Source organism: Mesorhizobium oxytropidicola (assembly GCF_056174625.1).
In genome coordinates, this window is sequence record NZ_CM149692.1 from 4,251,389 (window position 1) to 4,306,785 (window position 55,397).

Below are 55,397 nucleotides of genomic sequence, written 5' to 3' on the forward strand. Positions count from 1 at the left end.
TGAAAGGACAGGGCAATGAAGGCACGGGTAAAATGGGTCGAAGAGCGCACCTTCGTCGGCGAGTCCGGCAGCGGCCACAAACTGGTGCTGGGAACGGCCTCCAGCCCTGATGGCAAGACGCCTGGGCCGAGCCCGATGGAGCTGGTGCTGATCGGCACCGGCGGCTGCTCGGCCTATGATGTCGTGCATATCCTCGAAAAGGGCCGTGAGGCGGTCGAGGACTGCGTGGTCGAACTTGACGCTGACAGAGCCGAGACTGATCCAAAGGTGTTCACGCGCATCCATATGCATTTCATCGTCAAGGGCAGGGCGCTGTCGTCGGACAAGGTCAAGCTGGCTATCGATCTGTCGATCGAAAAATACTGCTCGGCCTCCGCAATGATGGCCAAGACGGCCGTGATTACGCACGATTTTGAAGTGATCGATACGGCGGCGAAGTGAGGGCAGTCGGCAGTCCGGGCTGCCGTTCACCCCGCCATCAGCGCCTTGATGCCGTCGGCGACGAACTGTACCGCCAGAGCCGCCAGGATGACGCCGAGCAGGCGGGTCAGGATCGAGCGGCCGGTCTGGCCGAGGATACGGTCGATGCGTTCCGACAGCACGAACACCAGATAGGTGATGGCGAGGCAGACGAAGATGATGCCGACGAGTGCGGCCTGCGCCGCAAAGCCCTGAAACGAGCCGGAAAGCAGCACCGTCGCCGAAATCGCGCCGGGGCCGGCGATCAGCGGGATCGCCAGCGGGAAGGCGGCGATGTTGTGGATCATGTCTTTGGTGATGGCGACGTCGCCGATCTTCTCCTTGCGGTCCTGCCGGCGCTCGAAGACCATTTCGAAGGCGATGAAGAACAGCAGAAAACCGCCGGCGACGCGGAAGGCCGGCAGGGTGATGCCGAACACCGACAGGATCGAGGCGCCGGCCACCGCGAACAATGCCATCACCAGGAAGCCGATGACCGAGGCGCGCACCGAAACCTGCTGGCGCTCCTCGCGGTTCATGCCGCGGGTCACGGCGAGGAACAGCGGCGCCAGGCCGGGCGGGTCGATGGTCACCAGAATGGTGACGAAGGCATTGAACAGGCTGTCGAAACTCGGCATCGCTGACCCCTCCCGCCGGGCCGAGCCCGCGCTCCGATATTGGTAGAGCAAAGCCCGGTCGGTGGGAACAGTCGGGATCCGCGAAACTGCGGAACTCGGCCGGGTTAGCCGGCAACGCCGCAATAGGCCTCGAGGCGATAGCCGTCCGGGTCGATGACGAAGGCCGCATAGTAGTCGTCGCCATAGGCGGAGCGCAGGCCGGGCGGGCCATTGTCGCTGCCGCCTTCGCGGAGCGCGCCGGCATGGAAAGCATCGACGCTGTCCCGTGTCGGGGCGGCGAAGCAGAAATGCAGGCCGGATTTTTCGTCCGCCGGCACCGGCCGAGCCGCCTCATTGACCCACAGCACGGCGCTTTGAGCACCATAGCCGAGCGAACCCGGTGACTGGCTGAGGCAGGTGTAGCCGAGCGGCTTCAGCGCTGCGTCATAGAAGCGCTTCGAGGTATTGGCGTCGCGGACACCGACCGAGATATGATCGAACATTGTTTTCTCCATCGTTACAAGGGGTTGTGATGTCATCTTGCAGATTGACGGCGCGCCAGGAACTCGACTTCGAGGTGCCAGTCCGCGCCGTCGTGCGAGCGCTCGCCGAGCCAGCGGAAGGAATTTTTGGTGATCCGCGAAAAACTCCAGCGCACCGATGCGCCAGTACCATCGGCGCCGATCTGCACGATGGTGTCGTCTTCGGCGCGGCCGAGCTGGCGGCTGAAATATTGATTGCGCGGGTCGCTCCAGAAAATGTGCCAGGCGTCCGCAGTGGGATCATAGACCCGCAACGTCGTGCCGTAGAACGTCCACTTGCCCAGGGATGGCGAGGGGTCGGCGTCGCGCGCGGGCAGGATCCAGACGTCCTGGATGGCGCGGCCTTCCAGCACCCAGCCGAAATGCACCTCGCCGCGTCCGGTCAGCACGGTGCCATCCTCGAGATGGCGTGAGGCGTCGAATGTCCAGGCGCCGACGAAGCGGCCGTAAAGGTTCAGTTTTTCGGCAAGTCCGTCGATCGGGCCGGGGCTGTGCAGGGCTTCAGCAAAGGGGTCGAGCATGGCTGCGGTCTCTTCTGTCAGGAGACCGGGAGGAATACGCGCTCATGGGGTTCTGGGCTTGGGAAAAATTGCTATATTTCAGCCATGACAGCGACGACCCGCACTCTCGCATCCGGATCCGGCTGGCACGTCACGGATGTTATTTGCACGGCCGGCGTCGGCGACCGGCCGTTCGAGGAATCCCATCAGGATTTCTGCGTCGCCGCGGTGACAAGCGGCACGTTCCGCTACCGCGCACAACAAGGTACGGCGATGCTGGCGCCGGGCGCGCTCCTGCTTGGCAATTCAGGCACATGCTACGAATGCGGGCACGAGCATGGCAGCGGCGACCGCTGTCTCTCGTTCCATTTCGGACCGGCCTATATGGAACGGATTGTCGCCGGCGTGCCGGGCGCCAGGACGCTCACCTTCGAGGCGCCGCGCTTGCCGCCCTTGCCGGTCCTGGCGCCGTTGCTGGCCGAGGCGGAAACCGCGCGCGAAATGGCCGACAAGGATGCCTTCGAGGAAGTTTCCCTGCGTATAGCGGGCGCGGCCGTGGCCACGGCTTGCGGCGCCACGCCTGTCAGGCACGGACCGAGCCGCCGCGACCAGAAACGGGTGGCCGAAGCCGTGCGGCGGATCGAACTGGATGCCGACGGGCCGGTTTCGCTATCGGCACTGGCGGATGAGACGGCGACCAGTCCCTATCATTTCCTGCGCATTTTCCGGCAGGTTGCCGGCATGACGCCCTACCAGTTCCTGCTCAAGACCCGCCTGCACCGCGCCGCGCTGCGGCTGCGCCTGTCGGATGATGCGATCGGGACCATCGCCTTCGACGCCGGCTTCAACGACCTGTCGACGTTCAATCGCCGGTTTCGACGTGTCATGGGTGAGACGCCAGGCGATTATCGCCGGTCAGGCGGCACCGCTATGCACTCGCCTCGGCCGAGGCAGGCTCAATCCGACGTCGGCCCGCACCAGCCCGGCAGATAGTCCGCGTCCTTGCCTTTGGCGAGCGTCAAGGCATCCTTCATCGCCTTGTCGAAGTTCTTCACAACCGCATTGCGGTCGATGCGCCGACGAAGGAAATCCGCCCAAATGAATTCGCTGAACGGCGTCGTGTCCTTGGCAAAGCCGCCTTGCCGGCGCAGTTCGCCCGCCATGCTTCGGTACGGATCGTCGATCAGCTCGCCGATTGTCTTCGGAATTGCCGCGTAATCGCGGCGACGGCCGTTCTCATCGAACGGGTGCATCCAGCCTCTGTTATCGAGCACGAAAAGAAACGCGTCCTTGTCGAGCGCGGACAGGTCGCTGATCACAGTCACCAGCACGTCCTTGACGCCTTCCTCAAGCAGGGCGCGAGCGAGGTGATGGTGATCGGTGACGTAGTTGCGATTTTTGGGACCCAATACGACCGGCACCATGTGTTTGCCGAGAAAGGCGCCGGTCTTCTTCCTGGCGTCCTGTTCCCGGATCATCTGGCGCTTCAACGCAACTTCTCTCATGCCGACCGTTATCTGCGTCGGCCTCAATTCCTCGACGGGAACCGGCGTGACAATGGGTTCTCGGGGGTCAATCATGGCACTCCATCCTGTTCTTGCTGCTGCTGTTTCCCCGGACCAAGTGATTTGATCGCCGCGTCGACGCTGTGGAATATGTGCTGCGTGCCGACCATTTCAGCGATGCCGAACCGCTTCAGCGCCGCCTGGGCGCGCAGCGATTCCAGCCGCGCTATGGCAAAGACCGCGCCGGCCTTGCGGCAATGAAGGATGGTGTCGATCAGCGCCTGCGCGGCGGTATAGTCGATTTCGACGATGTTGCTGGCCTCCAGCACGACCAGTTTCACGGTTTCGTTCCTGGCGTCGATGAGATCGCATAGCCCACGCTTAAAGCGGTCGGCATTGACGAAGGACAGCGGCGCCTGGAAGGCCGCGACCAGCACGCCCGAGAGTTGTTCGCCGGCACTGGGCTTACCCGGTGGCCACCAGACGGAAGTGCCCGGCACCTGTTCGAGCTCGATCGGCTCCGTGCGCGTCGCGCTCCATATGCCATGCAGCAGCGACAGACCGATGCCGACCGCCACGCCGGTCTCGATCGGCAATACGACGATCGCCGCCATGGTGATCAGGATCAACACGAATTCGACCGGTGCCTGCCGGTAGACGCTGGCGAACACTTTCCAGCGCAGAATGTGCTGGGCAACGAACATCAGGACGCCGGCAAGGGCGGCCTGCGGAACATTGGCGAGCAGGCCGCCGCCAAAGGCACCAAGCGCCAGCACGATGGCCGCGGCAATGAGGCCGGACAGTTGCGAGCGGCCGCCCGACTGGGAGACGATTGCCGTGCGCGGTGGGCTGGCATTGACGGCAAAGGCACCGAACAGGCCGGCCGCGATGCTGCCGGCGCCGACGCCGACGAAATCGCGGTTGACGTCGGGATCGCCCTGTTGCGGCACGAAGGAGCGTGAGGTCGCCGCCGTCTGCACCATGACGACAATGGCGATCAGCAAGGCCAGCGGAACCAGCGCCTGCACGTCATCGAGGCCAGCCTCCGGCAGGTAGGCTCGCGGAAGGCCGTTTGGCAAGGCGCCCAGCACTTCGACGCCACGATCCCTGAGGCCGAAGACGGCGACCGCAAGCGTGGCAAGCACCATGCCGATCAAGGCGCCGGGAATGCGGGCGCTGATGCGCTCGGCGCCAAGCACGATCGCGAACACGCCAATGCCGAGCCCGAGGCTCCAGGGGTTGGTGAGATGGAGATTGCCGGCGATCTCGCCGACACGGCGCAAGGTTTCACCGCTCTCTGAAGGCAGGCCGAGCAGCCCGGGCATTTGTGAAACGATGATGTGGACGGCGATGCCGGCCAGAAACCCCGTGGTAACCGGCACCGACAGGAGATCGGCGATCCAGCCGAGGCGAAAGATGCCGCTGAGCGTCACAATCAGCCCGACCATCAATGCCAGCATGGCGGCCAGCGCCAAATAATGCGGCGAGCCTGATGTGGCGAGCAGCGCCAGGCTGCCTGCGAACAGCGGCGTGATGGTCGAATCCGCGCCGGCCGAGAGATGGCGATTGGCGCCGAACAGGGCAAACGCCATCGAACCGGCAACAAAAGCGAAGAAGCCGACCTCGGGAGCAAAGCCGCCGAGTCGGGCCGTTGCCATCTGCTCGGGAATGGCAATCGCGGCCAATGTCAGGCCGGCGACAAGATCACCATTGAGATCCCGGGGCTGCCAGCCGCTCAGTGCCTGAAATGGCAGCCACCGGCGCCAATTCATGGTGCTCGCGGCTTTTGCTTGGGGAGATTGGTCCATTGCCGGCTTTTGCCTTGGTGGCGGCGAAAAGCGTTGTGGCCATATCGTCGCAATCTGCGGTATCCTTTTGAAATTACCATCAAAAATGACACTGGAAAAGTGGCGCGAACATTGGAGTTTCGGCCGCGCTTCCTATATAAGCGGTCAGTGATTCCTGATTAGATTGTGATCCGATTTGACCGACCAAAAGACACCGCGCGGCGCCGACGGCGGCCCCACCGGCATCGAGCCCATCTCCATCATCGAGGAGATGCAGAGCTCCTATCTCTCTTACGCCATGAGCGTGATCGTCAGCCGTGCGCTGCCTGACGTGCGCGATGGCCTGAAGCCGGTGCATCGCCGCATTCTCTATGCGGCGCATGAGAGCGGCTACCACTGGAACCGCAAATATGTGAAATCGGCCCGCCCGGTCGCCGACGTGATGGGTAAATACCATCCGCATGGCGACGCCTCGATCTACGACGCCTTGGTGCGCATGGCGCAGGACTGGTCGCTGCGTGTGCCGCTGATCGACGGGCAGGGCAATTTCGGCTCGATCGACGGCGATCCGCCGGCGGCGATGCGCTATACCGAATCGCGGCTGACCAAGGTCGCGCATGAGCTTCTGGAGGATATCGACAAGGACACCGTCGATTTCCAGGACACTTATGATGCCTCGGACACCGAGCCGAAGGTTCTGCCGGCACGCTTTCCCAATCTGCTGGTCAATGGCTCCGGCGGCATCGCCGTCGGCATGGCCACCAACATCCCGCCGCACAATCTGGGCGAAGTCTGCAACGGCGCCATTGCCGTCATCGACAATCCGGCGATCGACCTGCCGGCATTGATGGAAATCATTCCAGGCCCCGATTTCCCGACCGGCGGCATCGTACTTGGCCGTTCCGGCATCTACAGCGCCTATTCGACCGGCCGTGGCTCGATCGTCATGCGCGGCAAGGTCAACATCGAACAGCGCGGCAATGACCGTGAATCGATCATCATCACCGAGGTTCCCTATCAGGTGAACAAGGCCTCGATGATCGAGAAGATGGCCGAACTGGTGCGCGACAAGCGCATCGAGGGCATTTCCGACATCCGCGACGAAAGCGACCGCCAGGGTTATCGCGTTGTCATCGAACTGAAGCGCGATGCCGTCGCCGACGTCATCCTCAACCAGCTTTACCGCTTCACGCCGCTGCAGACCTCTTTCGGCGCCAATATGGTGGCGCTGAATGGTGGCAAGCCGGAACTGTTGACGCTGATCGACATGCTGAAGGCGTTCGTGTCCTTCCGTGAAGAGGTCATCACAAGGCGCACAAAATTCCTGCTGCGCAAGGCGCGCGACCGCGCCCATGTGTTGGTGGGTCTGGCCATCGCCGTCGCCAATATCGATGAGGTCATCAAGCTGATCCGCACGGCGCCGGATCCGCAGACGGCGCGCGAACAGTTGATGGAGCGGCGCTGGCCCTCGGGTGATGTCGAATCGCTGATCCTTTTGATCGACGATCCGCGCCACCGCATCAACGAGGACGGCACCTACAATCTGTCCGAGGAACAGGCGCGCGCCATCCTCGAATTGCGCCTGCAGCGCCTGACCGCGCTCGGCCGCGACGAGATCGCCGACGAATTGAACACGATCGGCGACGAGATCAAGGACTACCTCGACATCCTGTCGTCGCGCGCGCGCGTCCAACAGATCGTCAAGGACGAGCTCGCCGCCGTGCGCGACGAGTTCGGCACGCCACGCCGCACCGAACTCACCGACGGCGGCGCTGATATGGAAGACGAGGATCTCATCCAGCGCGAGGACATGGTCGTGACGGTGAGCCATTCCGGCTACATCAAGCGCGTGCCGCTGTCGCTCTACCGGGCGCAGCGACGCGGCGGCAAGGGCCGCTCCGGCATGTCGACCAAGGAAGAGGATTTTGTCACCCGGCTGTTCGTGGCCAACACGCACACGCCGGTGCTGTTCTTCTCCTCGCGCGGCATCGTCTATAAGGAAAAGGTCTGGCGGCTGCCGATCGGCAATCCGCAGTCACGCGGCAAGGCGCTGATTAACATGCTGCCGCTCGAGCAGGGCGAACGCATCACCACAATCATGCCGTTGCCCGAGGACGAGACGAGCTGGGGCGAACTCGACGTGATGTTCGCCACCACGCGCGGCACCGTGCGCCGCAACAAGCTGTCCGACTTCGTCCAGGTCAACCGCAATGGCAAGATCGCCATGAAGCTGGAGGAGGAAGGCGACGAGATCCTCGGCGTCGAGACCTGCACCGACAATGACGATGTGCTTTTGACCGCCAGCTCGGGTCAATGCATCCGCTTCTCGGTCGGCGACGTGCGCGTCTTCCAGAGCCGCAACTCTGTCGGCGTACGCGGTATTACCATGGCCGAGACCGACCGCATCATCTCCATGTCGGTGATCGAGAATGTCGATGCGCCGCCGGCCGAACGCGCCGCCTATCTCAAGCGTGCGGCGGCCGAACGGCGGGCTGCCGCCGGCATCGCCGCCGGTGAAGAGGAAGAGATCGCGCTGACCAATGAGGAGGTCGGCGAGGAGACGGAGCTTTCCGACGAGCGCTACGAGTTCCTCAAGGCGCACGAACAGTACGTGCTAACGGTGACCGAATATGGCTACGGCAAGCGTTCGTCGTCCTATGATTTCCGCCTGACCGGCCGCGGCGGCAAGGGCATCCGCGCCACCGACGTGTCGAAGACGGCTGAAATCGGCCGGCTGGTGGCGACCTTCCCGGTCGGCAATGACGACCAGATCATGCTGGTTTCGGATGGCGGCACGGTCATCCGGGTGCCGGTCAACGGCATCCGTTTCGCCAGCCGCGCCACCAAGGGCGTGACCATCTTCAATACGGCTGAGGGTGAGAAGGTGGTTTCGGTCGAGCGCATCTCGGAACCGCAGTCGGACGAGGAAAGCGAAGAGACCATCGAGGGCGGTACGGAGTCTGCTCCCGAGACTGACGCCGGTCCGGATAGCGCTGAATAAGTCCAGACATAGCAACGCCGGCCCCTTGGCCGGCGCGGCAGCAAGTCTGGACTGAGTTAGTAGTGACGATATGGCTTGCGCGGGCCGAAGCCTTCGAAGCGCTTGGTGGTTGCCTTGACGCGGACGCGTTGTGCCTCCTGATGCAGCCCAAATACGGTGGCGATCAGCATGGCGACGGTCATTGCGGTGGCGAGCATGTAGATCAGCATATGCGTGTTCTCCTGCGCCTTACAACGGATAGATGGGATTTTGGTTTCATCTTATTAAGGTGCAACCTAGTGAACGCTGCGTGAAGGCTTCGTGATCAGCGTGTTCATCTGTCGTTCATGCGCCGGAAAAGGTTCACGGCCTTCGCGCCGATCGGATTTGCCTTTGCGAGAGAGGCTCGCTAGAAGCACCTGCCATGACTGAACGCACCGCCCTTTACGCCGGCTCCTTCGACCCGCTGACCAACGGCCATCTCGACGTGCTGAAGGCGTCGCTGGCCGTGGCCGACATCGTCTATGCCGCGATCGGCATTCATCCGGGCAAGAAGCCGTTGTTCTCCTTCGAGGAGCGGGTGCAGTTGATCGAAGCCGCCACGAAAGCCGAATTCGGTCGCGATAGCGCCCGCATCAAGGTGGTCGCCTTCGACGGGCTGGTCATTGATGCTGCCAGGAGAGAGGGCGCTTCGATCATGATCCGTGGCTTGCGCGACGGCACCGATCTCGATTACGAAATGCAGATGGCCGGGATGAACGAGACCATGGCGCCCGAGTTGCAGACGGTTTTTCTGCCCGCCAGCCCGTCGGTACGCACCATTACCGCCACACTTGTGCGCCAGATAGCCTCGATGGGCGGCGACATCCGCCCCTTCGTGCCGGCGGCGGTCGCTGGCGCGCTCACCGCCAAATTCGCAAAATAAGTTCTCGGAGAAGACCATGCAGCTGAAAAAGCTTGCCTCGTTCCTCGTCGTGCTTGCCGGTCTCGTGACCGCGTCTGTCTCAGCCTATGCCGCCGATCCCGAAAACACCATGATCATCACGCTGAAGGACGGCGACGTCACCATCGCGCTTCGGCCCGATCTCGCGCCCAAGCATGTCGCGCAGATCAAGAAGCTGGTGCGTGACCATGCCTATGACAATGTCGCTTTCCATCGTGTCATCGACGGCTTCATGGCGCAGACCGGCGACGTCAAGTTCGGCAACATGAAGAAGGGCTTTAATGCCCAGGCCGTCGGCACCGGCGGTTCCGACCTGCCCGACCTGCCAGCCGAATTCTCGCAGACCGAGCACTACAAGCGCGGTGTGGTCGGCATGGCCCGTTCGCAGGACCCGAACTCCGCCAATTCGCAGTTCTTCATCATGTTCGCGCCGGCGCCGCCGCTCGATGGCCAGTACACCATCGTCGGCAATGTCGTCAGCGGCATGCAACTGGTGGACCACATCAAGAAAGGTGATGAGGCGGACAACGGTACGGTCTCCGACCCTGACCAGATGATCAAGGTGCGCATCGCCGCCGACAAGTAATTTCTGTTTTCTCAAAAGGATATCTGACATGGCTGAAATCAAGGACCGCGAGAACGCGCTCATCCTGGAAACGACCAAGGGCAAGGTCGTCATCGAACTTTTCCCCGACCTGGCGCCCGGCCATGTCGCCCGCATCAAGGAACTGGCCAGGGAAGGCGCCTATGATGGCGTCGTTTTCCACCGCGTCATCGACGGCTTCATGGCGCAGACCGGCGACGTGAAGTTCGGCAATTCGAACAAGCCGACCTTTGCGCCTTCCCGCGCCGGCATGGGCGGTTCCGACAAGCCCGACCTGAAGGCTGAATTCTCCAACGCCAACCATGGCCGCGGCACCTGCTCGATGGCGCGTGCGCAGAATCCGAACTCGGCCAATTCGCAGTTCTTCATCTGCTTCGACGATGCCGCCTTCCTCAACCGCCAGTACACGGTCTGGGGCCAGGTCATCGAAGGCATGGACAATGTCGACAAGATCAAGCGCGGCGAGCCGGTGGTCGATCCCGACAAGATCGTGTCGCTGAAGGTCGCGGCAGACGTCAAGTAAGGCGAAACGGCATGATGGGCGTCGTCTGGTCGCTTCTCGGCATCCTGTCCGGCGCTTTCATTGCCATCCAGGCCCCGATCAATTCGCAGCTGGCGCGCGGCCTGGGCCTCCCGGTCGCGGCGGCTGCGTTTTCGTTCCTGTCGGGCGCGATCGTGCTCGGCATCATCTCCGCCACGGTGGTGAAGCTGCAAGGCATTTCGCTCGACTGGAAGGCGCCGGCGCCCTGGCTGTTCGTCGCCGGCGGCATGCTCGGCGGCTTCTATGTCACGCTTTCGACTATCCTGACGCCGCGCATCGGTGCCGCCGCGCTGATGGCGTTCCTGGTGGCCGGCCAGCTGCTGGCCGGCATGCTCATCGACCGCGTCGGTTTCCTTGGCGTCGCGGTGCGCGAAATCTCGCTCGGCCGAGTCGCCGGCGCGGTGCTGCTCTTGGCCGGAGCACTGCTTATCCGGCTCTACTGATGCGTGTCGATCTCTTCGACTTCGACCTGCCTGAGGAGCGCATCGCGCTTCGCCCGGCGGAGCCGCGCGACAGTGCCAAAATGCTCGTGGTCAAGCCGGGCGAGGCGCTCGACGACCGCAAGGTTGGTGACCTGCCGTCCCTGCTCAGGGCCGGCGACGTGCTGGTGTTCAACGATACCAAGGTCATTCCGGCGCAGCTGAAAGGCATCAGGCGGCGCGGCGAAGCACAGGCGCAGGTCGAGGCCACACTGCATATGCGCGTTGCGCCGGATCGCTGGCTCGCCTTCATGCGGCCCGGCAAGCGCATTGCCGCCGGCGACCGCATCCATTTCGGCCATGACGGCAATTCCTGCTTCCTGGGCCAGCTCGACGCCACGGTGATCGAGAAGGGCGAAGGCGGCGAGGCGCTGCTTGGCTTTGACCTGTCGGGGCCGTTCCTCGACGAAGCGCTGCACGCCGTCGGCCATATTCCGCTGCCGCCCTACATCGCTTCAAAGCGCGACGACGACGAGCGCGACCGGGCCGATTACCAGACTATTTATGCAAGGGAGGAAGGCGCCGTTGCCGCGCCCACTGCCGGCCTGCATTTCACGCCGGAGCTGTTTGCGGCGCTCGACGCCAAGGGGGTCGAACGCCACTTCGTGACCTTGCATGTCGGCGCAGGCACGTTTCTGCCGGTCAAGGCCGACGACACCGCCGACCACAAGATGCATGCCGAGATCGGCTCGGTCAGCCGGGAAACAGCCGACACGCTGAACGCGGCCAGAGCGAGGGGTGGGCGCATCATCGCTGTCGGCACGACCTCGCTGCGGCTGCTGGAGAGCGCGGCGCGTGAAGACGGCACGGTGCCTGCGTGCTCAGGACCGACCGACATCTTCATCACGCCCGGCTACCGCTTTCGCACCGCCGACATGCTGATGACCAATTTCCATCTGCCACGCTCGACCCTGTTCATGCTGGTTTCGGCCTTCAGCGGTCTCGATACGATGCGTGCGGCCTATGCGCATGCCATTGCGAACCGCTACCGGTTCTATTCCTATGGAGACGCAAGCCTGCTTTATCGAGCGGAGACCAGCGATGGACGATGACCTGCAAACCCTTGATCGCGATGCCCTGATCGCCGAGGTGAAGAAACTGCGCGCCGGCATTCGCGCGCATCGCGACACGTCGGGCCATGATCTTTGCTGGCACCACCCCGATCTGTGGGACCTGCTGCCTGAGAAGACCGAGCCATCGATCGCCGTGCCGCCCTGGCCCAAATTCATGCGCGGTTGCATCCAATACCGGCAGTCGCTCGACAGACAGGTGCCGGATGCGCCGATCCACGACAAGGAATTCAATGGCTAAGCCGTTCAGCTTCAAGGTCCTCGCCACCGACGGCAAGGCGCGGCGTGGTCTGATCGACATGCCGCGCGGCGAGATCCGCACGCCCGCCTTCATGCCGGTTGGCACCGGCGGCACCGTCAAGACGATGTATATGGACCAGGTGCGCGGCGTCGGTGCCGACATTATCCTGGGCAACACCTACCACCTGATGCTGCGGCCCGGCGCCGAGCGCGTGGCGCGGCTTGGCGGCTTGCACGAATTCGCCCGCTGGCCGCATCCGATCCTGACCGACAGCGGCGGGTTTCAGGTGATGTCGCTGTCGAAGCTCAGGAAATTGACCGAAAAGGGCGTCACCTTCCGCTCGCATATCGACGGCGCGCCTTACGAGATGTCGCCGGAGCGTTCGATCGAAATCCAGGGCCTGCTCGATTCCGACATCCAGATGCAGCTTGACGAATGCACGGCGCTGCCGGCCGAGCTGAAGGAGATCGAACGCGCCATGGAGCTGTCGCTGCGCTGGGCCGAGCGCTGCAAGACGGCATTCGGCGACCAGCCGGGCAAGGCGATGTTCGGCATCGTGCAAGGCGGCGACAATGCGGCGTTGCGCGTGCGCTCGGCGCAGGCGCTGAGCGCGATGGAGTTGAAGGGCTATGCGGTTGGCGGCCTGGCCGTCGGCGAGCCGCAAGCGGTGATGCTCGAAATGCTCGACATCACCTGTCCGGAACTGCCTGCTGACAAGCCGCGCTATCTCATGGGCGTCGGCACACCGGACGATATCCTGAAATCGGTGGCGCGCGGCATCGACATGTTCGACTGCGTGATGCCGACGCGAGCCGGCCGGCACGGCCTTGCCTACACAAGGCGCGGCAAGGTCAATCTGCGCAATGCCCGCCATGCAGACGACCCGCGCCCGCTCGACGAGGAAAGCGACTGCCCGGCGGCGCGGGACTATTCGCGCGCCTATCTGCATCATCTGGTGCGCTCACAGGAGGCGCTAGGCGCCATGCTGCTGACCTGGAACAATCTTTTCTATTACCAGAAGCTGATGCAGGACATCCGCGCTGCGATCGAAGCCCAAACCTTCGAAGCCCGCGCGGCGGAGATTTCCGAGGGCTGGGCGAGAGGCGATATTCCGGCGGCAGTGCGGTCTTAATCACGTTTGTCTGGACTGTTTTTGGGGCGCAACTTTACCTGCTGATGCCAATCTTCAAAAGTCATCCACCCACGCCGCTCATTGAACCACTCAGTCTCAAGCCGATCTAATATCTTGGCGTTTTCCGGCTTGAGCATTTCAAAGCCATACCGGCGATTGGCCTCATCCAATAGCCCGCGCATTACACCGTTATTGCTACAATCCTCCGGAAGAGGAAACAGAGCCGCAATATGCGCCTTAATTCGACCGACAATTCCGGGGCCTAAGAAGCCGATGTTGTTGTATGCGTCGCAATAGTATGCCCAGAGATCTGGGTCATTGTTCCGTATATGCTCGAGCAAAATAATGGCCTGCTCTTCATTCCATTCGACTTCGCCATTAACAACTTGCCGATGTTTCTTTATGTGCGCCGACAGACTTTCCCTGCGCAAGAGTCGATTTTCAGGCTGCCACATGGAAAAGTGAAAAGTACGCGAATTGGCAAATCGAAAATCAACCACGCCGGCACGATAATGCTTCCGATGGAGGCCGGGAAACAATTCCTCAATGAATAGACAGATGCGATCGCTCATCGCACTCGAAATGAACCCATTGTTGCTCTCGGCATCAAGATAGGCCTGCCATTCCTCAGGATGGCGCTCCTTGTAGGATGTAATGATGAGGTTGATCTCCCCGGGAGTCCATTCCTTGATCCCCAAAATTCGACCTGGGAAGGTTTCGCGAACTTTGAAAGGAATTGATGCACCCTGTTCGATTTCGGGCGTCGCCTTCTTCATTTTTGGTGAATATCCACGGGTTACATAGTTGCGGCGAACAAATGAACGATGGTTCACCGCCCAGAACACGAGCATCAAAAGCGCCGTAAGCCAAACAGCGGAAAAAATCGCTTGAACGACGGCGAAATCCAATTCCCTCATGCAATTCACACAATAAGGTCGTTGCCGAGAACATCATCACCATAGCACATCCACATTCTGTGATCATGGTTCAAGTGAGTATTCCGCAATCCGCTAAAGCAATGAAGCGTATGCCGTCGAACGTGGTGACGGCTCCGCGAAGTGCTAACCGCACCGTCTGAAGCTTGATCCCTTCAAGACGTTCCGAACATCCACACGCCTTAAATGGAGTCTCAAGTACTCAGCGAATTCGACGCGCGCAGGCTGCAGCCGGTGATCTGGAAGGTGCCGTCGGGCTGCTGCTGCAGCGTGTAGACCGCCTCATAATCCTTGCCGTCGGGGCCGACGATCAGCACCTGCTGGATGATCGATCCTGGACCTGTCTGCTCGACCTTGCCAAAGGCATAGGACTGCGGCTTGCGCACCGGCGGGTAGCCATTGGTCACCATGTTCATGAAAGCGTCGACGGTCGGGAACACCTGCTTCACGTTGGGAGCGGCGAAGCTGTAGGCCTTGGCGCCGTCATCGGCCAGCAGCGCCTTCAACTGGCCATCGATGACAGCCTGGCCTGCCTTGATTTCGGCATCGCCGGCAAACGCCGAGAACGCCAGCATGACGAACGCGAATGCGAAAAAGGCGCGGCGCATGGCCTGTCTCCACTGTCCCTCTAAAGATGCCTCCGGAAAAAGCCAGGAGACATCCTAACATACGCGCGAGGGCGCTTCACGGTTTCAGCGTCCGCCAATATTCGTCCTCGCCGTGGCGGATTCCCTGTGCTTAAGCTTCCTTTAAGGTGGGGCGCTCGTCGGCGGCCGGCTGTTCAAGCGCGGCATGCCGGTTGTGGAGCTGCGCGAGGCCGTGGCCAGGGCCCGCGCCGGCTCAGCGCGCATTCCAGTGCTTGAAAGGCCGCCTCCAGTCTGCCAGAAGGGCCGCTTGGACTTGGACGTTTAGCGGGACGAAGCCATGAAGGCGTTTTTCGTGCAGATCAAATGCGAGTTGGGCAAATCCTACGAGGTTGCCAGCGCGCTTGCCGATGCCGAGATCGCCTCGGAGATCTACTCCACCGCCGGCAATTACGATCTGCTCGCCAAATTCTATGTCGATGACGAGGAAGACGTCGGCCATTTCGTCAACGAGAAGGTGCAGATTCTCCCGGCATCAAGGACACGTTCACGGTCGTCACCTTCCGCGCCTTCTAGCCGGGAAGGCATCTGCCCGGGCACGAGGCAAAGCCTGATCAAGGTCATATTTCAGCTGCCCAAACTTTAGGCAGCCGCAACATACTGATCGTCGCGATCTCCCAAATCACCGATTGCGCTTGATTTTCTGCGGCGACGCCAGTGAAATGGCGTCACAGGGGAGTATGCGATTGGCAGCGTTCGATGAAATGCTTCCGGAAGTCTCCGGATTGAGAAGACCGTATTCGGCTTATGACCGCTGGCTGAAGGAGCAGGATCCAGCCAGACTTACCGAGAAGATGCAGGACGCCGAACGCGTCTTCCGCAAGACCGGCATCACCTTCGCCGTCTATGGCGAGCAGGAGGCGTCCGAACGGCTGATCCCGTTCGATATCGTTCCTCGCATCATTTCAGGCAATGAGTGGCGGCGCCTGACGCAAGGCATCGAACAGCGCGTGCAGGCGCTGAACGCCTTCCTCGACGATATCTATCATCGCCAGGAAATCCTGCGCGCCGGCCGCGTCCCGAGGGACCTGATCGCCAAGAACGAGGCGTTCCTGCCTGAGATGATCGGGGTGCGGCCGCCAGCCGGCGTCTACACCCACATTATCGGCGTCGACATCGTGCGCATCAGCGAAGATGAGTTCTACGTGTTGGAGGACAATGCACGCACGCCGTCCGGCGTCTCCTACATGCTGGAGAACCGCGAGACGATGATGCAGCTGTTCCCCGAGCTGTTTCAGAAGATCAAGGTGCGGCCGGTCGAGAACTACCCGCAGCTGCTGCGCCAGTCGCTGGCGGCGGTTCGGCCGCAGAGCACCAAGGGCGCGCCGACCATCGCGGTGCTGACGCCCGGCAGTTTCAACTCCGCCTATTTCGAGCATGCCTTCCTTGCCGACCAGATGGGCGTGCAATTGGTCGAGGGCCAGGATCTGCGTGTCGTCGACGGCCATGTCGCGATGCGCACGACCGAAGGCTACAAGCAGATCGACGTGCTCTACCGCCGCGTCGACGATTCCTTCCTCGACCCGCTGACCTTCCGGCCGGATTCGGCGCTTGGCATACCCGGCATCATGGATGTCTACCGCGCCGGCAACATCACCATCGCCAACGCGCCGGGCACCGGCATCGCCGACGACAAGGCGATCTATTCCTACATGCCCGAGATCGTCGAATTCTACACCGGCCGCAAGGCCATCCTCGGCAACATCCCAACCTGGCGCTGTTCGGAGCCGGACAGCCTGAAATATGTGCTCGAACACATCCATGAACTGGTGATCAAGGAAGTGCACGGCTCCGGCGGCTACGGCATGCTGGTCGGCCCGGCGGCGACCAAGAAGGAATGCGAGGCCTTCGCCAAGAAGTTGGCGGCGAAGCCTTCCAACTACATAGCCCAACCGACACTGGCGCTGTCGACCTGCCCGATCCTGACCGACAAGGGCCTAGCGCCGCGCCACGTCGACCTCAGGCCTTATGTGTTGGTTTCGGACCGCATCCAGATCGTGCCCGGCGGCCTGACGCGCGTCGCGCTGAAGGAAGGCTCGCTGGTGGTCAATTCCTCGCAAGGCGGCGGCACCAAAGATACCTGGGTGCTGGATGATTGAAAGAGCGAATAGAGAGTAGCGAATAGCGAGTAGGGAAAGAGAGGGGATACGACGGCGATCAATTCCTACAGGGACCTGATTGTTTGGAAGGCGGCCCTAGGGTTGGCGGTGAATTGCTACTCGGCCACGAAAGGCTTTCCGAACAGCGAAGTATACGGAATGACCTCTCAGATACGACGCTCGGCTGCTTCCATTGCAGCAAATGTCGCTGAAGGTAACGGGCGAGAAAGTACAGGAGCCTTCATACAGTTTCTTCGTGTGGCGCAGGGCTCACTAAAAGAGTTGGAGACACATATCATCCTGTGTGGAGAGGTAGGATTGATGGTCGAAGCGGAGGTCGCCAACTTGATTGGCCAGGCCGACGATATTGGGAAAATGCTGCGTTCGATGATCAGGAGCCTGCAACAGAAGTCATGAAAAATTCTTTCCCCTACTCGCTACTCGCTATTCGCTATTCGCTCGACATCGGAGCAAGCTAATATGCTTTTAGGCCGCACCGCCAACGGGCTTTACTGGATGAACCGCTATATTGAGCGGGCTGAAAACATGGCGCGGCTGGTCGATGCGGGGCTGCGTATGGCGCTGACCCGCACCCAGAGTGCCTCGGAAGAGTGGAATTCGGTGCTGCTCAGCGCCGGCTCCGACGTCGCCTTCAAACAGAAATACCAGGACTATACGGCGGCTGATGTCGCCGATTTCTTGCTGCGCGACACGTCGAACCCGTCGAGCACGATGTCGTCGATCGAGACGGCGCGCAACAATGCCCGCATGGTGCGCACCGCGCTAACGCGCGAGACCTGGGAAAGCATCAACGAAGCCTGGATGTCGCTGAAGCGGATGCTGGCGAGGCCGATCGACGAGCGCGACCTGCCAAGCGTGCTCGATGCGATCAAGCGCGAAACGGCGCTGATCCGCGGTTCGTTCTACGGCACCATGCTGCGCAACGAGATCTTCGACTTTTCGCAGCTCGGCACCTATGTCGAGCGCGCCGACAACACGGCGCGCATCCTCGACGTGAAATATTACGTGCTGTTGCCGTCGATCTCCTGGGTCGGCTCGACCCTCGACAACTATCAGTGGGAATCGATCCTACGCTCGGTTTCGGCGCATCGCTCCTATCGTTGGGTCTATGATGCCGATTACAAACCCACCAATATCGCCGACTACCTGATCCTCAATGTGCGCATGCCGCGTTCGCTGACCTTCTGCTATCGCTTCCTGTCCGAGCACCTGAAATTCCTCAGCGACGATTACGGCGAACGTCATGCCTGCCACGCAACGGCGGAAAAACGCAAGCCATGCTGAGGGCCGGGTCAATCAAGGATATATTCGACGCGGGTCTGCACGAGTTCCTCGCCGGCTTCATTCGCGACAACACCAGGCTCGGCGACGAGATCGCGCAGGACTACAAGTTTTATTGAGGGCTCCATGCGACTCAAGATCACGCACCGGACCGAATATCGCTACGACGCACCGGTTCAATATCTGCTGCAGCGGCTACGGCTGCTGCCAGTGAGCGGGCAGACACAGACGGTGCTGTCCTGGGCGCTGAAGGTCGAAGGTGCGCGCGAAGAAGTGCGGTTTACCGATCACTACGGCAACGACACAAGACTGCTGAGCGTCGAGGGTGACCACGACTTCATCACGGTGGAGGCATCGGGCGAAGTGGTGACGCGCGACACAACAGGCGTTTGCGGGCCACATCAGGGCTTCGCGCCACTGTGGTTGTTCGCGCAGGAGACACAGCTGACCACCATAGGCAGCGGCATCCGTGATCTTGCCGAGGCGGTGGGCACGGGCACCGATATCGAAAGGCTGCACCGGCTGATGGCCATGATCGGCGAGCGTGTCGCCTATACGCCGGGCACCACCAATGCGACGACACCGGCCGAAGAGGCTCTGGCGTTGAAAACCGGGGTTTGCCAGGACCATAGCCATATCTTTGCCGCCGCTGCGCGCGCCATGGGATTTCCGTCGCGCTACATCAGCGGCTATCTGATGATGGATGCCGTCGAGCAGGCGGCAAGCCATGCCTGGGCTGAAGCGCATGTTCCGGGCCTCGGCTGGGTTGCCTTTGATCCCGCCAACGGTATTTCTCCCGACGAACGCTATGTGAAGGTGGCCACCGGCCGCGACTACCGCGATGCCTCTCCGGTGTCGGGAATTCGACTGGGACAGGCGGAAGAACGGCTTGCGGTCACCGTCACGGTAGAGCAGTAATCCCGCAAGGATTAGTGCCAGAAGAGATTCCATGACCTATTGCGTCGGCTTGAAGATCGATCGCGGGCTCGTGTTCATGTCGGACACGCGCACCAATGCCGGCATGGATTCGATATCGACCTTCAAGAAGATGCATGTCTGGGAACAGGCGGGTGAGCGCGTTATCGTCTTGATGTCGGCCGGCAATCTGGCGACGACGCAGGCCGTGGTCAGCCTGCTCGACGAACGCACCAAGGCGGTGACCGACCGCCACGAGAAGCTGCTCGAAACGCCATCCATGTACCAGACGGTGCGGCTGGTGGGCGATACGGTCAAAGAGGTGATCGCACAGGCATCCCCCGTCGGCGAGAAGGCCGATTCCTATTTCAACGCCTCCTTCATCCTGGGTGGGCAGATCAAGGGCAGTCCGCCGCGGCTGTTCATGATCTATCCCGAGGGCAATTTCATCGAATCGACCGACGACACGCCGTTCTTCCAGATCGGCGAGACCAAATACGGCAAGCCGATCATTATCCGCGCCTATGAGCGGACGATGAGCCTCGCCGAAACGGTGAAGCTGCTGCTGGTGTCGTTCGATTCGACGCTGAAATCGAACCTGTCGGTCGGCTTGCCGCTCGACCTGCTGTTCATGGAAAAGGATTCTTTTAAGGTCGGCCTGAAGAAGCGGATCGGCCAGGACGACCAGTACTACCGCACGATCTCCGATGGCTGGTCGAATGCGCTGAAGTCGGCTTTTGCCAGCCTGCCGGATTTCCCGGGGTAGGGCGCGGGCGGCAATCACCGGCCCTTGCATATATTTCACATGTTAATTACTGATGGATTTGAGAGCCAGGCGAAGCGTGCCGGCATTGCGATCGTGTCGGGAGGACAGGATGGACAACAACGAGTTCCGGCAGTGGTCGCAGCGTGCCGCCGACTGGGGCGCCGACTATCGCGACACTTTGCGCGAGCGGCCGGTGCGGCCGCTCGTTGAGCCCGGCGACATATTCAGGAGCATAGAAGCGTCGCCGCCGGAAGACGCCGAACCGATGGACAGGATCTTCGCCGACTTCGAAGAGAAGATCGTGCCAGGCATGACACATTGGCAGCATCCACGCTTCTTCGCCTATTTCCCGGCCAATGCGGCGCCGGTCTCCGTGGTGGCAGAGTATCTGGTCTCGGCAATGGCCGCGCAATGCATGCTTTGGCAAACGTCGCCGGCGGCGACCGAACTCGAGACGCGCACCGTCGACTGGATGCGGCAGGCGCTCGGCCTGCCTGACGGGTTTTCCGGCGTGATCCAGGATTCGGCATCATCGGCGACTCTCAATGCCGTCTTGACCATGCGCGAGCGGGCGCTGGACTGGCAAGGCAACAAAAGGGGCTGGCCGGGCAGGGGCAGTTGCGCATCTATTCCTCGGATCAGGTGCACACGTCCATCGACCGGGCGATCTGGGTGTCGGGCATCGGCGAGGATAATCTCGTGCGCATTCCGGTCTCCGGCCGCTTTCGCGCGATGAACACCGCTGCCCTGGAAGCAGCCATCGTGGCCGACCGGCAAGCCGGCCTGCTGCCGGCGGGCATCATCGCTTGCGTCGGCGGCACCAGCACGGGCGGCACGGATGACATCGCGGCGGTCGCCGCGGTCGCCAGGCGGTACGGCCTCTACCTTCATGTCGATGCGGCCTGGGCCGGATCGGCAATGATCTGCCCGGAGTACCGGCATTTCTGGACCGGTGTCGAAGGTGCCGATTCGATCGTCTTCAATCCGCACAAATGGCTTGGCGCACAGTTCGACTGCTCGATCCAGTTCCTGCGCGATCCCGAAAGCCATGTCCGGACGCTGGCCATCAAGCCGGACTATCTGAAAACCCACGGTCATGACGGCATCATCAACTATTCGGAATGGTCAGTGCCGCTCGGCCGGCGTTTTCGCGCCCTAAAGCTGTGGTTCCTGTTGCGGGCTCATGGGCTGGAAAACCTGCGGGCGATGATCCGCAACCATGTGGCGTGGAGCGAGCGCCTTGCCGCGCGCCTGGCCGGGGAGACCGATTTCGAGATCGTCAGCGAACCGATGCTGTCGCTGTTTTCGTTCCGGCACAGGGCGGCCTCAAGCGCCGATGCGGACGCGCACAATCTGCGACTGGTCAATGCGATCAACGACGATGGCCGCATCTACCTGACGCAGACGAGGGTCGATGGGCAGGTGGCAATCCGCTTCCAGGTCGGCCAGTTCGAAGCGACCGCAAGCGATGTCGATGGAGCTTTTGCCGTCATCACTGAAATCGCACGCGGCATGGTCTGACAGGCCAATATCGGATTGCGCAAGAGTTTGCCTTTGCAATCAGGCGATTTCGTTAGCCGGCTTATGCCTTTTCATTGCTTTCGTTTTCGGCTATAGACAAGAAAAACGAAAACGGGAGGCCGCCCATGTATCTGTCGCCACGCCATGCCGAGATCATCCAGATGGCCAAGGATCATGGCCGCGTGCTGGTCGACGACCTCGCCACGCATTTCAACGTGACGCCGCAGACCATTCGCAAGGACCTCAACGATCTCTGCGACCAGCGGTTGCTTTCGCGCATCCATGGCGGTGCATTGTTCCCGTCCGGTATCGAGAACATGGAGTATGAGGCCAGGCGCAAGATCGCCGCGGACGAGAAGGAAGCGATCGGCCGCGCGGCGGCCAGGTTGATCCCCGACAACGCCTCGCTATTCATCAACATCGGCACCACGACGGAAGCGGTCAGCAAGGCGTTGCTCGACCATAACGGCCTGATGGTGATCACCAATAATATCAATGTTGCCAACAGGATGCGCATTTATCCTTCGATAGAGGTGGTGATCGCCGGCGGAGTGGTTCGCGGTTCGGATGGCGGCGTCGTCGGTGAAGCGGCGGTCGACTTCATCAGGCAGTTCAAGGTCGACTACGCCGTTATCGGCGCCTCGGCCATCGATCATGACGGCGCCTTGCTCGACTTCGATTTTCGCGAGGTGAAGGTGGCGCAGGCGATCATCGCCAATGCCAGGCATGTGATTCTGGTCTCCGACCAGACCAAGTTCGAGCGCACGGCGCCGGTGCGCATCGGCCATCTGTCGCAGGTCAATACCTTCATCACCGACCGCTGCGATATTCCGTCGGTGCGCAAGATCTGCCAGGAGGCAGAGGTTCAGCTGATCGAGACGTCGCTTGGGTAGGGCGCTTTTACGATCATCTCACGGGCTCGTGATATTTCGTTTGACATTCGTTATGAGTTCGAAATAATTCCACCACGGTTTCGCAAAAGACCAAAAATGGTGCAATGCGAAATCGTGGAGGAGCTAAGTGGACACGTCTTCAGTCCGGGACATTTTCGTCATAGGTGGCGGTATCAACGGTTGCGGCATCGCCCGCGATGCCGTCGGGCGCGGGTTTTCGGTTTTTCTTGCGGAGATGAACGATCTCGCCAGCGGAACCTCCTCCGGTTCGACCAAGCTCATCCATGGCGGCCTGCGCTATCTCGAATTCTACGAGTTCCGTCTGGTGCGCGAGGCGCTGATGGAGCGCGAGGTTCTGTGGAAGAACGCGCCGCACATCATCTGGCCGATGCGCTTCGTGCTGCCCTATGCCAAGGGCCTGCGCCCGGCCTGGCTGATCCGGCTCGGCCTGTTCCTGTACGACCATATTGGCGGGCGCAAATTGCTGCCGGCGACCAGGACGCTCGACATGGCAAGCGATCCCGCCGGCAAGCCTTTGAAGCCATTGTTCAAAAAGGCGTTCGAATATTCCGACGGCTGGGTCAACGATGCGCGGCTGGTGGCGCTCAACGCACGCGATGCCGCCGACCGGGGTGCAACGATCCGCACCCGCACGAAGGTGATCGGCGCACGCCGCGAAAACGGCCTCTGGACAATCAAGATCGAGAACCTGCGGAGCGGCGAGACCGAAGAGGTCAAGGCGCGGCTGCTGGTCAATGCGGCCGGGCCGTGGGTCGATCATGTGCTTTCCGGCGTCGTTGGCCTCAACGATGTGCACAATGTCCGCCTGGTGCAGGGTAGCCATATCGTCATCGGCAAGAAGTTCGACGATCCGCGCGCCTATTTCTTCCAGAACAAGGATGGCCGCATCATTTTCGCCATTCCCTATGAGGACGAGTTCACGCTGATCGGCACCACCGACCAGGATTACCCCGGCGATCCGCACGATGTGAAGATCAGCGACACCGAGATCGATTATCTCTGCGCCGCGGCCAGCGAGTATTTCGCCCAACCCGTCAAGCGCTCCGACATCGTCTGGACCTATTCGGCCGTTCGCCCGCTCTATGATGACGGCGCCTCCAAGGCGCAGGAAGCGACGCGCGACTATGTGCTGAAGGCCGATGGCGGCGAGGGTGCTGCCCCAATCGTCAATGCCTTCGGCGGCAAGATCACCACCTATCGCCGGCTGTCGGAATCGATGCTGGAGAAGATTGAAGGCTTTCTCGGCAAGCGCGGCAAGCCGTGGACATCGGATGCGCCGCTGCCGGGGGGCGATTTCCCGGCCACCGGTTTCGACGCGCAGGTGGCGAAGCTAAAGACGGCATATCCGTTCCTCGATGCGCGCCTCGCCCGCCGGCTGACCCGGCTTTACGGGACGCGCGCCCAGGTCTTGCTCGGCCTTGCCAAGTCGAATGCCGAGCTCGGCCGCAATTTCGGTGGCGATCTCTACGAGGCCGAAGTGCGCTATCTCGTTGAAAATGAATGGGCTGTCACATCAGAGGATGTGCTGTGGCGCCGCACCAAGCGCGGCCTGCATCTCAGCCGCGAGCAGGTCTCGGCACTTGATGAATTCATGCACGGCATAAGCCGGCGGCATGTCGCGGCCGCCGAATGAAGAGGGTCTTGAGCTGATGCGGAAAGCCTGGGAGGAGGCGTCATGCTGGAACTGAGGAACGTCACCAAGACGGTCGGTGCGGTCGCGCACATTCGCGACGTGTCGCTGACGCTTCAGCATGGCTCGCTCAACGTTCTGCTTGGGCCGACGCTTTCTGGCAAGACCAGCCTGATGCGGCTGATGGCCGGCCTCGATGTGCCGACCTCCGGCTCGGTCTGGTTCGACGGCCAGAACGTTACCGGCACGCCGGTGCAAAAGCGCAAGATCGCCATGGTCTACCAGCAGTTCATCAACTATCCGGCGATGACCGTCTATGAGAACATCGCTTCGCCGCTCAGGGTCGCCGGCGTCGAGCAGGCCAAGATCGACAGTCAGGTGCGTGAAGCCGCGGCACTGCTCAAGCTGACACCCTATCTCGACCGCACGCCGCTCAGCCTGTCGGGCGGCCAGCAGCAGCGCACCGCGCTGGCGCGCGCGATCGTCAAGAATGCCAGTCTGGTGCTGCTCGACGAGCCGCTGGCCAATCTCGACTATAAATTGCGCGAGGAATTGCGGGCCGAACTGCCGAGGATCTTTGCCGCCGCTGGCACCATCTTCGTCTATGCCACCACTGAGCCGCACGAAGCGCTGCTGCTCGGCGGCAACACGGCAACGCTGTCGGAAGGCCGTATCACCCAGTTCGGGCCGACCATCGATGTGTTCCGCAAGCCGGTCGATCTGGTGACGGCCAGGACCTTCGCCGATCCGCCGCTCAATACCATCGTGCTGGCCAAGAAGGGCGCCGACTTCCTGCTCGAAGGCGGGGTGAAGCTGCCGGTGCCGCCCGAACTCGTCGGCATTGCCGACGGCAACTACACGATCGGCTTCCAGCCGCATCATCTGTCGCTCGACCGGCCCAACGCCTTGGCTGTGCCGGTGCGGGCCAAGGTGACCATCACCGAGATCACCGGATCGGAAAGCTTCATCCATCTCGACTTCGCCGATGTGCGCTGGGTGATGCTGACCCACGGCATCCGCGATTTCGAAACCGACGAAGTGGTCGAGGTGTTCATCGATCCGCGGCACATCATGGTCTTCGACGAGCACGGCCGCGCCGTGACCGCGCCGAAGCTGGCGGCTTGAGGAGGGCGATATGGCGCGTATCGACGTCAACCATGTCAGGCATTCCTATCTGCCGAACCCGCAGAAGGATGCCGATTTCGCGCTGCGGGAAGTGCACCACACGTTCGAGGATGGCGGCGCCTATGCGCTGCTCGGGCCGTCCGGCTGCGGCAAGACCACGCTGCTCAACATCATTTCGGGACTGCTGCACCCCTCGCACGGCCAGTTGCTGTTCAACGGCAGGGACATCACCAACCTGTCGACGCAGGAACGCAACATCGCGCAGGTGTTCCAGTTCCCGGTCATCTACGACACCATGACCGTCTACGACAATCTGGCCTTCCCGCTGCGCAACCGCGGCGTGCCGGAGGCCGATGTCGACCGCAAGGTGCGCGAGACGCTGGAGATGATCGACCTGGCGTCCTGGGCCAGGAAGAAGGCGAGGGGCCTGACCGCCGACCAGAAACAGAAGATATCGCTCGGCCGCGGGCTGGTGCGCTCGGACGTCAACGCCATCCTGTTCGACGAGCCGCTGACCGTCATCGACCCGCATATGAAGTGGGTGCTGCGTTCGCAGCTGAAGCAGCTTCATCGCCGCTTCGGCTACACCATGGTCTATGTCACCCACGACCAGACCGAAGCGCTCACCTTCGCCGATCAGGTCGTCGTCATGTATGACGGCGGCATCGTCCAGATCGGCACGCCGGCGGAACTGTTCGAGCGGCCGCGCCACACCTTCGTCGGCTATTTTATCGGCTCACCCGGCATGAATGTCATGCCGGTGGCGATCGACGGCAAGACGGCGACGCTCGGCTCGCAGCGAATCGAATTGCCGGGCGCGCCCAAAGCCGGCAGCGGCACCGTCGAACTCGGCATTCGTCCCGAATATGTGCGGCTCGGCCGCGACGGCATGGCCGTTTCGATCAGCAAGGTCGAGGATGTCGGCCGCCACAAGGTGGTGCGGGCCAGACTGGAGGGCCGCGAGATCGCGGCCATCATCGGCGAGGACGAGACGGTTCCAGCAGAACCGAAGGTGCGGTTCGATCCAGCCGGCATCAACATCTATGCCAATTCCTGGCGTGTCGAGATGGGGGCATAGATGGACAAGACCTGGAACAACAAGGCCTGGTTCCTCGTGCTGCCGGTGCTGGTACTGGTGGCCTTCACTGCCGTCATCCCGCTGATGACGGTCGTCAACTATTCGGTGCAGGACACGTTCGGCAACAATGTCTTCACCTGGGCCGGCACCGAATGGTTCGAGGAACTGCTGTCGTCCAGCCGCTTCTGGGAAGCGATGGTCCGCAACCTGATCTTTTCCTTCATCATCCTGGCGATCGAGGTGCCGCTCGGCATCTTCATCGCGCTCAACATGCCGAAGAAGGGTTGGGGCGTGCCGGTCTGCCTGGTGCTGATGTCACTGCCGCTGCTGATCCCGTGGAACGTCGTCGGCACCATCTGGCAGGTGTTCGGACGCAACGACATCGGCCTGCTGGGTTATTACCTCAACGCGATCGGCATCGACTACAATTACGTGCAGGATCCGTTCGATGCCTGGGTGACGATCATCGTCATGGACGTCTGGCACTGGACCAGCCTCGTCGTGCTGCTCTGCTACGCCGGGCTGGTCTCGATCCCCGATGCCTTCTACCAGGCGGCCAAGATCGACGGTGCCTCGCGTTGGGCGGTGTTTCGCTACATCCAGCTGCCGAAGATGCAGCGCGTGCTTTTGATCGCCGTGCTGCTGCGCTTCATGGATAGTTTCATGATCTACACCGAACCCTTCGTCGTCACCGGCGGCGGTCCGGGCAACTCGACGACATTCCTGTCGATCGACCTCGTCAAGACGGCGCTCGGCCAGTTCGACCTTGGCCCGGCTGCCGCCATGTCGCTGGTCTACTTCCTCATCATCCTGTTGTTGTCATGGGTGTTCTACACCGTGATGACCAATTACGACGCGGAGCGCTGAGATGGCTGGCGCCAATGAACGAACCGAGCGCAATGCGATGAACGGGTCCGCCGCCGCGGAAGGCCTGGCCAGTTCGCTGTCGCAGAGCGACCTCGACAAGCGCATGCGCCGGCGCGGCGAGGAATCGCGCTGGTGGTGGATCGTGCCGACGCTCTACATCATTGTCCTTCTGCTGCCGATCTACTGGCTCATCAATATGAGCTTCAAGACCAATGCGGAGATCGTCAACTCGCTGACGCTCTACCCGCATGCGCCGACGCTGGCCAACTACTATACGATCTTCACCGAGAAGGTCTGGTACTCAGGCTATATCAATTCGATCACCTATGTCGTGATGAACATGGTGATTTCGGTGTCGGTGGCGCTGCCGGCGGCTTACGCCTTCTCGCGCTACCGCTTCCTTGGCGACAAGCATCTATTCTTCTGGCTGCTGACCAACCGCATGGCGCCGCCAGCGGTGTTCGCGCTGCCGTTCTTCCAGCTCTACTCGGCCTTCGGCCTGATCGACACGCACATAGCGGTGGCGCTCGCCCACTGCCTGTTCAACGTGCCGTTGGCAGTGTGGATCCTCGAAGGCTTCATGTCGGGCGTGCCGAAGGAGATCGACGAAACCGCCTATATCGACGGCTATTCGTTCCCGCGCTTCTTCGTCAAGATCTTCATGCCGCTGATCGCCAGCGGCATCGGCGTCGCCTGCTTCTTCTGCTTCATGTTCTCGTGGGTCGAGCTGTTGATCGCCCGCACGCTGACCACGACCGACGCCAAGCCGATCGCCGCCACCATGACCCGAACGGTTTCGGCGTCGGGCATGGATTGGGGACTTCTCGCCGCTGCCGGCGTCTTGACGCTGATCCCCGGCGCGCTCGTCATCTGGTTCGTGCGCAACTACATCGCCAAGGGCTTCGCCCTAGGGAGGGTATGATCATGAACTTCGACTTCTCCTGGATGGCATGGACCTGGCCGACGGCCGCTTTTTTTGGCGTCATCGCCCTGCTGCTGGTCGGCATGGGCGCCTGGGAATACGCCTCGCCGGGCGGCAATCCGCGCGTCGGCCTGCTGCGCTTCGAGACGACGCGCGGCGACCGCCTGTTCCTGTCGCTGCTCGGCAGCGCCTTTATCCATCTCGCTTGGCTGGGTCTTGTCGGACCGAGCCTCTGGTGGGCTCTCGCTCTCTCCGTGGTCTACGCCATCGGCGTGTTCCGTTACGTATAGAGGGGGAAACTGTTGGAGCGGCAGCGTGCCGGCCGCCGCTCCAGATCGCACTTGAAACCTGAAACAGTGGAGGAAACACATGCGACGGCAATTTTTAACATCAACAACGGCCCTTGTCCTGTTGCTCGGCGTAGGCAATGCCTATGCCGGGATGGATGAGGCAAAAGCCTTTCTGGACAAGGAGATAGGCGGTGTGTCGACGCTTTCCCGTGCCGACCAGGAAAAGCAGATGCAGTGGTTTATCGACGCGGCCAAGCCCTTCGCCGGCATGGACATCAAGGTGGTCTCGGAAACCCTGACGACCCACAAGTATGAGTCAGAGGTGCTGGCACCGGCCTTCACCGCCATCACCGGCATCAAGGTCACGCATGACGTCATCCAGGAAGGCGACGTCGTCGAAAAGATCCAGACCCAGATGCAGACCGGCCAGAACATCTATGACGGCTGGGTCAACGATTCGGATCTGATCGGCACTCACTGGCGCTACCAGCAGGTGCGCAACCTGACCGACTGGATGGCGGGCGAAGGCAAGGATGTTACCGATCCGATGCTCGACGTCGACGACTTCATCGGCACCAAGTTCACCACCGCGCCGGACAAGAAGCTCTACCAGCTGCCCGACCAGCAGTTCGCGAACCTCTACTGGTTCCGTTACGACTGGTTCAACGATGAGAAGAACAAGGCCGACTTCAAGGCCAAGTACGGCTACGATCTCGGCGTGCCGGTCAACTGGTCGGCCTATGAGGACATTGCCGAATTCTTCACCGGCCGCGACGTCAACGGCAAGAAGGTCTATGGCCACATGGACTACGGCAAGAAGGATCCGTCGCTCGGCTGGCGGTTCACCGACGCCTGGCTGTCGATGGCCGGCAATGGCGACAAGGGCCTGCCGAACGGTGTGCCGGTCGATGAATGGGGTATCAAGGTCGATGCGAATTCGCGGCCTGTCGGCTCGTGCACCGCGCGCGGCGGCGACACCAATGGACCAGCATCGGTCTACGCCATCCAGAAGTATCTTGATTGGCTGAAAGCCTATGCGCCGCCGGAAGCCCAGGGCATGACCTTCTCCGAATCCGGCCCCGTGCCGTCGCAAGGCAATGTTGCCCAGCAGATCTTCTGGTACACCGCGTTCACCGCCGACATGGTCAAGCCCGGCCTGCCGGTCATGAACGACGACGGCACGCCGAAGTGGCGCATGGCGCCGTCGCCGCACGGCTCATACTGGAAGGACGGCATGAAGCTCGGCTATCAGGACGTCGGTTCCTGGACGCTGATGAAGTCGACGCCGACCGACCGCGCCAAGGCCGCGTGGCTTTATGCACAGTTCGTCACCTCGAAGACCGTCGACGTGAAGAAGAGCCAGGTTGGCCTGACCTTCATTCGCGACTCCACCATCCATGACAAGAGCTTTACCGAACGTGCGCCGAAGCTCGGCGGTCTGATCGAGTTCTATCGCTCGCCGGCCCGTGTGCAGTGGACGCCGACCGGTACAAACGTGCCGGACTATCCGAAGCTGGCGCAGCTCTGGTGGCAGAACATCGGTGACGCATCCTCGGGTGCCAAGACACCGCAGGAAGCCATGGATTCGCTCTGCGCCGATCAGGAAAAAGTCATGGCCCGTATCGAGAAATCCGGTGTCCAGGGCGACATCGGACCGAAGATGGCCGAAGAGCATGACCTTGCCTACTGGAACGCCGACGCGGTCAAGGGCGGCAATCTGGCGCCTCAGCTGAAGCTCGAGAAGGAGAAGGACAAGCCGATCACCATCAACTATGACGAGCTGGTGAAGAGCTGGCAGAAGTAACTGTCTATGCGGGCGTTCGCGCCCGTGTGAAACTGGGGGAGGCGGCGCGTTGCCGTCTCCCTTCTTTGTATCGAGGCGGAGGACGTTGGGATGAACGGTTTTGTGCTGGCAATCGACCAGGGAACGACGTCGACCCGGGCGATCCTGTTCCACGGCCAGATGAAAGTCGTCGGCAGCGGCCAGCAGGAATTCACCCAGCACTATCCGGCCTCCGGCTGGGTCGAGCACGATCCGGAAGAGATCTGGGCAAGCGTCGTGACGACCGTGAAGGCTGCGCTGAGAAAGGGAGGCTGTGAAGCATCCGAAGTGGCGGCGATCGGCATCACCAACCAGCGCGAAACCGTCGTCATCTGGGAAAAGGCGACGGGCAAGCCGATCCACAACGCCATCGTCTGGCAGGACCGCCGTACCGCGCCGCTCTGCCAGAAACTGAAGAAGCAGGGGCTGGAGAAGACATTCACGCGCAAGACCGGCTTGCTGCTCGATCCCTATTTTTCGGGCACCAAGATCGCCTGGATGCTCGACAAGGTGAAGGGCGCCAGGAAACGCGCCGAGAAAGGCGAATTGCTGGCCGGCACCATCGACAGTTTTCTGATCTGGCGGCTGACCGGCGGCAAGGTCCACGCCACCGATGCCACCAATGCCTCGCGCACGTTGGTCTACAACATTGCGGAAAATGCCTGGGACGACGAGCTTTTGGCCATTCTCGACATCCCGGCAAAAATGTTGCCTGAGGTCAAAGACTGCGCCGATGATTATGGAGCGACCGAGAAAAATCTGTTTGGCGCCGAGATTAAAATCCTCGGCGTTGCTGGCGACCAGCATGCCGCCACCATCGGCCAGGCCTGCTTTGAGCCCGGCATGATGAAATCCACCTATGGCACCGGCTGTTTCGCGCTGCTCAACACCGGAAGCGACTTGGTCCGGTCGAAGAACCGGCTTTTGACCACCATAGCCTATCGGCTGAACGGCAAGACAACCTATGCGCTGGAAGGCTCGATCTTCATCGCAGGGGCTGCCGTGCAATGGCTGCGCGATGGCATCAAGGTGATAGGCAAGGCCGAGCATAGCGGGCAACTGGCTGCCGAGGCCGACCCGACGCAGAACGTCTATCTGGTGCCGGCCTTTGTCGGTCTCGGCGCCCCGCATTGGGATGCAGAGGCACGGGGCGCGATTTTTGGGCTAACCCGCAATTCCGGACCGGCCGAATTTGCCCGCGCCGCCCTGGAAGCAGTCGCCTATCAAACCCGCGATCTGCTCGACGCCATGCGCAAGGACTGGAAGGGCACCTCGGCCAAGACGGTTCTCAGGGTCGACGGCGGCATGGTGGCATCGGACTGGACCATGCAGCGGCTGGCCGACATTCTCGATGCGCCAGTTGATCGCCCGACCATCCTCGAGACGACCGCGCTGGGTGCGGCCTGGCTCGCCGGCTCGAAAGCGGGGGTTTGGCCGAAGGCGAGGGAGTTCGCCAAGAGCTGGGCGCTCGAGCGGCGGTTCAAGCCGGAGATGGATATCGCCACGCGATCCGCCAAACTCGCAGGCTGGCGTGATGCTGTGCGCAGGACGCTGAGCGTGCCATAACGGTCACCACAGAACGAGCTGAAGGTGGCGGACATGCAGCCAGACTGGTATCCTGCTTGGCGCGACGAGGCTTTTGAACAGCTAACCGCCAAGAATGCCATTTTGGAGAAGGAGTTCCGCCTCGGTCACTGGCCGCGCTATGACTACGACCTGACGACCGGCAGGCTCCTGTATTCGGACAATGGTACCGTCAAGGTCGTTGCCGAGATTCAGATTGCTGGTTCGACGAGCGCGTCGCCGAGAAGTTCGCCAGGCAAGTTTGAATTCGACCAGGCCCAGAGCCAATTGCCAGCTTTCGCAAAGCGGGTTCGTTCCTTCGGCGAGGAGAACGATATCGCCGAACTTCAGCAAGCCTATGTGACCGACGCGAAAGATGATCTGGAAGCATTGGGCTGGGAATTGACGGCAGCGATGGTGCGAGTCTGCGACGCACTCGGCGCCTACCGTTCGCCGCGCGGCGAAGGGGGCGGCCTTTACCTGATTCTCAAAAGCGCAAGTTGGGCCAGCCGACAGGAGCTTCATTTCCGCCGATCGAGATGGTGAAAGTCCCACGGAAAAGGCCCGCGCCGTTTCCGACGCGGGTCCTATACTCACACTTGTACTCGTACTTACCAGCTACGGTTACTCAACCTTGGATCAGTAAGGCGAACGGCACTCCTGCCGCGGACCGTAATTCGGCTGGAAGGTGTTGTCCGAAGAACGGTAGCTGCGATAACGGTCGTAGCACCACTGGACATGCGAGTTGCCTTCGTAGACGCGATTGTTCTCGCTGTTGATGATCGCACCGGTGATCAGCGCACCAGTCGCGAACGCTGCCAGCGGGAACCAATAGTCGCCGTGGCGGCGATAGCCGCGATGATAGTCGCGATAGCCGCGATGGCCGTTCCAGTAGCCGCCGCCATCATTGTTGCGGGCGAAGCTACGATTGCCGTTGAAATTGCGGTTGCCGAAATTGCGATTGCCATTGAAATAACGATTGCCACGACGCCACTGGGATGGATAGCGGGTCTCTCCGACATTCAGGATATCTGACGAAGTCCCTGATGCTTGGGGCACTAACATCTGAGCAGCATTGGCCGGCATGGCCGCTGCAGCGAATGAAACTGACAAAGTGGTCGCCAGTATACCCGATACGATATTGTTCACTGTCTTCTCCTTCGAAAGGGTGATTGACGTCCCTTGTGGCGAAACAACGGGCGATGTAGGGGAAGGTTCCGCGCCAAATCCCAAGTTGCTGATTTGTAATATTTCTCCGGCCTGTCACCGGTGTCGAGGGGAGGCAGTGCCATTGCTTCGCGAGGAGCGTAGCGCTCGTGACCGAAGCGGGCAGGCAGGCATGGTGGCAGTGCTTGAAAAGTATGGCCTGTGCACGCGCTTTTTCCGGTTGACCGGTCGAGGCACTCTCCCTATGTTCCGCGCAATTTCGAGGGCCGCCTTTTCGCGCCCGCGGGAGCGCGTAGCTCAGCCGGTAGAGCAACTGACTTTTAATCAGTAGGTCATGGGTTCGAATCCCATCGCGCTCACCAACAAATTCAACGACTTAGCACCAAATCCGGCGATTTTTCATGTGCCATGATCGTTTACCGGAATTACCAGCGTTTCCGGGCTTTTCGCGGATTTTCTTGGGATTGCCGGGGATTCGGTGGCGCATGGATGGCGCACAGGGCGGGGGAGGCCGGCGGATGCGGGACTCGATCAAACCTCGGAGGGGAACCTTCCCTAGCCCCGGCAGGTTCATGGTTGGTGACGGCGGAGCATTTGTTTGTCCCTCAACAGCGATGTCGGGTCTCGTAAACCCAAATTCGCCGTCACACCTCACATAGAAATACCCGCGCGAGGCCGATTCAAAATCGAGTCGCATGTACCAAATAGACACACTATATTCGGTTTGTCGCCCGCACCCTCACGGCAAGCAGGCGATTGGAAGAGTCCATCACGCTTTCGCCCAACAAGGGAGAAGCGATATGACCGGTAACCGCAAAACGGATACAATGCAGCTTTTAATGCTGGCCTCTGTGGTAGACGAATATTGCCTTCAGGCCGGGATAGCGGTTGGCGATCCGGCCAGGGAGCGCATAGGCCGTCATGTTATCGAGTTATTCAAAAGCGGCATGGAACAGCCAGATGAGTTGCTGCTAGGCTTAGACCATCACTATGACGAGTGGCTTGGTGAGGTTGGCCAACCGGCGTCTTCCTCAGAACACGCCGCGTCATTGGCCTCTGATGCTGGTCCTCCTAAGGAACCGCAGCATCCGTCAATTCCGCCGCCACGCCCCCTTCAACGAAAAACCCCGCCGAAGCGGGGTTTCTAGTTTTTCCGAAAGTGGCCGCTGGCGGCTAGCCTCGTCTAGTCCGCAGCGCGCATGTCGCCAGGACACATGCCGGTCTGATGCAGCAAGCACTCCTGACAAGGCTCGCTGCCCGGTGCGACGTCAACCAGGCTGTCACCCAATATCATCCTGTCGCGGTTCGGATCCACATCCATAAAAGATCGCAGGCCGTAGACTTCGCGGCCTTTGCTCGTTCGTACCCGCCCCATCACCAGCGACGGTAAGATTTGGTCTTTGTGTGAGATGCACTGGCCTAGTTTGAAGCGCCATGTATTAGACGCAATAGGACTGAGCGGTTCCAAGGTTTCTAAAGCGACACTCGATTCAACTTTCCCCAATTCCATGTTCATGATTTTTCCCCAAACCGTGCTGATTTGCACGGTGATGAGAATGAATCGATTCCAAGTAATCGTCAAGCACTACATTCGGACTAGGCGTTTACACAATCTTTGGTCAAGAAAAAGGCGTTTACGCAATTTCACGCCAAGGCGTTTTCGCCTTAAGCGTCAATATCAAATAGGCGAAAACGCCTTAAGGTATTGCGGCATATATGCCCATTCGCATACTCTACCTTTGGCAAAAAGGTAAACGGGCATATTGTTCTGCCTATGGACTCCACCGTTATTTTGTGGAATCCATACGTATCTGAGCGACACAGGGATACGTCCGTGAAACACGACCGCACCTTCGATGAACTCTCCAAGGCCTTAGCGCCCCGCGGCACGGCTTGGCGCGCCACAGTCGGCGCCATTGCCATCGATCTGACGGGCAAGCTCGCCACCGGCATGGCGATTGGAATTGGCATCGCCGTCGGGCGCGCGCTGGCGGGCTGAGCAACGGCTTGGACGGCCTGCCGCATGACGTAACGGAAGACTCAGCTATGTCTGGAGTGCGGCGGACCTAATGGGACCGTCTGGCCGGCGCCATTCGGGCAACCTCCACAGCGAGGGCAGCCGGCCGTTTTAAAGCCTAGCGCTTAGCACGCCTTCAAACACTTCCGAAAAATGAGCCCGTACCTCTAAAAGGACGGGCCCGATCTACGGGGACGCCGGTAAGGGGTGTGGCATATACCGGCTGGCTACGGAACGGCGCCGTGGTGCATTCGTTCCGCGCCACATGACGTTATTTTTAGCCGCCCATCTTCTTCGCCATCGCGCAGAAATTCGCATGCGATTTGTTAAGCGTGGTATCGCCGCAGTCTTTCAACACGGCCTTCTGTTCCTCGGGTTTCATCGCCTTCCATGCGGTCTTGAAATCCGCATCCGACCTCAAGGTTTTCATGCCGGCATCGGTGAAGAACGGCGACATCTTTGCCGGGTCGTCCAGCGCGGATGTGTTGCCAGCGGCGAGTGCTGAACCAGTCATCATTGCGAGCGCCATTGCGCCCATCGTGAGCATCTTGAAGTTCATCTGAGTATCCTCCTGTCAGGTCATTCAACAAAACGTGACCTACAGGGAGGAACGTCCATTTGCCCGAACCGGTTCCCGACTGCGTCCTTACGAATTGGTATAGCCGCACGGGAGTACGCGCTGTCGACCTTTTGTGGTCGGCTGGTCGATTATCGCATCTCCTGCGCAATTGAAGCCCGCGCCGCTTGCGGGCTAGCGCGGGCCGATCGGGAGCCGGTGAAGATCCCGATCTTCGGCAGTGATGGGTGAGCATCGCTTGCCGCAAGCAAAAATAGTTAGAGATTGCTAATGTTCCGTCAAGCCGGTTTGGTCCGCTCGAAAGTCGGCTTCCAGTCGCGATTCCGCTCCCGATTTTGGCCGTCATAGTCCGGGATGCAGGTGAAGAACACCGGGCGCCTATCGCGGCCCGCGGCCTTGCAGTGCGAGCAGACGAATAGCCCGACAAGATCCTCATGCATCGAGCCATGGCCAGGCCCAAGGCGGTCTATGAGCGCTTGTATGTCGAGTTTTGTCGATCTGCAGCACATCGGATGACTGCAGTTTACGTAGACGCTTTCGCGCGCAGCAAGGGTGTCGGCGAGGGTCTTGAGAGGCATGGCGAACTCCGTTTGAGGGGATCGCCGCAACGGGAGGATTATATTCCTGAATTCAGTGGCGCTGCAAGCGACCTTGCGCGTAGACTTGAAGATCGACATACCTCTCCGGAGCGGGGAGGCACATATATAATGCTCGATCTTGTGAAGGCATTTTTTCTTTCGAATATCGGGCAGTCGCTGTCGATCGCTGCGATCATCGCGATCGTGTCGCGGTTACTTACGGCCCGCGGTCGCCTCGCATGGTCGGTAACGCATCAGCACTTCTACCAAATGCCTAACCCCGGCGGCGCCGGAAACATACCGGTCCGGACCCAAGAAATATGGGTCCAGAATAGCGGCCGTGTCGCGATCGAACAGGTTGAAATCACTTTGAATTATCCGCCACAGCACTATGAGATATGGTCACCTCGAAAAATCACGGAAGACACTATAGCGAATAACCGTCTTGTACTCACGCTCCCCTCTCTGGCAGGAAGAGATTTTTTCAGGATATCACTGATTGACGCGCGGGGTATCGAACTGCCTAGCGTGCTCAGCGTGCGGTGGAAGAACGGGGAAGGTCGCCTTGTGCCAATGGCACCTTTGCGCGTTTTTCCAAAATACGTTGTGGCGGCGTTTGGTGTTGTGTTGTTGATCGGCGCAACTACAATCTTCTACTTCCTGCTGCAGGTCGGGCAGCGCATTTACTCTATGAGTCCATGATTTTTTGCCGAAGGGACCGATGCCAATGAGCGTTGCAATAGGGAAAGGCCCGTGGGAGTGCAGATTTTGCGGAAAGGCGCAAATCGCTACCGACGAAAATTTTCGACAGGATTACAACCATCTATGGATTGGAAACACGAAATTCGGAGCTATTGGCATTAACTACTATGCGGCAAGATGCTTAAATCCCTCATGCAACGAGGCAACTATAATTTCTACTTTAAGCACTTCTGCTCCTACCAAAAGCGGAAACTATGGTCCAAGCAAGATGCTTTACACTTGGACGCTGAGGCCAAATTCGTTTGCCAAACCGCAGCCTGAATTTATTCCAAATGCGTTGAGAGACGACTACTACGAGGCGTGTCTAATACGTGATTTGAGCCCGAAGGCATCGGCCACACTTGCTCGCAGATGCCTACAAGGCATGATCCGTGATTTCTGCGGAATCTCAAAGGCCCGACTGATCGACGAGATCAAAGAACTGAGAAAGCGAGTTGATGAAGATATCGCTCCCAAGGGTGTGCAGGCTGAAACAGTAGACGCGATTGATCATGTGCGAGGCGTCGGCAACATCGGTGCACACATGGAAAAGGACATAAATAATATTGTTGATGTCGATCCAGGCGAAGCACAAGCCTTGATCGAGCTGATCGAAATGCTTTTTGAAGAATGGTACATTGCCCGCGAAAAACGTAGAGAGCGGCTAAAAAAGATCGAAAACATTGCGGCCGACAAGGCCTCGCAAATCACGGATTTACGATCTCCGCCCACCGAGGAGGTAGTAGTGATCAAGCCGGTCTCCGAGGGCGATTGAACCCAGCCATTTCCTGCTTTGCCGGCCTTTAGGGCCGACCACGCCTTGGCGGCGGAGATGGCGTGCTTGCCCTTTTCACGCACCGCCGCCTCGATCTGAATATCGATCGAGGCGGAGTTTGACGTGATGTCGGCGGCGTTTAGTTATCGACCATAGACGGACCTCAAACCATCGCGTATGCCAGCCGCGGTAGCCGCGCGGATAGCGGCTTGGCTATCTTTTGTAGGCGGCGCATTGCCGTTCCAGTTGTGGGTCTGGTTGATGACGATTGGCCGATTGTCGTTGCTGCTGGACTTGGCCCCGTCACCCTGCATCGCCTTCATCTGGTTTGGCGTGAAGATGGCGACGGTCTCTTCCGGACTTCTTGAAGAACCTCACCTGCTGCGTGTCGCCGGGCGCAATCATGCCGCCTGTCGAGAATCCGGCCGCCTTGTTAGATGCCGCAAGCGCCTGTGCGTATGCCGCTGCATAGCCTGGGGATCTTGGGCTAATGCCGTTGAGCATGGCGTTGTAGGGATCGCCGCCATGCAGTGCTGTAGGCGCAGAAGGCCCGACCCTCGAATTGGATGGCGTGCCGACCGACTTCATGCCGCCGTAGACGAGGTTATAGGCGATCTGCTCAGGTGTCGCCGCAAGACCATTCGAATTGTATCCGACAAGGCCCATGCCGCCGATTGCCGAATAGTTAGACTTAGCGCTGGCAAGGACACTGCTATAGGCTGCAACCTGATCTGCGGTATGGCCAGCGGCGTTCTTCCCGTTAGAATCGTAGAGGCTGGAACCGACGCGCGTCATGGTGCCGGCAGAGCCCGACGAAGACCCGCCACTGCCGCCAATGGAGCCGCTAGTCTTCATGTCATCAAGAGCATTGAACGTCTTGCGAGTGTTCGCCTCGATGTTCATAAAGACGGTGTAGTAGCGAGTGCTATCCGAAGTCGGATCGCGGCCTGTGAAGCCGGACTGCGCCATGGCTAAGGATTGGCTATTAGGCACCACGGAGCCGGCACTTGATGGCACAACAAGCTCAGGACCGTGCTCGCCCACCCAATAGGGTGTGTGCGCACTGACAGGGCCGCCTGCGGCGCGTGTGCCGCCGAAGCGTGTGACTGTGACGCCAGTTGTGCCGGAGCCGCTGGGCACCTGATAGGACTGCTGCGTGAAGCTTGGATTGCCATCGCCGCCATATCTGGTGACCCCTACAGGGCCGCCTGGCACATCGTAAATCGACTTCGTACCTGTGCCCACCTGCTGCGTCACGACTGTTATGGTGACGGTCTTGTCCTTGAGGGCTTGAACCGCGGCACCAAGCTGCTTGGCGCCGGCCGTGTCGGCGTCCAACTGCATGCGCGTGTGGACTAGGCTGTCGATGAACTTGTTGACGGCATCGACCCCGAATCCGTCTTGGATGAGCGTCTGGCGCACCATATCGAGGCCCGCGTAGACGTTCTGAACGCTCGTTCCGCCGCGGTTGAGCGCGTCAAACAGTTTCGTCACGGTCGACGTCGCGTTGGTGATGTCGGCGCTGGCGTCCTTGATTTTGGAGGTGTCATCGAAGAAAGCAGCCATATTCTCTTTGCCGCCGGCCGTGGCGATGGCCTGCTTCAGAAGATCGACCTGCGTGGTGGTGTTCCGATATTGCTGCTCCAGACTTAGCATGCCTTGGAGTTGGTTCTGCCTGGCGTGCTGGACGGCCTGGTCGATCTGTTCGAATTGACCAACGGTCGACTGCAGCGACTTGCTCACGCCGAATCCGCTGGAGGCGCCAGCGCTGGCATCTCCGAACAGCTTGGCGATCGTGGCGTCTGCAGTGCCTGCCTTCGCCGAGACGTCCTTGAAGCCGGCAGAAACCTCCGCAAGGGTTTGGGTGGCCTTCTGCCCGTCCGGACCAATGCGCTTTATGCCCTGGTCTTTATCGAGGATGTCCTGGAGCTTCTTCACTTCGTTGACCGCGGCCTGGAGGCCATCAGCAAAGTGGTGCGCATCCGGCGTAAGTGACGGATCGAGGCGCAGATCGCCGACAGATGCCACCAGCTTGTCGACATTGACGTTTCCGGCATCGATCGTATCTGCGATCTTGCCAAATGCCTCCGATCCAGCCGAGCCCACAACGTCAGACGCCCTGGCCAGATCGCGCAGATCCACCTTAAGATGGTCTAGCGAAGCCGCCAGAGACCGTTGATCGTTCTCTATCTGCGTCTTTGCATCGGCAGCGATGACGGAGCCTGGAAGCTTTGCGGCCTCGTCCGCGTATTTCTTCAGGGCCTCGGTAAGATGCGGGTAGGTGTTTGCCACCTCATCGAGCAGCTTCTTATGGCCCTCAAGAATCTCATCAACTGACAAAATCTTCTCGCGGGTAGCAGCCATGTAGACGGCAACTGCTGCTACAGCAGCTACGCCTGCCGTGGAGAGCATGCCGGGGATTGTGGTCAGCCACGTGCCAAACGCCGCGCGCACTCCTGCGCTCGCCGCAATTAGCCCCTGTGGCCCGCTCATGGCGTAGGATAGATGGTTGGCCTGCTGGGTCATCACCATCATGGGCGACTGACCCATGGCTATGCTTTCGGCTGCAGAGCGCGCAGCGTGGCCTAGCGATGCCCATTGAGTGGCGCCCATAGTCGCCGCTCGCGCGCCTTCCTCGACGGCGACAGCGGTACCGAGGTGCTTAGTGCGGGCGAGATCCATGACCCGGTTGATTTCAACCTGGTCGACGCCGAGTTTCTTGGCTGCGGCATCAGCGGTGAGCAGAGCGCGTTCCATGCGCTGGGTGGCTGCAAAGACTGGATCGACGCTGGCCTTAAAGCGGTCCCAAGCCTTGGCTGTGGACGAGATCGAGCCCGCGGCGCCAGTCATAACCGTAGTCTGTTTGCAACAGCCTCGGTTGCGGCGTTGGCGCTATCCATCGCCTTGTCGTAGGCGGCCTGCGCGGACTTCATCGCCTTTACGTAGGCGGCAGAGCCGGCTTCGGCACCGCGAGCATCGATAGTGAGTTCTGTTACGACGACTTCATCGGCCATGGCTAGTGAGCCTGCGCATCTGCAGGGTTAAACATCGTCGCGGCAGACCATTCCACCTGATAAGTCGGCAAGGTGATCGGGTCCAAGTCAGGAACTGCGGCCATCCGCGCTAGCAGATGGCGCGCTTGGCTCTTCCTGCCGCTTTGAAAAAGTGCGCTGGCGGTTCGAACGTCAGTCTGCAGGATGCGCACCAGCTCTTCGAACGAAGCGACAGCAGCAGCGGCGGCATTCATACCCTCGAGCGCATTGCCAAAGGCGCGTCGGAGGCTTTCGAGTTCGTCGGCAAGCGCGAGCGCATGGGCGGCAATCGCAGCCTTCTTCATAGATTTGTGCGCCGTAGCGAGCATTTCGCGTGCGGTGTTCATGGAATTATTCCTGTGATTTGATGGCTGTTGCGGCCAGTAAGTGGCGGGGGTCATTCCCCCACTGCGGCGAGCGCTTCGGCAATGATGGCGGATGCGTCTTCCCAAGGCTTGACGTTGAGCGCCGCGTGGACTTCGACGGTAAGCGCGATCAGCTCATCGTGCCGGCCGTCTGCGTAGAACGCCTGCCCGCCGCCGCGTATCGCGGCCAGGTGTTCGCCTTGCAACTCGACCAGGCGGTCGACTACGGGAAGCAGGTCCGCAGTGATACGCGCGAGGCGCAGCTTCCGTTTTCGGCGTTTGATTGGCATGTCAACCTCGATTGCTTCGCAGCGATGGCGGCCTAGCGCCTTCACCTGGACCTTCTGAAAGGTCTAATTCCCTGACTAATCGCGCGAATCTGATCATCGAATCCCGCTCGATCGAGACTTCCGGTCGTGCCCGCGGCACGCCTTTCTCGTCGGTGAATGTCAAGCCGAGCGTGGCAAGGGCTGCCCGTGCTTGCTGCGCCCGGTCCCAGCTTTCGCAGGCGTTCTGCAGTAGCCGTAGGTGGTGCGATTCCAACTCGAAGTCGGCTACCACCTCGGCCCACCATCGGCGGGTCGCTTTGGTCAAATGCTTCGGCGCCGACGGACCTTTCCGCGCGGCCCTAGCAGGCGTGGAAATGGGAACAACAGCAAGTTCTGCGGCGGATTTTGGTCCTCTAGAACCCATTGTCAGGCCTCTTCGCGCGCGTGTGTTGAACCGGGGATACGAAACTCAAAGGTAAGCCCCGAAGCGGTCTAAGGGGTAAGCCTCGATTTACAGTCGAGACCCCTATACCCTGGGTTGCAATCACGCCGCCTCGAGGTAGCCGACGAGATCCCACACATCCTGCGTCTCAGTCGCGACGACCAAGGCCGTCGCGTAGCGCTTGGCGATCTTCAGGGTCTCAGGTGTGTTGATGGTGACGCCATCGCCGGCAACAAACGTGACTTGGCCGGTACCGCCCTGAAGCACTGTGCGCTCTGTCCCAGGCGGGAATGGCACAGACGAATAGGGTGGCACGACGATCGACACAGCGCTTGCGCTTGTGGTTCGCACCCAGCGCTCTCTCGGTGACAGCGTGAACGTCGTGCCGGCGAAGAACTCGACTGCCTCTGGCATGTCGATGACGGCACCGGACTCGGCCCGAATGATGCCGCCGGCTTTCACGATGATGGATCCGCCGCTTTCGACGATCAATCGATCGCCATTGCCGTCGAAGTGTACCTTCTCTGTCATTGCATCACCTCGACTGCGACTGCGCGCTGCTTGCCGGTGCGCTGGTCTAGTTGGCTATCGTATGAGACGCGCTGGCCAACGCGCAGCCCGTCCCTAGTGCTAGTGATATGAACAAACAAATCTGGACCGTGATCGTCAGGGGTGATGAAGCCAAAGGCTGCGTTGTCGACCCACGTGACGACGGTGCCGATCTCTCGGTCTTGGTTAGGCATCTGGTATTCCTTGTTGAAAGGCCGGCAATCGGGGGCCGACGTATCCCCGATCGCCGGTTTGGACCTGCCCGTCTGGCTGCCCAATCTTGGTTCGTTATCGGCTCAACGCCGCCAAGCGGCGGCGGGCAGCATCGAGGCGCGGTGTCGCCGTGCCTATCTCAAGGGCGCGCATGTGAGACGTCGGGATCAAGCCCTTAGAGCGCGCATCTGACAGCGCGTTCGGATTTGCTGGAACTGGGGTCACAGAGAATTCCAAAAGCTGCTGCTTCAAGAAATCGACACCACCTTTTCGGCTCTGATCGGTCGTGAACTTCCATTCGATTGGAATGAAGCCCACAGATCCAGCGCGGAGGTAGCCGCCCTTTACGAGGCGAAAGATCGTGTCGGCGAATGCGTAGGTCTCCGCGTCAGCGAACTCGACTTCGCCGATCAGCTTCCCGCCTACCACTTGCAGGCCTGACAGTTTGCCGATCGGCGGCTCGTCGCTTTTATGCCCGAACAGCACGACCGGGTTGCGTCTGATTTCATCGAGCTGCCAACCATTGGGATTGATCGTGTCAGACATGCGGTCGACGCTTCCGTCGGACAGGACATAGCGAACCTTGCGGTTGCCTGCGGATGCCTCTGGCATGGCGCGTGCGGTTGCCCGCACGCCCTGTCCAGCCGTTGAGCCAGCCGTGGCCAACTCTGCAAATTTGGCAGATGGAACGAACATCGTCATTGGCGCTAGTTCCCGATCAGCGCGACGAGAGGCCCCGCAGTCGCGGAATCGCCTAGCCCATGGCAATTGATGTCGTAGCGCTCGATTCCTCGGACGCCGATTTGATCTAGGTCGAAATAGCGATTTTGGCTCACCGCCACAGAGACGCCCTTGCGCGAGCCGAAGGAAACAGCGGCACGCATGTCGCCAAGAACGATCATGACACGATTGCTAAGATCACCAGAGCCGGGCAACTTCGGGCTCAGGACGATCGGGAAGCCCATGAACGAGAGCATCGGCCGCAACCCATTTGCGGTCATGATCCAGCCGCCGACCGTGGCACCGATCCTGGCAAAGCACTTTGCGGCGCCATACCCAGAGACGTAGAACTTCGCACTGGTCCAGTACCGTTCGGGCAGCGCCGCCATCAGAGCGGCAATGTCGGTTGCATCAATTTCCTCGAACGTATCATGGGCGGAGGTCGCAACGACCGCACCGGCAAGCTGGCTTGCGCCACCAAGACCAGCAACGAACTTGGGGCAGATGCCGGAAATGCCCGCGTAGGTCGACGTCCCGTCGCCGTTGAATCCAGCGTCATCCTCCATATCCGCGAAGATAGCGCTGAGTTCCTCCACGAAGAACGCGCCGAGATCCGCGGCGGAATCCTCCCACATTTCGCTTGAGAGGCGGGTAAGCGCCGCGGGCTTCTTCGCCACGTGCTCGATGTTGCCCCAAGCGTTATCAGAACTCCGGGGCGACATTTTCGCCGATGTAGTACCCGGCCAGCGCACCCGTGCGCTTCGGCACTGACAGTGAGCTTGAACCCATTAGACGGATGCGCGCTTCCTGCCTGAAAACCGCAAGGCTATTTCGGTATTCGATGATCTCGGATTCGATCTCTTCCGGCACAGTGAAGCCACCGGATCCACCGACCAGTTCGCCCTGAGCCGCCTTTTCGATGCCGATGCCACGATCACCACACCAGGCAGCGGCCTTTTCATTCTGAAGCAGTGCCGCCGCGACCCACTGGCCTGCACGTTCTGCTAATTGCGGCGACTTGCCGTCGAAAGCGCGGCGTGCGCCGACTTGGAATACTTCATGTCGCATCGTTGATCTCCGAACGGGTAACAAAGCCGGCTTTACAGGCCGCTTCTAAAAGACGTAATCGGCGGCGCCGACGATCGGTGGGCCGAACAAAACGCCGCTCTGCGCATCGCAGATCAGAGCGGGATTACTTTTTGAGATGCGCTGGATCGCTTCTCGGTAATTGGCGGCTGCCGCATTTGCTCGCCGTAGCTCGAGCAGGGAGTCGACACGGCGCCTCACGATCGCTCGCCAGATAGTCTCGCTGGTCCGAACAGCCTCCGCTGCGGCTGCGATCCTGGCTTGGTTCTCGCTGTGTGTGAGGGCTTCAATTGCCAGGGCAAGTGCCTGGCGCTCTGTGATAATGGCGTGGAGTCTCTCGCCGGCTGAGGGCTCACGTTCGGCTGGCAGCGCCGAGCCGCTGAGCAGCGAGGCTGCCCAGTCACGGGCGCCTGGCCCTACAACCCTTTCTTCAGGTCGAACGCCAGTCTGTTCCAAGGCGATTTGTGCAGATAGAAGCTCGCGATCTCGAGCTTTGAAGCCGGCAGCCTTGCTCTGGATTGCTTCGAACTCCAGCGCGGCGGTAGTAGTCTTGGGTGGTTTCGCGGTGGCCATCTAATGGTCCTTTTTCAGAAGGCGAAAAGCGGTACCGCCAGCCTTCAAACCCGCAGGTTAAAGGCTGGCGGTCGATCAACAGCCGCCCCGACGGGAGAGGCTGGATTTGGGAAAGGGCGCACCCGTGGTGCGAATTGACCGCGCCCTGCGGTACTTCCACGAAAAAGCGCGTTAAGCACCGAACGATGACGAGGCGACCGGTGCTAAAGGTTATATGTCTTCATGAATGACACCCCCGCGTGGCGCAAAAAGGCACAACTAAGCGGCAGCCTTGCAAATATTAACATCGTCGTTGTCGGCCACTCGAGCGGGCGCCGGAAACTTGGACTTGGCTTCCGCTACGGCTTGATTGACATGCCGCTGTGCACCGCGGTCTGCATAGTCGCGGCTGTACCCGTGAGAGGTGCCGATCTCGTACTTGTGAAAACCGGCAAGGATCATCTCGAGAACGCCTGCAGCCGCTTCGGAGAGCATCGCTGGCTCACATGCCGGAGCGACTAGCGCGTGCGCACTGGTAGGCCTGCGAAGATTGGCCACCGGCTCATCGGCACCACGCGTTCCTGACGTATCGTAAAACGGCTGGCGGGTGACGCCGTAACGATCGACGTATGACGCCATGAGCCCTCCTGCAGGGGGGCGTCTGGCTTTGCGATGAAAGTTAAATTGCATGCCACCGAGCCCAATCGCTCCCTCGCTCAAAACACGGACATCTGTCGAGTGGCGGTATGTCTGTTCCCAACCCTGCGCACTGCGCTTGTGCACTACCCTGACTCGGAACAAGTCAGAGAACATTTCCTCAATGGATGGCCGGATTTTGTGCACCCGCTCCTGGTGAAACTCGTAAGGCTCCTCCGGTTCGTCCTCGCCGTTGAACAGCGCGCTGACGTCGCCATGCACGTCACCCGACACCGACTGCTGCCCGAAGGCCCAAACCGCGTAGGCGCCTTCCGGATCCACCTTTGCGATGGAATGAAGGACAGGCAGATTGCCACGCCAGCGAGGGTCGGCATTGTCGTTAGCGGCTGGCCGCTCTAGTCGGGCGCGGTGGGTGTCGATGGCCCATGCCGCCTGCGCAGTCACTAAGGCTGCCCTGGCCCCGCGTGCGGCCCGCTCTTCGCGTGTCGACGTAACTGGCTTGCCGGTAAGCTTGCTCTTGGCTAGCCGCGGTTTGGTAATGAACGTGAGGTTGTTGTTCATGTTGGGTGGTCATCCCATTCGAGAGCCGGCTTGGCCGGTAGAGCCGAACCGCAATGCGCGGGACGGTAGAAAATGGTCCTTGGAACTATCTGCGGTCCGTTTGGTTTTCCCGTCCAAGGAGACCCGTCATGCTCAGATGGTTTGTTAGACTCGGCGCACTGTTCCTTGCTTACCGGCTGGGCGAGGAGGTCGGTCGAGCGCAGGCTCGAGTTGATTTGCGTCCGCAGCCTCCGTTGGATTATGAGCGCAGTCCCTCAGACCGAAACGAAGACGAGTTTGGCGAGTTGTAAGCCGCGTCGTTATCGTTCGCCGGTTTTAGGTCTGGTCTGATCTTCCACAGTGCCTCCCACGAAATCCGGCGCTTGGTGACTGTCTCGACTATCGTCATGCTGCCTCCTCGTCGTCGTCAAACTGTGCAGCCCAATCCTTCGCCATCTCATGTGCCGTTTTCACGGATTCGGGCACAACTGAGTATCGAGGAACAAACTTGATGGGCGGCCTCGCGTCGCGATGCGCGGGTTTCCAATCATAGTCAATGTTGGGGCCATCAAACACTCTCAGTGGAGCGGCGGCGGGCGTCTCGATGTTGTCGTGAGCGTCGCCTTCGGTTTCATGCGGCAAGCACTTAACGAAACCGCCATTGTGATAGTGGAGCAAGAGACGCGCGCGGCGCCCCACTAATTCCTCAGCGGTTTCTACGTCGCTTAAGCCCACAGCATCGAGCAGGCTGCCTAGGACCTTCTGGCCATCTGCCTGCTCGCCCTCATCGTCGCTGTTGGTAATAATGAATATGTCTGACTGAACGCCACAGTCTGTGGTGTAGTTGAAAGTCAGACACTTTGCGTTGTCGTCTTCGAGATCTTGTGGGTCGACACTGGTGATCGTTACCCATCGCTCGACATCCTGATAGACTGTGAAGTCTGGTTTGCCATCTTTCTTAAGTGGTCTGATGCCCGACGTGGCGTAGCCAAACGGCGGTGCATCAGCACCACCTACGTAGGTACCCGTAGGTACCCCGTAGGTTTGGGGTGCGGATTTCTGCGTAGCTACACCAGTTAGGTACGCGAATTTCCGCGTAACAATATCCCTTAGTGGCGCGGATTTCCGCGTAGGTAGAGTTTCATTCGTAGCTACGCGATTTTCCGCGTTGCTAGCGGGATTTTTCTTTTTGCGCTTTTTACGTGCAGTCGCACGGGATTCAATCTCAGATTTAATTTCAGCGGCTACCTCACGCACCCATTCAAAATTGAATGTGTAGGTGTTGCCGCGGGTGCCCGTGCCTTGGTCTACAATCTCTGCAAGGTGCATGTCCTGAAGTCGGCGCAAGGATTCCTGCACGCTGCGAACGGGGCGTCCGGTTTCGCGCGCCAAGTGTCCGGCGCTCGACGGGAAGGTGACGCCATCCTTCTTTTTGAACCGGTCAATCAACTCCAATAGCACGGTCAGGTCTGTGCCGTTCAGTGGCGGTTCGGCGCCCTTGGAGGCGTACAGGGCAAGCTGGAACTGGTCGAGAGATCCGACGTCTTTAGTGGGTGCCATTGACGCGCGCCTCCTTAGCGGCACGCCACTCGTCACCAATCTCGAGGCACGGCTCGAATATCGGCCGCCCATCATCGGTGCGGTCGATCTCGCGGATTACGCCGGCCTCGAGCAGACGCCGGATAGCGGCGCACATTGTGCGTCGCGTCGACTTGAAATCCCGCGCCAGGCGGTTGGTGGATAGGACGCAGTGACCCTTCCGCGCCCATTCATCTACGACAATGAAGGGGATACGGAAATCATGTCTGCCGGTGCGTAGGAGGTTTGTTGAGGCTGCGGTGTAGTCGATCATTCGCTGAATCGTAGATTCAGGCAGGTCTTCAATTTGCATCTCGATTCCTTGGCGGAAGAGAGTTCTTAGTCACTGAGTGAAGGCTGTAGTCGGGCGGTGGCCGCGGTTGGATTCCGTGGGAGGTTTTTAGTCGGGGCAGGGGGTTAGGCGGCCCTCGTTTCCTGTTCCTTCAGCCATGCGGCCAGCGATGAGCGGCGCGCCGATACGGTACCGCCGAGTTTAAACGTCGGCAGGATATCATCGTAGATGAGGCGGTATGTCTGACGCCTGGTGATCCCAAGCGCCGCTGCGATTGCACTGGCGCCCATGAGAAGGTCGCCAGATTGATTGTCGTTCGAATGGTCCATGAGTTCCCCTGTTCCGGCACCACGAGGTGCGGAAATTGCGCACGCCAAAGCGCGCTACCAAACGTATATGTTGAGGGGTTAGGGCCGCCGTTGGGTTTGGCGGGAAAAGCGAGTCGCCGCTACAAGCGCGGACTTGACCAACAATTAGGCGTTTTCACATTTTTTGTCAAGGTTTTTCGACAGTTGCCGGGTTCTGACAACGCTGCCTGTTGTTAGCCAGCGTGCGCCATGCTATTTTATGCGCCATGAAATCAGGAGGTCAAGTTGGCAACTGTCACTAAGCGCACGTGGACGACCGGCAAGGGAGAGAAACGAGAAGCTTGGGTGCTCGCCTACACAGACAAGAAAGGCGAACGGCACAAGGAGCAGTTTGCGAAGAAGCGCGAAGCGGATGCCGAGCGCGTGAAGGTCGAAGGTCAAATAAGTAAAGGCACCTTCCGTGCTGAGGCGGCCAGCAAGACCGTCAAAGACGCGATCGACGCCTACGTGAAGCACCTCGAAAAGCGACACGGTAAAGGCGAGCAGGTTACGACCATGTATTTGCGCAACACGAAAGGCCAGTTGGTCACCCATGCGCAGCCCGAACTAGGAGACACGAAACTCGCCGAATTGACGGCGCGTGCGGTCAACGATCTGGTCGAAAAGTTGCGTGACGCGGAAGTTGGCTTAGTCACGGTGCGGCGTGTCATTGGCAGCCTGTCGCGCGCGTTACAGCACGCGGTAAGCCAGGATTGGGTCGCGACAAATGCGGCTAAGGGAGTCAGGGTAATCGGGAAGCGAGGGCAGGGGAGCGAAAAGGTTGTCCCTCCGTCTAAGAAGGCGCTTGCCGACATTCTAGAGAAGGGCGATGCCGATATGAAACGGAGGATCCAATTCGCCGCGGCGACTGGCCTTCGAGCTTCTGAGCAGTGGGCTGTTCGGTGGCGGCACATCGACCTGAAGGCGCGAACGGTTAAGGTCGAAGAACGCGTTGACGCTTTCGGAGAGTTTGACACCACCAAATCGGAGTCGGGGCAGCGCATCGTTCCACTAGGAAAAACGATTGTTTCGACGTTGCGAAGCTGGAAGGCCGAGACCGCACACGGTGGCGTCGATGATTTTGTCTTTCCAGACACGGAGGGAGGCTTTACGCGCCACACCAATTTTCTGCGTCGCCAGTGGAAACCGCTGATTGAGGCTGCCAAGGTCAAAGACATCGGGTGGCATGCGCTGCGGCACTTTGCTGTTTCGACATGGATAGAGGCAGGACTGCAGCCGAAGGCAGTGCAAACGCTTGCCGGGCACGCCTCATATGCAATCACAATGGACCGATACGGACATCTGTTCCCTAGCGATGATCATGCCGCGGCCATGGACAAAATAGCCAAGGCGCTGTTCTCAAAGTGACGAGGATTGACGACGCTTTACCGACTTTGTTGGCGCATGAATGGCGCATACTGCCATAGAACCGCGCAGATGGTACGTTTGTTACGGTCTTTTAATCAGTAGGTCATGGGTTCGAATCCCATCGCGCTCACCAATTTTCGAGTTGAAATCACGCAATATCGTTCGAGACCGAAACTGGCGGCCCTAGGTCGAGCATGTCGGGTCAACAAAATGGTTTTTGACGACGTCGTCTCGAGTGGGGAAGCGTCTCCGGGAGAGGCAATTCAGAAGCGAGACGGGCGGGAGCCTTTGAGCCAAGACTTCCGCGATCACACCATAGGCTAAGGCAATCACGCGGTGCACAATGCAAATACAGCGGTCGATTCCTTTAGGGATGTAGCCACTTCAAAAGCCCGCCGCGGGTCGCTCCCGTGGCGGGCTTTTCCTATGAGCGAACCGTTACCCAATGGCGAAAAGCTGAAGGTTCGTGAACCTTTGCCACGCGCAGCGGCCGTTAGTCCCCCCTCGACAGATGCACGTCCAGAACGGCGGCCTTCTTCGCGATCAGGCCTTCCAGATCCGCGTCAGACCGCTTGGTGCCGGTCCGTTGGCGCAGCAGCGAGATCACCGCGCTCATTGATAGCGGAGTGGTTTGGGAAAGCGGGGCGGTCTGAGTGCCCAGAATGGCATCCACCGCGCCGGCAACATCCGGGGTCTCCGTTGGTGCTCGCATGGGAGGTTCCTTTGTGCTCAGGTCGGCCTCGGTGCCCTCGGTCGGTGCCCTGACGCCGCGATCGAAGACGACCGCCAAACCGTTCTTGACGGCGAGCGCTGCGACCATATCGTCGAGCTTGCGGTCAGGGAGGGCAGGGTCGGCGGGTTTCAGCATCTTGCGGATCACCCTGGCGGCCTGATCCGTCGACACAAAGTCATAACGCCGTTTTCTGGCCTCGACATATTGTTCGATGATCATGCTCAGGCGTCGGGCTGCGATATGCCTCGGTTCCTGCACCTAAGCCCCCATCAGCAGAGTGCAAATTTCGGCAAGCCAAAAGGACATAGGGCGGCCAGGTCGGACATCAAACGCTCTTCGACCATTCGGCGTATCTGGCAATCAGGCCGGAACGATACTGCGCCTGAAGCATTTCGCTCCTATCACCAGCTCATTGAGGGAAGGCCGGGCCATGAAGATCGCCCATGTCGCGCCACTGTACGAATCCGTGCCGCCAAGGCTCTATGGCGGCACCGAGCGCATCATTTCCTACCTGACCGAAGCCCTCGTCGACCTCGGCCACGACGTAACGCTGTTTGCCAGCGGTGACACCAAGACCTCCGCCAAACTCGTGCCATGCCGCGAGCGGGCGCTGCGTCTCGATCCGCGTCCGCTGAAATCCGAGATCGCGGCGCATCTTTCGATGCTCGACGAGGCGAGGAAACGGGCCGACGATTTCGACGTCATTCACTTCCATCTCAGCCATTTCCTGCATTTTCCGTTCTTCCGCGACATGCCGCAGCGCACGGTGACGACGCCGCATGGCCGGTTGGATTACGCGGATCTCGCACAAGCCTATGACCGGTTCCCGCGCTTCCCGATGATTTCCATATCCCGCAGCCAGCGGGCACGGTTTGCCTCCGCGAACTGGCTGGCGACAATCCATCACGGGCTGCCCGTCAATCTCTACGAGCCCGATTTCGAGGCCGGCTCGGATGGCACCTATCTGGCCTTTCTCGGCAGGATGTCGCGAGACAAGCGACCGGACCGGGCGATCGAGATCGCCCGCCGCACCGGCTTGAAACTCAAGCTCGCGGCCAAGATCGGTGAGGACGATCGCGCCTATTTCGAGGAAGTCGTCCAACCGCTGATCGATGGCGAACAGATCGAATATGTCGGCGAGATCAATGAGCAGCAGAAGACGGCGTTTCTCGGGAACGCAGCCGCCCTGCTTTTCCCGATCGATTGGCCGGAGCCGTTCGGCCTTGCCGTGATCGAGGCGATGGCGTGCGGGACGCCTGTGATGGCCTGGAGTTGCGGCGCCATGCCGGAGATCGTCGATCACGGCGTGACCGGTTTCGTCGTCGAGACCATAGAGGATGCCGTTGCCTCCATGCCGGCTCTCCTGCAACTCGACAGACGGCGTGTCAGGGCGGTGTTCGAGCGGCGCTTTTCAGCCCGCAGGATGGGGCAGGATTACGCCGCCGCTTATGCAGAGCTGGTCGACGCCGGCGGTCACGTCAAGGCCTCATAACGGAAGTGCCTTTCAGAATGAACAGGGACAGGCCTATTGACCATCAGCCCACTTGACGAGCGCACGCTCGATCCGGCGATCGCACTGGCGTCTCTCGATGAGACGGCGCCGCGGGAACCGCACAGGCTCTTCGCCCTCAAGCATGGCGACTGCTTTGTCGTCGCCGACGCCTATGGCGATATACGCGGCGTCGGGGACGGGTTCTTTCGCGACGACACGCGCGTGCTTTCCGAATTCCGCCTGACCGTCGGTGGGCGGTCGACATCGTTGCTGGGTGCGTCGCTCAGCCAGGACAATGTGCTGTTCACCACCAACCTGACCAATCTGCCGATTGAGAGCGCCGCTGGCCGCCAGATACCGCAAGGCGCTATTCATATCGAGCGCGTCAGGTTGCTGTGGGAGGAAAGGCTTTATGAGCGCATAACGCTGTCCAACTACAGCCGGGAGCATTCGACGATCCTGCTGTCGCTGCGTTTTGCCGCCGATTTTCGCGACATGTTCGAGGTCCGCGGCTCGACCCGCTCGAAGCGTGGAACGGCCCATACGGCTGTGATTGCCCAGAGCGCGGTTGTGCTTCGCTACGAAGGCCTGGACAAGGTGGTGCGCACATCCGCGATTTCATTTTCGCAGACGCCCGATCACCTGACCTCTGAGCGGGCGGATTTCGTCATCGCCGTCACCAAGCGCAGCAGTCAGACGCTGTACGTGGAAGTCGGCAACGAGACCGACGATCGCCCCGAAAGCCAGCGGTTTCGTGCTGCTGCCGCCCGTGCTCGTTTCGGCATGCGCGCCAAGCGACGGCATGGTGCGACGCTGCACAGTTCTGGCCGCGTTTTCAACGACTGGATGGCGCGGGCGCGCGCCGATGTCGCGCTGCTCACGACCGAACTGCCGACCGGGCCCTATCCCTATGCCGGCATTCCCTGGTTCTCCACCGCCTTCGGCCGGGACGGGGTGATTTCAGCCTTGCAGATGCTCTGGCTCAATCCTGGTCTGGCGCGGGGCGTGCTGGCGTTTCTCGCCCAGCACCAGGCGACCGAGACCTCGCCTTTCAGCGATTCCGAACCCGGCAAGATCATGCACGAGACCCGCAAGGGCGAGATGGTGGCACTCAGCGAGTTGCCGTTCGGCCGCTACTACGGCGGTGTCGACACGACGCCGCTCTATATCCATCTTGCCTGCGCCTATGCGGACCGCACGGGGGACATAGCCTTTATCGATACGCTGTGGCCATCGCTGTGCGCCGCGGCCGAGTGGATCGAAACGGCGAGCCGTTCGACGGGGTTCCTCACCTACCAGCGCGCTGCGGAATCCGGCCTTGCCAACCAGGGCTGGAAGGACAGTTTCGATTCCGTCTTTCACGCTGATGGCCGCATTCCGAAGGGGCCGATCGCCCTGGTCGAGGTGCAGGGCTATGTCTTCGCGGCGTTCCAGGGCCTGGCGAAACTGGCGCGGCTGCGCGGCGAAACGGAGCGGTCGGAGAGCTGGGAAATACGCGCCGACGCCATTCGCCAAAAAGTCGAGCGCCATTTCTGGATCGAAGACCTCGGCTATTATGCGCTGGCACTGGACGGCGAAGGCCAACCCTGCAAGGTGCGCACATCCAATGCCGGTCACCTGCTTTATGTCGGCCTTCCCAGTCCGGACCGGGCGCGCATGGTCGCCGACCAACTGCTGTCGGCTTCGTTCCATTCCGGCTGGGGACTGCGGACGCTGGCGGACGACGCGGTCTTCTTCAATCCGATGTCCTATCACAACGGGTCCATCTGGCCGCACGACACCGCGATCTGCGCCACCGGACTGGCGCGATACGGCAACCGCGACAGCGTGGTGCGGCTGATGAGTGGAACCTTCGAATCCGCCGTTCATTTCAACATGCGGCTGCCCGAACTGTTTTGCGGCTTCACGCGCGCGGCCGGCGAAGCACCGATTGCCTATCCGGTGGCTTGCCTGCCGCAAGCCTGGTCCGCCGGCTCGGCCTTCATGCTCATGCAATCGTGCCTCGGCCTTCAGATCGATGGCTGGACAGGCGAGATCCATGTGACCCGGCCGCGCCTGCCTATCGGCATCGATAGCCTCGTCATTCGCCATCTTTCGGTAGGGCAGGCGTCGGTGGACCTGACATTCCAGCGCGTCGGGGACCGTGTCGGCGCCTTCCTTGCCGAACCGCATGAGGGGTTGGTGCCACTCGTGGTCAGGAGCTGAAAAATCGGAACCATCCCGCACCACAGGCGTTGGACCACCAGACTATGGGTGCCGGAACTCCCAGTCAACGAAGACGCTGCGGTATCCCATTGAAAGGTAATCGGTTTCAATGTCCGACGACAGTTCGTATCTGGTTGTTCCTTCATTCGCATTATGGCTCTTCACCCTTGCAGCTGTCGGCGTCCTGGTCATCGCGCTGGTGACGATGGTGGTGCGGGCGCGCAGGGGCGCGCGGATTGCCGCCGTGGGGGCCAGCCCCGCTCACAGCTCACTGCCGGAATTCGAGAAGAACGGTCAGTCGGCCGTTGCCGCGCTGGTGCAATGGTCACCCGAAACGCTGCGTCACATCCTGGCAACCGAATTGCCCGATGCCCAGGTGATCGTCGTTTCAAATCGTGAGCCGTACATCCACAACCGCGAGGGCGACGACATCCAGCTGGTCGTACCCGCCAGCGGGCTCGTCTCCGCCCTGGAGCCGATCACGCGCGCCTGTGCGGGCACGTGGATCGCCTATGGCGGCGGTTCGGCCGACGCGCTGGTGGTCGACAAGAACGACCGGATCGAGGTGCCGCCTGACAATCCTTCCTACACGCTGCGCCGCGTCTGGCTGAGCGAGGAGGAGCAGCAAGGTTATTATCTCGGCTTTGCCAATGAGGGCCTGTGGCCGCTTTGCCATATCGCCTTCACCCGGCCGATATTCCGCGCCTCGGATTGGGAAGCCTATGAGGCGGTCAATCGCAAATTCGCCGACACCGTTGTCGCGGAAGCACGTAACGAGCGGCCGATCGTGCTGGTCCAGGATTACCATTTCGCGCTGTTGCCGCGGATGATCCGCGAGCGCCTGCCGGAGGCGATCATCATCACCTTCTGGCACATTCCATGGCCGAATTCGGAAGTGTTCAGCATCTGCCCGTGGCGCGAGAAGATTCTCGAGGGCCTGCTCGGCAGTTCGATCGTCGGCTTCCACACCCAGTTCCATTGCAACAACTTCATCGACAGCGTCGACCGTTTCCTGGAAAGCAGGATCGAGCGCGAGGATTCGGCCATTTCCTATGGCGGCGAGATCAGCCTGGTGCACGCCTATCCGATTTCAATCGAGTGGTCGCCGCCGCACCTGGACAAACTGCCAGATGTCGCGCAATGCCGTCGGCAGGTTCGCGAGAAATTCGGCCTGGCCGAACATGTCAAGCTGTGCGTGGGCGTTGAGCGTCTCGACTACACCAAGGGCATCCTCGATCGCTTCAACGCACTCGATGAACTGCTGACGCTTCACCCGGAATGGATCGGCAAGGTGGCGCTCTTGCAGATC

The 55,397-nt window shown here is 60.4% G+C and carries 59 protein-coding genes, 1 tRNA gene and 4 pseudogenes (1 of these 64 cut by a window edge); 37 read left to right on the plus strand and 27 right to left on the minus strand.

Annotated elements, in window-relative coordinates; all coding sequences use genetic code 11:
• Positions 1-15 precede the first annotated feature (15 nt).
• Entirely contained in the window at positions 16-441 is a 426-nt protein-coding gene (locus tag AC0V8S_RS21115) for an OsmC family protein (RefSeq protein ID WP_475433128.1), read from the plus strand.
• A 26-nt stretch (positions 442-467) separates the two neighbouring features.
• Here the strand turns inward: AC0V8S_RS21115 and AC0V8S_RS21120 are convergent, their stop codons facing one another.
• The 3 genes from AC0V8S_RS21120 to AC0V8S_RS21130 all read right to left on the minus strand — a co-directional run bounded on the left by AC0V8S_RS21120 (position 468) and on the right by AC0V8S_RS21130 (position 2,139).
• A complete protein-coding gene (locus AC0V8S_RS21120; protein WP_010909625.1) occupies positions 468-1,097 on the minus strand; it encodes a MarC family protein in 630 nt (209 codons plus the stop codon).
• Positions 1,098-1,201: 104 nt separating this feature from the next.
• Positions 1,202-1,579 carry a VOC family protein gene (locus AC0V8S_RS21125; protein ID WP_475433131.1) on the minus strand — a complete coding sequence of 126 codons (378 nt, stop codon included), beginning with the start codon at positions 1,577-1,579 and terminating at the stop codon, positions 1,202-1,204.
• A 32-nt stretch (positions 1,580-1,611) separates the two neighbouring features.
• On the minus strand, positions 1,612-2,139 hold the full coding sequence (locus tag AC0V8S_RS21130; RefSeq protein ID WP_475433133.1) for a hypothetical protein: 528 nt from the start codon (positions 2,137-2,139) through the stop codon (positions 1,612-1,614).
• An 84-nt stretch (positions 2,140-2,223) separates the two neighbouring features.
• Here AC0V8S_RS21130 and AC0V8S_RS21135 point away from each other — a divergent pair, with 84 nt between their 5' ends.
• On the plus strand, positions 2,224-3,111 hold the full coding sequence (locus tag AC0V8S_RS21135; RefSeq protein WP_475433135.1) for a helix-turn-helix transcriptional regulator: 888 nt from the start codon (positions 2,224-2,226) through the stop codon (positions 3,109-3,111).
• On the opposite strand, the gene AC0V8S_RS21140 is transcribed toward AC0V8S_RS21135, so the two are convergent.
• Both AC0V8S_RS21140 and AC0V8S_RS21145 read right to left on the minus strand, forming a co-directional pair.
• On the minus strand, positions 3,075-3,698 hold the full coding sequence (locus tag AC0V8S_RS21140) for a ParB-like protein (RefSeq protein ID WP_475433136.1): 624 nt from the start codon (positions 3,696-3,698) through the stop codon (positions 3,075-3,077). The two genes, AC0V8S_RS21135 and AC0V8S_RS21140, sit on opposite strands and share 37 nt — an antisense overlap.
• Positions 3,695-5,395: a SulP family inorganic anion transporter gene (locus AC0V8S_RS21145; RefSeq protein ID WP_475433137.1), complete on the minus strand. Its 1,701-nt coding sequence runs from the start codon at positions 5,393-5,395 to the stop codon at positions 3,695-3,697. Before AC0V8S_RS21145 ends, AC0V8S_RS21140 begins: the two co-directional genes overlap by 4 nt.
• On the opposite strand from AC0V8S_RS21145, the gene AC0V8S_RS21150 reads away from it, so the two are divergent.
• Positions 5,394-5,582, plus strand: a complete 189-nt coding sequence (locus AC0V8S_RS21150; RefSeq protein ID WP_475433138.1) for a hypothetical protein — start codon at positions 5,394-5,396, stop codon at positions 5,580-5,582. The genes AC0V8S_RS21145 and AC0V8S_RS21150 overlap by 2 nt on opposite strands.
• Positions 5,583-5,606: 24 nt before the next feature.
• Positions 5,607-8,411: a DNA gyrase subunit A gene (gene gyrA, locus AC0V8S_RS21155; protein WP_183459900.1), complete on the plus strand. Its 2,805-nt coding sequence runs from the start codon at positions 5,607-5,609 to the stop codon at positions 8,409-8,411.
• A gap of 56 nt (positions 8,412-8,467) precedes the next feature.
• Here the strand turns inward: gyrA and AC0V8S_RS21160 are convergent, their stop codons facing one another.
• The gene (locus AC0V8S_RS21160; protein WP_023764853.1) at positions 8,468-8,620 is read right to left on the minus strand and encodes a hypothetical protein; all 153 of its coding nucleotides are present in this window, start codon (positions 8,618-8,620) and stop codon (positions 8,468-8,470) included.
• Between the two features lie 194 nt (positions 8,621-8,814).
• Between AC0V8S_RS21160 and coaD the strand changes: the two genes are divergently transcribed.
• From coaD to tgt, 7 genes are all read left to right on the plus strand, one after another.
• Positions 8,815-9,315, plus strand: coding sequence for a pantetheine-phosphate adenylyltransferase (gene coaD, locus AC0V8S_RS21165; RefSeq protein ID WP_183459898.1), 501 nt, complete (start codon positions 8,815-8,817; stop codon positions 9,313-9,315).
• Between the two features lie 109 nt (positions 9,316-9,424).
• Entirely contained in the window at positions 9,425-9,919 is a 495-nt protein-coding gene (locus AC0V8S_RS21170; RefSeq protein WP_244662023.1) for a peptidylprolyl isomerase, read from the plus strand.
• 28 nt (positions 9,920-9,947) lie between these two features.
• On the plus strand, positions 9,948-10,460 hold the full coding sequence (locus AC0V8S_RS21175; RefSeq protein ID WP_056576829.1) for a peptidylprolyl isomerase: 513 nt from the start codon (positions 9,948-9,950) through the stop codon (positions 10,458-10,460).
• Between the two features lie 11 nt (positions 10,461-10,471).
• Positions 10,472-10,921, plus strand: a complete 450-nt coding sequence (locus AC0V8S_RS21180; RefSeq protein WP_475433140.1) for a DMT family transporter — start codon at positions 10,472-10,474, stop codon at positions 10,919-10,921.
• Positions 10,921-12,009, plus strand: coding sequence for a tRNA preQ1(34) S-adenosylmethionine ribosyltransferase-isomerase QueA (queA, locus tag AC0V8S_RS21185; RefSeq protein ID WP_475433142.1), 1,089 nt, complete (start codon positions 10,921-10,923; stop codon positions 12,007-12,009). The genes AC0V8S_RS21180 and queA overlap by 1 nt, the downstream gene beginning before the upstream one ends.
• Positions 11,999-12,268 (plus strand): hypothetical protein, encoded by a 270-nt coding sequence (locus tag AC0V8S_RS21190; RefSeq protein ID WP_475433143.1) that lies wholly within the window; start codon positions 11,999-12,001, stop codon positions 12,266-12,268. The genes queA and AC0V8S_RS21190 overlap by 11 nt, the downstream gene beginning before the upstream one ends.
• Entirely contained in the window at positions 12,261-13,400 is a 1,140-nt protein-coding gene (gene tgt / locus AC0V8S_RS21195) for a tRNA guanosine(34) transglycosylase Tgt (protein WP_475433145.1), read from the plus strand. Before AC0V8S_RS21190 ends, tgt begins: the two co-directional genes overlap by 8 nt.
• Here the strand turns inward: tgt and AC0V8S_RS21200 are convergent.
• Positions 13,397-14,308, minus strand: coding sequence for a hypothetical protein (locus tag AC0V8S_RS21200; protein ID WP_475433146.1), 912 nt, complete (start codon positions 14,306-14,308; stop codon positions 13,397-13,399). The genes tgt and AC0V8S_RS21200 overlap by 4 nt on opposite strands.
• A gap of 221 nt (positions 14,309-14,529) precedes the next feature.
• Positions 14,530-14,943, minus strand: coding sequence for a DUF4864 domain-containing protein (locus AC0V8S_RS21205; protein WP_183459884.1), 414 nt, complete (start codon positions 14,941-14,943; stop codon positions 14,530-14,532).
• Positions 14,944-15,259: 316 nt separating this feature from the next.
• Here AC0V8S_RS21205 and AC0V8S_RS21210 point away from each other — a divergent pair.
• The 17 genes and pseudogenes from AC0V8S_RS21210 (at position 15,260) to AC0V8S_RS21290 (ending at position 32,339) form a co-directional block, all read left to right on the plus strand.
• A pseudogene (locus tag AC0V8S_RS21210) lies at positions 15,260-15,495 on the plus strand (Lrp/AsnC ligand binding domain-containing protein).
• Between the two features lie 170 nt (positions 15,496-15,665).
• Positions 15,666-17,078: a circularly permuted type 2 ATP-grasp protein gene (locus AC0V8S_RS21215; RefSeq protein WP_032933458.1), complete on the plus strand. Its 1,413-nt coding sequence runs from the start codon at positions 15,666-15,668 to the stop codon at positions 17,076-17,078.
• Positions 17,079-17,186: 108 nt separating this feature from the next.
• Positions 17,187-17,495 carry a four helix bundle protein gene (locus AC0V8S_RS21220; RefSeq protein WP_475438668.1) on the plus strand — a complete coding sequence of 103 codons (309 nt, stop codon included), beginning with the start codon at positions 17,187-17,189 and terminating at the stop codon, positions 17,493-17,495.
• A gap of 99 nt (positions 17,496-17,594) precedes the next feature.
• Positions 17,595-18,499 (plus strand): annotated as a pseudogene (locus tag AC0V8S_RS21225) (alpha-E domain-containing protein).
• Between the two features lie 7 nt (positions 18,500-18,506).
• Positions 18,507-19,298, plus strand: a complete 792-nt coding sequence (locus AC0V8S_RS21230; protein WP_095200109.1) for a transglutaminase family protein — start codon at positions 18,507-18,509, stop codon at positions 19,296-19,298.
• Positions 19,299-19,329: 31 nt separating this feature from the next.
• Positions 19,330-20,061, plus strand: a complete 732-nt coding sequence (locus tag AC0V8S_RS21235) for a proteasome-type protease (protein WP_475433147.1) — start codon at positions 19,330-19,332, stop codon at positions 20,059-20,061.
• Positions 20,062-20,170: 109 nt separating this feature from the next.
• Positions 20,171-21,582, plus strand: a pseudogene (locus AC0V8S_RS21240) (pyridoxal phosphate-dependent decarboxylase family protein).
• Positions 21,583-21,707: 125 nt separating this feature from the next.
• Positions 21,708-22,475, plus strand: coding sequence for a DeoR/GlpR family DNA-binding transcription regulator (locus AC0V8S_RS21245; protein WP_010909603.1), 768 nt, complete (start codon positions 21,708-21,710; stop codon positions 22,473-22,475).
• Between the two features lie 127 nt (positions 22,476-22,602).
• Positions 22,603-24,129, plus strand: coding sequence for a glycerol-3-phosphate dehydrogenase (gene glpD, locus AC0V8S_RS21250; protein ID WP_475433149.1), 1,527 nt, complete (start codon positions 22,603-22,605; stop codon positions 24,127-24,129).
• Between the two features lie 42 nt (positions 24,130-24,171).
• Positions 24,172-25,251, plus strand: coding sequence for an ABC transporter ATP-binding protein (locus AC0V8S_RS21255; protein ID WP_183459878.1), 1,080 nt, complete (start codon positions 24,172-24,174; stop codon positions 25,249-25,251).
• Between the two features lie 10 nt (positions 25,252-25,261).
• Positions 25,262-26,329, plus strand: coding sequence for an ABC transporter ATP-binding protein (locus AC0V8S_RS21260; protein WP_183459876.1), 1,068 nt, complete (start codon positions 25,262-25,264; stop codon positions 26,327-26,329).
• A complete protein-coding gene (locus AC0V8S_RS21265; RefSeq protein ID WP_027044598.1) occupies positions 26,330-27,196 on the plus strand; it encodes a carbohydrate ABC transporter permease in 867 nt (288 codons plus the stop codon).
• A 1-nt stretch (position 27,197) separates the two neighbouring features.
• Entirely contained in the window at positions 27,198-28,118 is a 921-nt protein-coding gene (locus AC0V8S_RS21270; RefSeq protein ID WP_183459872.1) for a carbohydrate ABC transporter permease, read from the plus strand.
• A 2-nt stretch (positions 28,119-28,120) separates the two neighbouring features.
• A complete protein-coding gene (locus AC0V8S_RS21275; RefSeq protein WP_432421219.1) occupies positions 28,121-28,408 on the plus strand; it encodes a DUF2160 domain-containing protein in 288 nt (95 codons plus the stop codon).
• 79 nt (positions 28,409-28,487) lie between these two features.
• Positions 28,488-30,212: an ABC transporter substrate-binding protein gene (locus AC0V8S_RS21280; RefSeq protein ID WP_095200117.1), complete on the plus strand. Its 1,725-nt coding sequence runs from the start codon at positions 28,488-28,490 to the stop codon at positions 30,210-30,212.
• 90 nt (positions 30,213-30,302) lie between these two features.
• Complete coding sequence (gene glpK, locus AC0V8S_RS21285) at positions 30,303-31,796, plus strand: glycerol kinase GlpK (RefSeq protein WP_475433151.1); 1,494 nt, start codon at positions 30,303-30,305, stop codon at positions 31,794-31,796.
• Between the two features lie 33 nt (positions 31,797-31,829).
• Complete coding sequence (locus AC0V8S_RS21290) at positions 31,830-32,339, plus strand: DUF6882 domain-containing protein (protein WP_475438669.1); 510 nt, start codon at positions 31,830-31,832, stop codon at positions 32,337-32,339.
• Positions 32,340-32,432: 93 nt separating this feature from the next.
• Here the strand turns inward: AC0V8S_RS21290 and AC0V8S_RS21295 are convergent, their stop codons facing one another.
• Positions 32,433-32,942 carry a BA14K family protein gene (locus AC0V8S_RS21295; RefSeq protein ID WP_475433152.1) on the minus strand — a complete coding sequence of 170 codons (510 nt, stop codon included), beginning with the start codon at positions 32,940-32,942 and terminating at the stop codon, positions 32,433-32,435.
• 304 nt (positions 32,943-33,246) lie between these two features.
• Between AC0V8S_RS21295 and AC0V8S_RS21300 the strand changes: the two genes are divergently transcribed.
• Both AC0V8S_RS21300 and AC0V8S_RS21305 read left to right on the plus strand, forming a co-directional pair.
• Positions 33,247-33,322 (plus strand) — tRNA-Lys (locus AC0V8S_RS21300).
• Positions 33,323-33,760: 438 nt separating this feature from the next.
• Entirely contained in the window at positions 33,761-34,108 is a 348-nt protein-coding gene (locus AC0V8S_RS21305; protein WP_475433153.1) for a hypothetical protein, read from the plus strand.
• Positions 34,109-34,143: 35 nt separating this feature from the next.
• On the opposite strand, the gene AC0V8S_RS21310 is transcribed toward AC0V8S_RS21305, so the two are convergent.
• Entirely contained in the window at positions 34,144-34,542 is a 399-nt protein-coding gene (locus tag AC0V8S_RS21310; RefSeq protein ID WP_475433155.1) for a hypothetical protein, read from the minus strand.
• Positions 34,543-34,794: 252 nt separating this feature from the next.
• Here AC0V8S_RS21310 and AC0V8S_RS21315 point away from each other — a divergent pair, with 252 nt between their 5' ends.
• On the plus strand, positions 34,795-34,959 hold the full coding sequence (locus AC0V8S_RS21315) for a hypothetical protein (RefSeq protein ID WP_475433156.1): 165 nt from the start codon (positions 34,795-34,797) through the stop codon (positions 34,957-34,959).
• 295 nt (positions 34,960-35,254) lie between these two features.
• Here the strand turns inward: AC0V8S_RS21315 and AC0V8S_RS21320 are convergent, their stop codons facing one another.
• Both AC0V8S_RS21320 and AC0V8S_RS21325 read right to left on the minus strand, forming a co-directional pair.
• The gene (locus AC0V8S_RS21320) at positions 35,255-35,536 is read right to left on the minus strand and encodes a hypothetical protein (RefSeq protein ID WP_475433157.1); all 282 of its coding nucleotides are present in this window, start codon (positions 35,534-35,536) and stop codon (positions 35,255-35,257) included.
• Positions 35,537-35,832: 296 nt separating this feature from the next.
• Entirely contained in the window at positions 35,833-36,132 is a 300-nt protein-coding gene (locus AC0V8S_RS21325) for a hypothetical protein (protein WP_475433159.1), read from the minus strand.
• 129 nt (positions 36,133-36,261) lie between these two features.
• On the opposite strand from AC0V8S_RS21325, the gene AC0V8S_RS21330 reads away from it, so the two are divergent.
• Positions 36,262-36,834, plus strand: coding sequence for a hypothetical protein (locus tag AC0V8S_RS21330; RefSeq protein WP_475433161.1), 573 nt, complete (start codon positions 36,262-36,264; stop codon positions 36,832-36,834).
• A 25-nt stretch (positions 36,835-36,859) separates the two neighbouring features.
• On the plus strand, positions 36,860-37,648 hold the full coding sequence (locus AC0V8S_RS21335) for a DUF4145 domain-containing protein (protein ID WP_475433163.1): 789 nt from the start codon (positions 36,860-36,862) through the stop codon (positions 37,646-37,648).
• Between the two features lie 303 nt (positions 37,649-37,951).
• Here AC0V8S_RS21335 and AC0V8S_RS21340 read toward each other — a convergent pair whose 3' ends face one another.
• The 14 genes and pseudogenes from AC0V8S_RS21340 to AC0V8S_RS21405 form a co-directional block, all read right to left on the minus strand.
• The gene (locus AC0V8S_RS21340; protein ID WP_475433165.1) at positions 37,952-40,498 is read right to left on the minus strand and encodes a hypothetical protein; all 2,547 of its coding nucleotides are present in this window, start codon (positions 40,496-40,498) and stop codon (positions 37,952-37,954) included.
• Positions 40,495-40,662 carry a hypothetical protein gene (locus tag AC0V8S_RS21345; RefSeq protein ID WP_475433166.1) on the minus strand — a complete coding sequence of 56 codons (168 nt, stop codon included), beginning with the start codon at positions 40,660-40,662 and terminating at the stop codon, positions 40,495-40,497. The genes AC0V8S_RS21340 and AC0V8S_RS21345 overlap by 4 nt, the downstream gene beginning before the upstream one ends.
• A 2-nt stretch (positions 40,663-40,664) precedes the next feature.
• Positions 40,665-41,027 (minus strand): hypothetical protein, encoded by a 363-nt coding sequence (locus tag AC0V8S_RS21350; RefSeq protein WP_475433168.1) that lies wholly within the window; start codon positions 41,025-41,027, stop codon positions 40,665-40,667.
• A 50-nt stretch (positions 41,028-41,077) separates the two neighbouring features.
• Positions 41,078-41,335, minus strand: coding sequence for a hypothetical protein (locus tag AC0V8S_RS21355; protein WP_475433170.1), 258 nt, complete (start codon positions 41,333-41,335; stop codon positions 41,078-41,080).
• A 1-nt stretch (position 41,336) separates the two neighbouring features.
• Positions 41,337-41,738, minus strand: coding sequence for a P27 family phage terminase small subunit (locus AC0V8S_RS21360; protein ID WP_475433171.1), 402 nt, complete (start codon positions 41,736-41,738; stop codon positions 41,337-41,339).
• A 120-nt stretch (positions 41,739-41,858) separates the two neighbouring features.
• Positions 41,859-42,287 carry a hypothetical protein gene (locus tag AC0V8S_RS21365; protein ID WP_475433173.1) on the minus strand — a complete coding sequence of 143 codons (429 nt, stop codon included), beginning with the start codon at positions 42,285-42,287 and terminating at the stop codon, positions 41,859-41,861.
• The gene (locus AC0V8S_RS21370) at positions 42,284-42,583 is read right to left on the minus strand and encodes a cold-shock protein (RefSeq protein ID WP_475433175.1); all 300 of its coding nucleotides are present in this window, start codon (positions 42,581-42,583) and stop codon (positions 42,284-42,286) included. Before AC0V8S_RS21370 ends, AC0V8S_RS21365 begins: the two co-directional genes overlap by 4 nt.
• Before the next feature lie 10 nt (positions 42,584-42,593).
• Positions 42,594-43,220 carry an HK97 family phage prohead protease gene (locus AC0V8S_RS21375; RefSeq protein ID WP_475433177.1) on the minus strand — a complete coding sequence of 209 codons (627 nt, stop codon included), beginning with the start codon at positions 43,218-43,220 and terminating at the stop codon, positions 42,594-42,596.
• 5 nt (positions 43,221-43,225) lie between these two features.
• Positions 43,226-44,306, minus strand: a pseudogene (locus tag AC0V8S_RS21380) (phage major capsid protein).
• A 45-nt stretch (positions 44,307-44,351) separates the two neighbouring features.
• Entirely contained in the window at positions 44,352-44,897 is a 546-nt protein-coding gene (locus tag AC0V8S_RS21385) for a hypothetical protein (RefSeq protein ID WP_475433180.1), read from the minus strand.
• A 258-nt stretch (positions 44,898-45,155) separates the two neighbouring features.
• Positions 45,156-46,094, minus strand: a complete 939-nt coding sequence (locus AC0V8S_RS21390) for a hypothetical protein (RefSeq protein WP_475433182.1) — start codon at positions 46,092-46,094, stop codon at positions 45,156-45,158.
• A gap of 384 nt (positions 46,095-46,478) precedes the next feature.
• The gene (locus AC0V8S_RS21395) at positions 46,479-47,633 is read right to left on the minus strand and encodes a hypothetical protein (RefSeq protein ID WP_475433184.1); all 1,155 of its coding nucleotides are present in this window, start codon (positions 47,631-47,633) and stop codon (positions 46,479-46,481) included.
• The gene (locus tag AC0V8S_RS21400) at positions 47,620-47,964 is read right to left on the minus strand and encodes a hypothetical protein (protein ID WP_475433186.1); all 345 of its coding nucleotides are present in this window, start codon (positions 47,962-47,964) and stop codon (positions 47,620-47,622) included. The genes AC0V8S_RS21395 and AC0V8S_RS21400 overlap by 14 nt, the downstream gene beginning before the upstream one ends.
• 104 nt (positions 47,965-48,068) lie before the next feature.
• Positions 48,069-48,272, minus strand: coding sequence for a helix-turn-helix transcriptional regulator (locus tag AC0V8S_RS21405; RefSeq protein ID WP_475433189.1), 204 nt, complete (start codon positions 48,270-48,272; stop codon positions 48,069-48,071).
• A 264-nt stretch (positions 48,273-48,536) separates the two neighbouring features.
• Between AC0V8S_RS21405 and AC0V8S_RS21410 the strand changes: the two genes are divergently transcribed.
• Positions 48,537-49,658, plus strand: coding sequence for a tyrosine-type recombinase/integrase (locus tag AC0V8S_RS21410; RefSeq protein WP_475433191.1), 1,122 nt, complete (start codon positions 48,537-48,539; stop codon positions 49,656-49,658).
• Between the two features lie 493 nt (positions 49,659-50,151).
• On the opposite strand, the gene AC0V8S_RS21415 is transcribed toward AC0V8S_RS21410, so the two are convergent.
• Positions 50,152-50,610: a hypothetical protein gene (locus AC0V8S_RS21415; RefSeq protein ID WP_475433194.1), complete on the minus strand. Its 459-nt coding sequence runs from the start codon at positions 50,608-50,610 to the stop codon at positions 50,152-50,154.
• A gap of 211 nt (positions 50,611-50,821) precedes the next feature.
• Between AC0V8S_RS21415 and AC0V8S_RS21420 the strand changes: the two genes are divergently transcribed.
• From AC0V8S_RS21420 to AC0V8S_RS21430, 3 genes are all read left to right on the plus strand, one after another.
• Positions 50,822-51,883, plus strand: coding sequence for a glycosyltransferase family 4 protein (locus tag AC0V8S_RS21420; RefSeq protein WP_475433197.1), 1,062 nt, complete (start codon positions 50,822-50,824; stop codon positions 51,881-51,883).
• A gap of 42 nt (positions 51,884-51,925) precedes the next feature.
• Positions 51,926-54,088, plus strand: coding sequence for an amylo-alpha-1,6-glucosidase (locus AC0V8S_RS21425; RefSeq protein WP_475438670.1), 2,163 nt, complete (start codon positions 51,926-51,928; stop codon positions 54,086-54,088).
• Positions 54,089-54,197: 109 nt separating this feature from the next.
• Positions 54,198-55,397, plus strand: partial view of an alpha,alpha-trehalose-phosphate synthase (UDP-forming) gene (locus tag AC0V8S_RS21430; RefSeq protein ID WP_183459863.1) — the 5' portion only. It continues 570 nt past the right edge of the window; 1,200 of the gene's 1,770 nt are visible here — the first part of the coding sequence; its start codon is at positions 54,198-54,200; its stop codon lies off the right edge, out of view.

Bases quoted from the DNA above. Each gene is read 5' to 3' on its own strand.
- AC0V8S_RS21275 (WP_432421219.1), top strand. From the start codon at position 28,121: ATGAACTTCGACTTCTCCTGGATGGCATGGACCTGGCCGACGGCCGCT.
- AC0V8S_RS21170 (WP_244662023.1), top strand. From the start codon at position 9,425: ATGATCATCACGCTGAAGGACGGCGACGTCACCATCGCGCTTCGGCCC.
- AC0V8S_RS21325 (WP_475433159.1), bottom strand. From the start codon at position 36,132: ATGCCTCTCAAGACCCTCGCCGACACCCTTGCTGCGCGCGAAAGCGTC.
- coaD (WP_183459898.1), top strand. From the start codon at position 8,815: ATGACTGAACGCACCGCCCTTTACGCCGGCTCCTTCGACCCGCTGACC.
- AC0V8S_RS21260 (WP_183459876.1), top strand. From the start codon at position 25,262: ATGGCGCGTATCGACGTCAACCATGTCAGGCATTCCTATCTGCCGAAC.
- glpK (WP_475433151.1), top strand. From the start codon at position 30,303: ATGAACGGTTTTGTGCTGGCAATCGACCAGGGAACGACGTCGACCCGG.
- AC0V8S_RS21150 (WP_475433138.1), top strand. From the start codon at position 5,394: ATGGTGCTCGCGGCTTTTGCTTGGGGAGATTGGTCCATTGCCGGCTTT.
- AC0V8S_RS21320 (WP_475433157.1), bottom strand. From the start codon at position 35,536: ATGAACTTCAAGATGCTCACGATGGGCGCAATGGCGCTCGCAATGATG.
- AC0V8S_RS21365 (WP_475433173.1), bottom strand. From the start codon at position 42,287: ATGACAGAGAAGGTACACTTCGACGGCAATGGCGATCGATTGATCGTC.
- AC0V8S_RS21230 (WP_095200109.1), top strand. From the start codon at position 18,507: ATGCGACTCAAGATCACGCACCGGACCGAATATCGCTACGACGCACCG.
- AC0V8S_RS21190 (WP_475433143.1), top strand. From the start codon at position 11,999: ATGGACGATGACCTGCAAACCCTTGATCGCGATGCCCTGATCGCCGAG.
- AC0V8S_RS21140 (WP_475433136.1), bottom strand. From the start codon at position 3,698: ATGATTGACCCCCGAGAACCCATTGTCACGCCGGTTCCCGTCGAGGAA.
- AC0V8S_RS21180 (WP_475433140.1), top strand. From the start codon at position 10,472: ATGATGGGCGTCGTCTGGTCGCTTCTCGGCATCCTGTCCGGCGCTTTC.
- AC0V8S_RS21125 (WP_475433131.1), bottom strand. From the start codon at position 1,579: ATGTTCGATCATATCTCGGTCGGTGTCCGCGACGCCAATACCTCGAAG.
- AC0V8S_RS21360 (WP_475433171.1), bottom strand. From the start codon at position 41,738: ATGGGTTCTAGAGGACCAAAATCCGCCGCAGAACTTGCTGTTGTTCCC.
- AC0V8S_RS21350 (WP_475433168.1), bottom strand. From the start codon at position 41,027: ATGAACACCGCACGCGAAATGCTCGCTACGGCGCACAAATCTATGAAG.
- AC0V8S_RS21355 (WP_475433170.1), bottom strand. From the start codon at position 41,335: ATGCCAATCAAACGCCGAAAACGGAAGCTGCGCCTCGCGCGTATCACT.
- AC0V8S_RS21280 (WP_095200117.1), top strand. From the start codon at position 28,488: ATGCGACGGCAATTTTTAACATCAACAACGGCCCTTGTCCTGTTGCTC.
- AC0V8S_RS21385 (WP_475433180.1), bottom strand. From the start codon at position 44,897: ATGGCCACCGCGAAACCACCCAAGACTACTACCGCCGCGCTGGAGTTC.
- AC0V8S_RS21345 (WP_475433166.1), bottom strand. From the start codon at position 40,662: ATGGCCGATGAAGTCGTCGTAACAGAACTCACTATCGATGCTCGCGGT.
- AC0V8S_RS21255 (WP_183459878.1), top strand. From the start codon at position 24,172: ATGCTGGAACTGAGGAACGTCACCAAGACGGTCGGTGCGGTCGCGCAC.
- AC0V8S_RS21400 (WP_475433186.1), bottom strand. From the start codon at position 47,964: ATGCAAATTGAAGACCTGCCTGAATCTACGATTCAGCGAATGATCGAC.
- AC0V8S_RS21390 (WP_475433182.1), bottom strand. From the start codon at position 46,094: ATGAACAACAACCTCACGTTCATTACCAAACCGCGGCTAGCCAAGAGC.
- queA (WP_475433142.1), top strand. From the start codon at position 10,921: ATGCGTGTCGATCTCTTCGACTTCGACCTGCCTGAGGAGCGCATCGCG.
- AC0V8S_RS21115 (WP_475433128.1), top strand. From the start codon at position 16: ATGAAGGCACGGGTAAAATGGGTCGAAGAGCGCACCTTCGTCGGCGAG.
- AC0V8S_RS21130 (WP_475433133.1), bottom strand. From the start codon at position 2,139: ATGCTCGACCCCTTTGCTGAAGCCCTGCACAGCCCCGGCCCGATCGAC.
- AC0V8S_RS21340 (WP_475433165.1), bottom strand. From the start codon at position 40,498: ATGACTGGCGCCGCGGGCTCGATCTCGTCCACAGCCAAGGCTTGGGAC.
- AC0V8S_RS21405 (WP_475433189.1), bottom strand. From the start codon at position 48,272: ATGGACCATTCGAACGACAATCAATCTGGCGACCTTCTCATGGGCGCC.
- AC0V8S_RS21415 (WP_475433194.1), bottom strand. From the start codon at position 50,610: ATGATCATCGAACAATATGTCGAGGCCAGAAAACGGCGTTATGACTTT.
- AC0V8S_RS21175 (WP_056576829.1), top strand. From the start codon at position 9,948: ATGGCTGAAATCAAGGACCGCGAGAACGCGCTCATCCTGGAAACGACC.
- AC0V8S_RS21335 (WP_475433163.1), top strand. From the start codon at position 36,860: ATGAGCGTTGCAATAGGGAAAGGCCCGTGGGAGTGCAGATTTTGCGGA.
- AC0V8S_RS21245 (WP_010909603.1), top strand. From the start codon at position 21,708: ATGTATCTGTCGCCACGCCATGCCGAGATCATCCAGATGGCCAAGGAT.
- AC0V8S_RS21205 (WP_183459884.1), bottom strand. From the start codon at position 14,943: ATGCGCCGCGCCTTTTTCGCATTCGCGTTCGTCATGCTGGCGTTCTCG.
- AC0V8S_RS21395 (WP_475433184.1), bottom strand. From the start codon at position 47,633: ATGGCACCCACTAAAGACGTCGGATCTCTCGACCAGTTCCAGCTTGCC.
- AC0V8S_RS21135 (WP_475433135.1), top strand. From the start codon at position 2,224: ATGACAGCGACGACCCGCACTCTCGCATCCGGATCCGGCTGGCACGTC.
- AC0V8S_RS21270 (WP_183459872.1), top strand. From the start codon at position 27,198: ATGGCTGGCGCCAATGAACGAACCGAGCGCAATGCGATGAACGGGTCC.
- AC0V8S_RS21145 (WP_475433137.1), bottom strand. From the start codon at position 5,395: ATGAATTGGCGCCGGTGGCTGCCATTTCAGGCACTGAGCGGCTGGCAG.
- AC0V8S_RS21375 (WP_475433177.1), bottom strand. From the start codon at position 43,220: ATGACGATGTTCGTTCCATCTGCCAAATTTGCAGAGTTGGCCACGGCT.
- AC0V8S_RS21305 (WP_475433153.1), top strand. From the start codon at position 33,761: ATGACCGGTAACCGCAAAACGGATACAATGCAGCTTTTAATGCTGGCC.
- AC0V8S_RS21160 (WP_023764853.1), bottom strand. From the start codon at position 8,620: ATGCTGATCTACATGCTCGCCACCGCAATGACCGTCGCCATGCTGATC.
- AC0V8S_RS21235 (WP_475433147.1), top strand. From the start codon at position 19,330: ATGACCTATTGCGTCGGCTTGAAGATCGATCGCGGGCTCGTGTTCATG.
- tgt (WP_475433145.1), top strand. From the start codon at position 12,261: ATGGCTAAGCCGTTCAGCTTCAAGGTCCTCGCCACCGACGGCAAGGCG.
- AC0V8S_RS21330 (WP_475433161.1), top strand. From the start codon at position 36,262: ATGCTCGATCTTGTGAAGGCATTTTTTCTTTCGAATATCGGGCAGTCG.
- AC0V8S_RS21420 (WP_475433197.1), top strand. From the start codon at position 50,822: ATGAAGATCGCCCATGTCGCGCCACTGTACGAATCCGTGCCGCCAAGG.
- AC0V8S_RS21120 (WP_010909625.1), bottom strand. From the start codon at position 1,097: ATGCCGAGTTTCGACAGCCTGTTCAATGCCTTCGTCACCATTCTGGTG.
- AC0V8S_RS21265 (WP_027044598.1), top strand. From the start codon at position 26,330: ATGGACAAGACCTGGAACAACAAGGCCTGGTTCCTCGTGCTGCCGGTG.
- AC0V8S_RS21290 (WP_475438669.1), top strand. From the start codon at position 31,830: ATGCAGCCAGACTGGTATCCTGCTTGGCGCGACGAGGCTTTTGAACAG.